The organism is Dialister micraerophilus (genome assembly GCF_947090205.1).
Classification (GTDB): domain Bacteria; phylum Bacillota; class Negativicutes; order Veillonellales; family Dialisteraceae; genus Dialister; species Dialister micraerophilus.
The window spans coordinates 57672-115342 of the sequence record NZ_CAMUNF010000001.1 but is presented as its reverse complement, the minus strand read 5'-3'; the positions used below and the strand labels follow the sequence as shown (position 1 = coordinate 115342).

56 protein-coding genes, 1 tRNA gene, 1 other RNA gene and 1 other annotated feature (2 of these 59 cut by a window edge) are annotated in these 57671 nt (G+C 32.5%); of the genes, 55 read left to right on the top strand and 3 right to left on the bottom strand.

Features of this window, described 5'->3' with window-relative positions; genetic code table 11:
- The 6 genes from dnaG to rnpB all read left to right on the top strand — a co-directional run.
- Positions 1–1120, top strand: partial view of a DNA primase gene (gene dnaG / locus P6922_RS00560; RefSeq protein WP_276873460.1) — the 3' portion only. It extends 671 nt beyond the left edge of the window; 1120 of the gene's 1791 nt are visible here — the last part of the coding sequence; its start codon lies off the left edge, out of view; the stop codon is at positions 1118–1120.
- Positions 1121–1153: 33 nt separating this feature from the next.
- Positions 1154–2278, top strand: a complete 1125-nt coding sequence (gene rpoD, locus P6922_RS00555) for an RNA polymerase sigma factor RpoD (RefSeq protein ID WP_276873459.1) — start codon at positions 1154–1156, stop codon at positions 2276–2278.
- A gap of 63 nt (positions 2279–2341) precedes the next feature.
- Positions 2342–2416: transfer RNA gene (locus P6922_RS00550), tRNA-Ile, on the top strand.
- Positions 2417–2470: 54 nt separating this feature from the next.
- Positions 2471–3154 (top strand): tRNA (adenine(22)-N(1))-methyltransferase, encoded by a 684-nt coding sequence (locus P6922_RS00545; RefSeq protein WP_276873458.1) that lies wholly within the window; start codon positions 2471–2473, stop codon positions 3152–3154.
- Complete coding sequence (locus P6922_RS00540; protein ID WP_276873457.1) at positions 3151–4176, top strand: Nif3-like dinuclear metal center hexameric protein; 1026 nt, start codon at positions 3151–3153, stop codon at positions 4174–4176. The genes P6922_RS00545 and P6922_RS00540 overlap by 4 nt, the downstream gene beginning before the upstream one ends.
- Before the next feature lie 32 nt (positions 4177–4208).
- Positions 4209–4553: RNase P RNA component class A (rnpB, locus tag P6922_RS00535), an RNA gene on the top strand.
- A gap of 367 nt (positions 4554–4920) precedes the next feature.
- Here the strand turns inward: rnpB and putP are convergent.
- Entirely contained in the window at positions 4921–6411 is a 1491-nt protein-coding gene (gene putP / locus P6922_RS00530; RefSeq protein ID WP_276873456.1) for a sodium/proline symporter PutP, read from the bottom strand.
- A 30-nt stretch (positions 6412–6441) separates the two neighbouring features.
- Positions 6442–7602, bottom strand: a complete 1161-nt coding sequence (locus tag P6922_RS00525) for a nucleotidyltransferase family protein (RefSeq protein WP_276873454.1) — start codon at positions 7600–7602, stop codon at positions 6442–6444.
- 108 nt (positions 7603–7710) lie between these two features.
- Here P6922_RS00525 and P6922_RS00520 point away from each other — a divergent pair, with 108 nt between their 5' ends.
- The 38 genes from P6922_RS00520 (at position 7711) to dapA (ending at position 46515) form a co-directional block, all read left to right on the top strand.
- Positions 7711–8283 (top strand): hypothetical protein, encoded by a 573-nt coding sequence (locus P6922_RS00520; RefSeq protein WP_276873452.1) that lies wholly within the window; start codon positions 7711–7713, stop codon positions 8281–8283.
- A gap of 17 nt (positions 8284–8300) precedes the next feature.
- Positions 8301–8570, top strand: coding sequence for a DUF4321 domain-containing protein (locus tag P6922_RS00515; protein ID WP_007554395.1), 270 nt, complete (start codon positions 8301–8303; stop codon positions 8568–8570).
- A 28-nt stretch (positions 8571–8598) separates the two neighbouring features.
- Positions 8599–9282: a RadC family protein gene (radC, locus tag P6922_RS00510; protein WP_007554316.1), complete on the top strand. Its 684-nt coding sequence runs from the start codon at positions 8599–8601 to the stop codon at positions 9280–9282.
- 118 nt (positions 9283–9400) lie between these two features.
- On the top strand, positions 9401–11503 hold the full coding sequence (uvrB, locus tag P6922_RS00505) for an excinuclease ABC subunit UvrB (protein WP_276873449.1): 2103 nt from the start codon (positions 9401–9403) through the stop codon (positions 11501–11503).
- Between the two features lie 15 nt (positions 11504–11518).
- The gene (uvrA, locus tag P6922_RS00500; RefSeq protein ID WP_276873447.1) at positions 11519–14368 is read left to right on the top strand and encodes an excinuclease ABC subunit UvrA; all 2850 of its coding nucleotides are present in this window, start codon (positions 11519–11521) and stop codon (positions 14366–14368) included.
- Positions 14361–16214: an excinuclease ABC subunit UvrC gene (gene uvrC, locus P6922_RS00495; protein ID WP_276873444.1), complete on the top strand. Its 1854-nt coding sequence runs from the start codon at positions 14361–14363 to the stop codon at positions 16212–16214. Before uvrA ends, uvrC begins: the two co-directional genes overlap by 8 nt.
- 179 nt (positions 16215–16393) lie before the next feature.
- Positions 16394–16579, top strand: coding sequence for a 50S ribosomal protein L32 (rpmF, locus tag P6922_RS00490; RefSeq protein WP_007554439.1), 186 nt, complete (start codon positions 16394–16396; stop codon positions 16577–16579).
- Between the two features lie 102 nt (positions 16580–16681).
- Positions 16682–17698, top strand: a complete 1017-nt coding sequence (locus tag P6922_RS00485; protein WP_276873443.1) for an ABC transporter substrate-binding protein — start codon at positions 16682–16684, stop codon at positions 17696–17698.
- A gap of 131 nt (positions 17699–17829) precedes the next feature.
- The gene (rpsO, locus tag P6922_RS00480) at positions 17830–18099 is read left to right on the top strand and encodes a 30S ribosomal protein S15 (RefSeq protein WP_007554389.1); all 270 of its coding nucleotides are present in this window, start codon (positions 17830–17832) and stop codon (positions 18097–18099) included.
- Positions 18100–18224: 125 nt separating this feature from the next.
- Positions 18225–18812: an XTP/dITP diphosphatase gene (locus P6922_RS00475; RefSeq protein ID WP_007555525.1), complete on the top strand. Its 588-nt coding sequence runs from the start codon at positions 18225–18227 to the stop codon at positions 18810–18812.
- Positions 18813–18899: 87 nt separating this feature from the next.
- A complete protein-coding gene (gene speD, locus P6922_RS00470; RefSeq protein ID WP_007554399.1) occupies positions 18900–19673 on the top strand; it encodes an adenosylmethionine decarboxylase in 774 nt (257 codons plus the stop codon).
- Between the two features lie 13 nt (positions 19674–19686).
- Positions 19687–20889 (top strand): NAD(P)-dependent malic enzyme, encoded by a 1203-nt coding sequence (locus P6922_RS00465; RefSeq protein WP_035062539.1) that lies wholly within the window; start codon positions 19687–19689, stop codon positions 20887–20889.
- Positions 20890–21058: 169 nt separating this feature from the next.
- Positions 21059–22531 carry a CCA tRNA nucleotidyltransferase gene (locus P6922_RS00460; RefSeq protein ID WP_276873440.1) on the top strand — a complete coding sequence of 491 codons (1473 nt, stop codon included), beginning with the start codon at positions 21059–21061 and terminating at the stop codon, positions 22529–22531.
- Positions 22518–24482, top strand: a complete 1965-nt coding sequence (locus tag P6922_RS00455; protein ID WP_276873438.1) for a penicillin-binding protein — start codon at positions 22518–22520, stop codon at positions 24480–24482. The genes P6922_RS00460 and P6922_RS00455 overlap by 14 nt, the downstream gene beginning before the upstream one ends.
- Before the next feature lie 354 nt (positions 24483–24836).
- Positions 24837–25367 carry a JAB domain-containing protein gene (locus tag P6922_RS00450; protein ID WP_276873435.1) on the top strand — a complete coding sequence of 177 codons (531 nt, stop codon included), beginning with the start codon at positions 24837–24839 and terminating at the stop codon, positions 25365–25367.
- A 340-nt stretch (positions 25368–25707) separates the two neighbouring features.
- Entirely contained in the window at positions 25708–27375 is a 1668-nt protein-coding gene (locus P6922_RS00445; protein ID WP_276873433.1) for a formate--tetrahydrofolate ligase, read from the top strand.
- 9 nt (positions 27376–27384) lie between these two features.
- Positions 27385–28236: a bifunctional 5,10-methylenetetrahydrofolate dehydrogenase/5,10-methenyltetrahydrofolate cyclohydrolase gene (locus P6922_RS00440; RefSeq protein WP_007554468.1), complete on the top strand. Its 852-nt coding sequence runs from the start codon at positions 27385–27387 to the stop codon at positions 28234–28236.
- Between the two features lie 3 nt (positions 28237–28239).
- A complete protein-coding gene (locus tag P6922_RS00435; RefSeq protein ID WP_007554353.1) occupies positions 28240–29121 on the top strand; it encodes a mechanosensitive ion channel family protein in 882 nt (293 codons plus the stop codon).
- Between the two features lie 22 nt (positions 29122–29143).
- Positions 29144–29385: a binding site (T-box leader), on the top strand.
- 56 nt (positions 29386–29441) lie between these two features.
- Positions 29442–30914, top strand: a complete 1473-nt coding sequence (locus tag P6922_RS00430) for a tryptophan transporter (RefSeq protein ID WP_276873432.1) — start codon at positions 29442–29444, stop codon at positions 30912–30914.
- Positions 30915–30917: 3 nt separating this feature from the next.
- Entirely contained in the window at positions 30918–31730 is an 813-nt protein-coding gene (locus tag P6922_RS00425; RefSeq protein ID WP_276873431.1) for an energy-coupling factor ABC transporter ATP-binding protein, read from the top strand.
- Complete coding sequence (locus P6922_RS00420; protein WP_276873428.1) at positions 31731–32414, top strand: energy-coupling factor transporter transmembrane component T family protein; 684 nt, start codon at positions 31731–31733, stop codon at positions 32412–32414.
- 58 nt (positions 32415–32472) lie between these two features.
- Entirely contained in the window at positions 32473–32967 is a 495-nt protein-coding gene (gene queF, locus P6922_RS00415) for a preQ(1) synthase (RefSeq protein WP_276873425.1), read from the top strand.
- 1030 nt (positions 32968–33997) lie between these two features.
- Positions 33998–35053 carry a M24 family metallopeptidase gene (locus tag P6922_RS00410; RefSeq protein WP_276873423.1) on the top strand — a complete coding sequence of 352 codons (1056 nt, stop codon included), beginning with the start codon at positions 33998–34000 and terminating at the stop codon, positions 35051–35053.
- 12 nt (positions 35054–35065) lie between these two features.
- On the top strand, positions 35066–35626 hold the full coding sequence (efp, locus tag P6922_RS00405) for an elongation factor P (RefSeq protein ID WP_276873421.1): 561 nt from the start codon (positions 35066–35068) through the stop codon (positions 35624–35626).
- Between the two features lie 7 nt (positions 35627–35633).
- Complete coding sequence (locus tag P6922_RS00400) at positions 35634–35981, top strand: Asp23/Gls24 family envelope stress response protein (protein ID WP_007554406.1); 348 nt, start codon at positions 35634–35636, stop codon at positions 35979–35981.
- Between the two features lie 15 nt (positions 35982–35996).
- Complete coding sequence (locus P6922_RS00395; RefSeq protein ID WP_007555506.1) at positions 35997–36338, top strand: Asp23/Gls24 family envelope stress response protein; 342 nt, start codon at positions 35997–35999, stop codon at positions 36336–36338.
- Between the two features lie 9 nt (positions 36339–36347).
- Entirely contained in the window at positions 36348–36749 is a 402-nt protein-coding gene (nusB, locus tag P6922_RS00390) for a transcription antitermination factor NusB (RefSeq protein ID WP_276873419.1), read from the top strand.
- Entirely contained in the window at positions 36742–37698 is a 957-nt protein-coding gene (locus P6922_RS00385) for a tRNA (adenosine(37)-N6)-threonylcarbamoyltransferase complex transferase subunit TsaD (protein ID WP_276873417.1), read from the top strand. The genes nusB and P6922_RS00385 overlap by 8 nt, the downstream gene beginning before the upstream one ends.
- The gene (gene xseA, locus P6922_RS00380; RefSeq protein ID WP_276873414.1) at positions 37676–38737 is read left to right on the top strand and encodes an exodeoxyribonuclease VII large subunit; all 1062 of its coding nucleotides are present in this window, start codon (positions 37676–37678) and stop codon (positions 38735–38737) included. Before P6922_RS00385 ends, xseA begins: the two co-directional genes overlap by 23 nt.
- Before the next feature lie 11 nt (positions 38738–38748).
- Positions 38749–39012, top strand: coding sequence for an exodeoxyribonuclease VII small subunit (gene xseB, locus P6922_RS00375; protein ID WP_007554409.1), 264 nt, complete (start codon positions 38749–38751; stop codon positions 39010–39012).
- A complete protein-coding gene (locus P6922_RS00370) occupies positions 38969–39823 on the top strand; it encodes a polyprenyl synthetase family protein (protein WP_276873411.1) in 855 nt (284 codons plus the stop codon). Before xseB ends, P6922_RS00370 begins: the two co-directional genes overlap by 44 nt.
- Positions 39824–39836: 13 nt before the next feature.
- Positions 39837–40673, top strand: coding sequence for a TlyA family RNA methyltransferase (locus tag P6922_RS00365; protein ID WP_276873409.1), 837 nt, complete (start codon positions 39837–39839; stop codon positions 40671–40673).
- Positions 40670–41530 (top strand): NAD(+)/NADH kinase, encoded by an 861-nt coding sequence (locus P6922_RS00360; protein WP_276873407.1) that lies wholly within the window; start codon positions 40670–40672, stop codon positions 41528–41530. Before P6922_RS00365 ends, P6922_RS00360 begins: the two co-directional genes overlap by 4 nt.
- A 106-nt stretch (positions 41531–41636) precedes the next feature.
- On the top strand, positions 41637–42092 hold the full coding sequence (gene argR / locus P6922_RS00355) for an arginine repressor (RefSeq protein ID WP_007554435.1): 456 nt from the start codon (positions 41637–41639) through the stop codon (positions 42090–42092).
- 10 nt (positions 42093–42102) lie between these two features.
- On the top strand, positions 42103–43779 hold the full coding sequence (recN, locus tag P6922_RS00350) for a DNA repair protein RecN (protein WP_276873403.1): 1677 nt from the start codon (positions 42103–42105) through the stop codon (positions 43777–43779).
- 1 nt (position 43780) lies between these two features.
- Entirely contained in the window at positions 43781–44566 is a 786-nt protein-coding gene (dapB, locus tag P6922_RS00345; protein WP_276873401.1) for a 4-hydroxy-tetrahydrodipicolinate reductase, read from the top strand.
- Between the two features lie 11 nt (positions 44567–44577).
- The gene (locus P6922_RS00340; protein WP_276873399.1) at positions 44578–45612 is read left to right on the top strand and encodes an aspartate-semialdehyde dehydrogenase; all 1035 of its coding nucleotides are present in this window, start codon (positions 44578–44580) and stop codon (positions 45610–45612) included.
- An 18-nt stretch (positions 45613–45630) separates the two neighbouring features.
- Positions 45631–46515: a 4-hydroxy-tetrahydrodipicolinate synthase gene (gene dapA / locus P6922_RS00335; protein ID WP_276873397.1), complete on the top strand. Its 885-nt coding sequence runs from the start codon at positions 45631–45633 to the stop codon at positions 46513–46515.
- A gap of 66 nt (positions 46516–46581) precedes the next feature.
- On the opposite strand, the gene fba is transcribed toward dapA, so the two are convergent.
- Positions 46582–47514, bottom strand: coding sequence for a class II fructose-1,6-bisphosphate aldolase (gene fba / locus P6922_RS00330; RefSeq protein ID WP_276873395.1), 933 nt, complete (start codon positions 47512–47514; stop codon positions 46582–46584).
- 216 nt (positions 47515–47730) lie between these two features.
- On the opposite strand from fba, the gene P6922_RS00325 reads away from it, so the two are divergent.
- From P6922_RS00325 to prfA, 11 genes are all read left to right on the top strand, one after another.
- Positions 47731–48225, top strand: coding sequence for a YajQ family cyclic di-GMP-binding protein (locus P6922_RS00325; RefSeq protein WP_007554273.1), 495 nt, complete (start codon positions 47731–47733; stop codon positions 48223–48225).
- 280 nt (positions 48226–48505) lie between these two features.
- Complete coding sequence (locus tag P6922_RS00320) at positions 48506–49543, top strand: rod shape-determining protein (RefSeq protein WP_007554335.1); 1038 nt, start codon at positions 48506–48508, stop codon at positions 49541–49543.
- A 3-nt stretch (positions 49544–49546) separates the two neighbouring features.
- Positions 49547–50455 carry a rod shape-determining protein MreC gene (mreC, locus tag P6922_RS00315; RefSeq protein WP_276873392.1) on the top strand — a complete coding sequence of 303 codons (909 nt, stop codon included), beginning with the start codon at positions 49547–49549 and terminating at the stop codon, positions 50453–50455.
- 1 nt (position 50456) lies between these two features.
- Positions 50457–50945, top strand: a complete 489-nt coding sequence (gene mreD, locus P6922_RS00310; RefSeq protein WP_276873390.1) for a rod shape-determining protein MreD — start codon at positions 50457–50459, stop codon at positions 50943–50945.
- Positions 50942–52807, top strand: coding sequence for a penicillin-binding protein 2 (gene mrdA / locus P6922_RS00305; protein WP_276873388.1), 1866 nt, complete (start codon positions 50942–50944; stop codon positions 52805–52807). Before mreD ends, mrdA begins: the two co-directional genes overlap by 4 nt.
- Positions 52808–52809: 2 nt before the next feature.
- Positions 52810–53676 (top strand): AAA family ATPase, encoded by an 867-nt coding sequence (locus P6922_RS00300; protein ID WP_276873386.1) that lies wholly within the window; start codon positions 52810–52812, stop codon positions 53674–53676.
- 3 nt (positions 53677–53679) lie between these two features.
- Positions 53680–54795 carry a rod shape-determining protein RodA gene (gene rodA / locus P6922_RS00295; RefSeq protein ID WP_007554305.1) on the top strand — a complete coding sequence of 372 codons (1116 nt, stop codon included), beginning with the start codon at positions 53680–53682 and terminating at the stop codon, positions 54793–54795.
- 28 nt (positions 54796–54823) lie between these two features.
- Positions 54824–56239 carry an Rne/Rng family ribonuclease gene (locus P6922_RS00290; protein WP_276873384.1) on the top strand — a complete coding sequence of 472 codons (1416 nt, stop codon included), beginning with the start codon at positions 54824–54826 and terminating at the stop codon, positions 56237–56239.
- A gap of 13 nt (positions 56240–56252) precedes the next feature.
- Positions 56253–56576 (top strand): thioredoxin family protein, encoded by a 324-nt coding sequence (locus P6922_RS00285; protein WP_007554275.1) that lies wholly within the window; start codon positions 56253–56255, stop codon positions 56574–56576.
- Positions 56577–56678: 102 nt separating this feature from the next.
- The gene (locus tag P6922_RS00280; RefSeq protein ID WP_035062775.1) at positions 56679–56930 is read left to right on the top strand and encodes a type B 50S ribosomal protein L31; all 252 of its coding nucleotides are present in this window, start codon (positions 56679–56681) and stop codon (positions 56928–56930) included.
- A gap of 99 nt (positions 56931–57029) precedes the next feature.
- Positions 57030–57671, top strand: the 5' portion of a protein-coding gene (gene prfA / locus P6922_RS00275) for a peptide chain release factor 1 (protein WP_007554333.1). 438 nt of this gene lie beyond the right edge of the window; 642 of the gene's 1080 nt are visible here — the first part of the coding sequence; its start codon is at positions 57030–57032; its stop codon lies beyond the right edge, outside the window.

Genomic DNA, 57671 nt, shown 5'->3' with positions numbered 1-57671 from the left:
CGACAGTTTACCGAAATATCTAAACTCTCCCGAGTCGGTGATATTCAATAAAAGAAGATTGCTTTTTGCTTTGTATCAAGCGTTACCGGAAATAAGAGAAAAACGTCAAGCAATTATGGTTGAAGGTTATATGGACGCTATAAGCCTTCACGCACACGGTATAACAAATGTAGTCGCATCATTGGGAACTGCATTTACAATTGAACAAGCACGTTTACTTAAAAGATATGCCGATGAATTGATATTCAATTACGATATGGATGCCGCAGGACAAAATGCAACAAAACGTGCATTGGAAATTGCCGGTAACGTAGGATTGAAACTCAGAGTAGTAAGATTGGGCGACGGAAAAGATCCGGACGAATTTATAAATGCACATGGAAGAGAAGCATACTTGGAAAGCGTTGCACAAGCACAACCTGCTACCGATTATCTTTTTTCGGCGGCATTGAAAAGATACGACAGCAATACACTTGAAGGGCAACAAAAAATTCTTGCAGATATGTTTGATGTCTTGCTTGCGAAAGGAAACTCATTTTATTTCAACTCGTTTATCGTAAAAATGGCAAGACGAATGCAAATGGATGAAGGACTTATAAGAAGTGAAGCATTGCGTTATGCAAGAAAAAAGAATTCAAACGTATTTATTTCACAGAAACAATCCGAAAAAATAAAATCTGAAGACTATGAAACAAAATACAATATGAAAAGGCAAAAATTATTGGAAGAAGGATTTTTCAGGTACTGTCTGTTTAATAATAAATTGCCGGAAGGGTGGGAACTGCTTAAAAAATACGAATTTGCAGATGATTTTCATAAAGAATTGTTCCGAATATTGGAAAAACTTAGCGAAACAAATATAACCGAAAAAGAAACGGAAAAATTACTATCGAGAGAATATGTACCACGATTGGCTGAATTGTTGATGAATTCAAACTCTGTAGGAAATTTGCCTATGGAAGAATACATAAGACCTTTGAAAAAAGTATATTTACAAAGAGAATATCGTGTCCATACGCAACGTGTTGCAGAACTTTTAGAGACAGATCCGCAAAAAGCTCGTGAAGAGCAATTGATTTGTATAAAACTGAGTGAAGAGATCCGTAACTTGAGTAAATGAAGCAACGGATGGTTTATACCAAGGAGAACCGGTATGCGTAAAAAAGAAGAATATAAAAATACAGGCAAGTTGGAAGAATGGATTGAAGAGTTAAATGGAAAATCCGATAAAGACGGAATGATATCCGGAGATATAGTAAATGATTTTGTAAATGAAAATCATATTGATATAGAAGGATTGGATTTGTTAAATGCAGCTCTTCACGAACATGGTATAGATGTCTATATGAACGTACCGGGAGATGAAGATTCAGAAGAAAATAATAAACCCTTGAAGAAAATACAGCCGAAACCTTCAAAAAGAGTATCTCAAGGAATTGACGACCCTGTAAAAATGTATCTGAAAGAAATAGGTACGGTGGACCTTCTTACAGCAGAAGAAGAAGTAACTTTGGCAAAAGCGGTGGAAAAAGGATTACTCTTAGGAGCGACCGAAGAAGAAAAAATAAATGCCGACAAAGCGAAAAAAGCACTTTCAGATGCAAATTTGAGACTTGTAGTATCAATTGCAAAAAAATACCTGGGAAGAGGACTTCAATTTTTGGATTTGATACAAGAAGGAAATTTGGGACTTTTGAAAGCCGTAGATAAATTCGATTACACAAAAGGCTATAAATTCAGTACATATGCAACATGGTGGATAAGACAATCAATCACACGTGCAATTGCGGATCAAGCGAGAACGATAAGAGTACCGGTTCACATGGTTGAAACAATAAACAAATTAAATCGAATATCACGACAACTTTTGCAAGAAAAGGGAAGAGAACCTACAGAATACGAAATAGCAAAAGCTATGGACGTAAGTGTAGGGAAAGTAAGAGAAGTAAAAAAAATAGCACAAGATCCTATTTCATTGGAAACACCGATAGGAGAAAAAGAAGACTCACATTTGGGAGATTTCATAGAAGATCAAGATGCAATAGCGCCGGACGATGCCACTGACTCGATATTGCTTAAAGAACAAATTGAAGAATTGCTTACAAATCTGACGGACAGAGAACGCCAAGTTCTTGAACTCAGATTCGGACTCAAAGACGGAAGACCGCGCACACTGGAAGAAGTAGGAAATAATTTTGACGTTACAAGAGAACGTATAAGACAAATAGAAGGTAAGGCACTTACAAAATTAAAAAAATTAGCAAAAAATCTTTTATAAAATTTGAATTTAAGTCTTGACGTTAAGTATAATTACTGTTAAAATAACATATGTTGATAAAACGGGCCTATAGCTCAGTGGTAGAGCCGACGGCTCATAACCGTCTGGTCCCAGGTTCGAACCCTGGTGGGCCCACCAGCAAATTATGAAGGTTGAGCAATATGCTCAGCCTTTTTTTATAGGAAAAAATATATGTACTTAAAACCGAGATTGCGTGCAGTAGCAAATATGATACCCGACTGTGAATGTTTTGCAGATATAGGAACGGATCATGCTTATATACCGATTGCAATGTTAAAAGAAAAAACAGCAAAAATCGCAATAGCATCCGACATAGGTATAGGACCTCTCAAACATGCACAAGAAAATATAAAAAAAGAAAATCTTGAAAATAAAATATTTACCCGTATAGGTGCAGGGCTGGCTTCTATAAAAATGAATGAAATAAACGGTGCCGTAATAGCCGGCATGGGCGGAAAAATGATTAGAAAAATACTCGAAAACGACAAAGAAAAAGCGGAAGCAACGGAATGGTTTGTGCTTCAACCGATGAAAAATGCACCTGAATTGAGAAAATGGCTTGTAAACAACGGATATATAATATGTGAAGAATCACTTGCAAAAGAAGATTGGCATATATATGAAATACTGTTTGTGAAACATGGGAAAATGAAAATTGAAGATGAATTTTATTATGAAACGGGAGTAACGGAAAACATAAAAAAACATCCGTTGTATAAAAATTTTTTAGAAAGAAAAATTTACAAAAGAAAAAGACTGTTATCAATGATAAATGAAAATACATCTGATGAAAAACAAAAGGGGAAAAGAAAAATCGCGGAAATTGAACTGAAAAGAATGGAGGAAATGCTATGAAAGCCAAAGTAAAAGACATAATAAACATAATGAATCGTTTAGCACCGAAAAAATTTGCAGAATCATGGGACAATCCCGGACTGCAAATAGGAAATCCTGACAGAGAAATCGAAACCGTGTTAACAGCATTGGATGTAACAGTGGATGTAGTAAATAAAGCTATAGAGAAAAAAGCAGGAATGATTATTACACATCATCCGCTTCTCTTTAAACCTTTAAAATGTATAGATATGACAACCGAAAAAGGGAAAATAATAGAACTTCTCATATCAAACAATATAACAGCATTTGCTGCACATACAAACTTGGACACAGCGCAAAACGGAGTAAATGATGCACTCGTAAACATTTTAAATTTAAAAAAATGCACAGGAATGGTACCCGGATATGTGCATGACATTTATAAACTTGTAATTGAAACTGAAGAAAAAAACAGAAATTCAATGCAAAAAGAATTTTCATTTGAAAAAAAATCGGAAGTTGAAAAAAACTTAAAAAATTATGTAAAATTTGAAATATGCGGAAATAAAGAGTACATTTTGAATTTAAAAGAAAAAATATCCGAAAAATATGAAAATGTAAATTTTGAATGCTACGAAATGAAATTTTCCGGGAAACAAGAAATGATGGGAAGAATAGGATATCTTGAACACGAAATGACAGGAAGAGAAGCTCTGAAATACATAAAAGAAAAATTGAAACTGCCGGTTATTAAATTTGCAGGAGATGTAAATAAAACCGTTAAATGTATAGGAGTTCTGGGAGGTTCAGGCTCGGGATTTGCAAAATACGCACAAAAAGGCGGAGCGGATTTATATTTAACCGCGGATTTGAAATATCATGACGCACAAGACATAGCAGGCAGCGGACTTCTTGTAGCGGACGGGGGGCATTTCTACACTGAAAATGTCATAGTTGAACCGCTTGCGGAAATATTGCAAAAAGAATGTAACAGGCTTAAATACGATGTAAAAATAGAAGCATACAAAGACGGAAAAGACATTTTTGGATATATTATTTGAAAATATTAAATAAGAGTGTTATACTTACGCTGCGAGCAGAAAAGATGATTGCAGGCTTTAAAGCGTGAGGAAAGTCCGAGCTCCGCAGGGCAGGATGCCGGATAACGTCCGGCGAGGGTGACCTCAGGGAAAGTGCCATAGAAAAGGAAACCGCCGTTTTACGGTAAGGGTGGAAAGGTACGGTAAGAGCGTACCGGCAACTTGAGTAATCAGTTGGCCTGGTAAACCCCATCCGGAGCAAGACCGAATAGGGAAGGGTTGAAGTTGCCCGCTGACCTTCCGGGTTGTGTCGCTCGATCTGTAGAGTAATCTGCAGACTAGATAGATAATCATCACCGTTTTACGGTACAGAACTCGGCTTATTGAATGCTCGCTTGCAAATTAACAACTGTTTTATACAGTTGTTTTTTTATTGTAATTTTTTAGTCTTTCGAGTTTTAAAATCGGTAAAATAGAAAATTATCAAATATGATTGTAGAAATAAAAGGATATACTATAAAGGATAATTTAATATTATATATTGAACATCATGCAAATATTATATTGTATTTACACGAAATTGTGGCCGAAAATAATATTTACAATTAAGTGTATATAAAAGTGGAGAAATAATAGAGGTATATTTGGGATATGTCAGTATGTATATGTTAATGAATATATTATGTTGGTAAAGCAATGAAGTTTAAGCAAAATGAAAACCGGCGTATTGGACGCCGGTAAATATTATGTATTTATGTTTTTAATTCAGTTATGATTTGAAAGTTTAACTGCTTGCTCAAAGTGTTCATAAATTTCTTTTGACGGTTCTGAATCCGCAAGACTGAATATAATAATTGCTAAGATAGATATTATGAATCCCGGAACGAGTTCATAAATTCCGAACCAATTGAATTGCTTCCAAATCAATACAGTGATTCCACCTGAAATAATTCCTGCATATGCACCCTTTAGTGTCATTCTCTTCCAATATAATGACAGTAAAATTGTAGGTCCGAAACATGCACCGAATCCTGCCCATGCATATGAAACTATGGAGAATATGTAACTGTCCGGATCAGATGCCAATATAAGTGAACATATAGATACAATTAAAACTGTAATTCTACTTACTGAAAGTAACTGTTTTTGTGATGCATTTTTATGGAAAAATGAATTGTATAAATCTTTTGAAACTGCAGATGCTGTAACAAGCAGTTGAGCAGATGCGGTACTCATTATTGCAGCCAATACAGCAGACCAAATCAGACCGGTTATAAACGGACTTGAAAGTGATTCCGCCATTATAATAAATACTCTTTCGGCGTCTGCATTTTGAAGTGCGGGATGAAGATATGCTTTACCTACCACTCCCATAGCTATTGCAAATCCCAGTGACAATACAACCCATGTCATTGCTATGTTTGTAGATTTTTTCAATTCTTTGGAGTCGCTTATTGCCATAAATCTTACAAGTATATGAGGTTGACCGAAGTATCCAAGTCCCCAACCTAATGAAGAAATAATCATTACAAGCATTGCCATTCCATCGGTAGATGAGGGGAAGAATGAAAAGAAATCTGCGCCTACATCGGATAATGCATTTAGTGTAGGTGTGGTGCCTCCTAATGAAATTGTTGCCGCAACAGGTATATAAATTACAGTGAAGAACATCATTGTACCCTGAATCATATCTGTCCAAGCCACGGCACTGAATCCACCTAAAAATGTATAAAATATAACTACAAATGCGCCGATTAAGAGTGATGTCGTATAGGGTAAACCGAATATGGTATTAAATAATTTTCCGGCTGCAACAAATCCGGATGAAGTATATATGATAAAGAACAATATTATAAAAATTGCACAAATAAGTCTTAATCCGTTTTTTGTATCACCGAATCGGTTTGATAAATAATCGGGAATTGTAAGTGAATTGTTTGCAACTTCGGTGTAATTGCGTAATCGTTTTGAAATGAATACCCAATTCAACCAAGTTCCTACAACAAGTCCTATGCCTGTCCAAAAAGCCGAAAGTCCGTTTAAATAGGCATATCCCGGAAGTCCCATCAACATCCAACCGCTCATGTCCGAGGCTTCGGCACTCATTGATGTAAGCCAGGGGCCGAGTTTTCTGTCACCTAAAATATATTGGGATAAATTTTTTTGTTTATTTGAATAATAAACACCTATAGCCATCATACAGCCTAAGTATAAGCAAAAGGCTAAAATAATTTGTAAGTTTACGGTTGTTTCCATAATGTACCTCATTACGTTGAATTCTGTTGATTATTTTATGAAAGGTGATTTAAAATAATCTTTTTTACCGGTTCTGAATTTTATATTTTTCATACAAAGAGCCTGTAAATCAGTTGCAATTAAGTCAAATTTCAGCATTGAAGATGCATATTCGTCAATTTCTTTTAATGCTGTAGGGATTCTTGTGATTACAGGAATTTTTGCTTTTTTTAGCAGATAAGTTTTATTTTTGTTTGCTGCTAAAATTCTTGCATATAAAGGCTTCGGATGAAATGAAAAAGTTGAACGACATCCTCTTTTGGTGAAGAGCAGTGAAGCACCAATTCGTTTAAGTCTTGTGTATAGATATCGCTTGTTTTTTATTTGGTCAAGCATTTCTGTATATGTTGTGTAAAGAGTGTTTTTATGCCAACGATTTTCTAATCCTTCCGTAAACAAGCATGATGTTTTCAGTTCGTCAATTGTAAATAATCTGCTTTGTAATAAACACATATCATAGTAGCGTTCGACAGATAAATAATTACCGTTTTCTATACATTGTAAAACTTCGTCCGAAATAAGTTTTTTATCGAAATTTGAAAGTGTGTTGTTACTTATTTTTTTTCTTATTTCCGTTGCAGATATAGGATTTTCAGTATTTCTTTTCACAGTAATTATTTTTAAAGGTAGCTTATGAGTATATATAGCATCTGTATAACGAAATGCCAAAATGTTATTGGGTTTGGTAAGTTCTTTTGAAAGATAGGAAGAGTGATTTTTAAATGCTTCTGTCAGTGCCGAGGCATATGATAAACCGTTTTTCAATTCATTATGAAATTTGTTTTTAAATGAATTTGTGTGGATATAAGAAACGGCATTATATATTTCCTCTTCAGATAGTGATTCGGTACCGAATGCAATCGCATCGCATCCAATGGCTGAAAGCAGTAATACTTGATTTTCAGAGAAATAATCTGCACTTTGAAGTGCGCAGAGTGCGGGAAATTCTATAACAACATCTATACCGTTTGTTATTGCCCATTTTGCTCTAGTCCACTTGTCGAAAAAAGCCGGTTCTCCTCTTTGGACGAAAGAACCGCTCATTGCAGCTATAAAACTTGCTTCAGGATATTTTTTTTTCAATGTTGAAATCATTGATTTATGACCGGCATGGAACGGATTCCATTCAGCCGGAATTCCTATATAGTTCATTAAGAACTCCTTGTTATGAAAGTATATTTATTATTTTATCATATTATTATATGTGTAAGCCATGTATGCTATAATATTTCTAACTAAATAAAGATTCGGAGTTGAATTATGAAAAAATCTAAAATTTATGTAACTTTAGTTTTGCTTGCAGTTATAGTTTTTATATCGGTTTATGGAAGTAGAAGTGCAGACGATTCTTTTGTTTTCGGGAAAAGCAGAGTGTATTGTGCCGGAAGTGTAATTACATTGAAGACTCCTTTCGAGTTGGCTGTAGACGGGAAGCAATCTGATCTGTCACAAAATAATTCCGACAGCGTTGTAGCTGCAGGCTCTGACGGAAATCTTGAAATTTTGGTTTTCGGTTATAAAGCCGATGAGAATACTTCTCCGGAAATAATTCTTAAAGAGCAATGTGAATTGCTTAAAACAAATGAAAATATATCTGATTTACATTTGAATGTAGGTAATGCGACAGTCGGAAATATTAATGCACATACAATAGATGCAACATTCAATGAAAGTTTAAAAAAGGGAAATGTAAATCTTATGGTAAAATCTTATATTTTTCAACAAAATAAAACGGTTTGGAAAGTTATTTATCAATATGAAAAAAATAACGAGGTAGGAAGTTTGTTGATGAATAAACTTGACGGGAAATTTACAAACGGATTTACATTTTAGTGTGAGAGGATTTAATTATGCGTTCAGGTAAGGGTAGAGGTATTTTTTACCTTTTATTGTTTATTCTTTTAGGTGCTCTAATAGGTGGAGTTTTAGGACAGTTGCTGTCAAATGTAACTTTTTCCGGTATAATGCCGTATTTGACGCAAACATATGAAATATTTAATTTTAATGATATATATTTGAATTTTGCGGTTTTGCAAATTCATTTCGGAGTGCGTTTCGCACCGAATATGTTAAGTATTATAGGAATATTTATTGCATGGTGGATTTATTATAAATTTTAAAAGTCGGTCTTTTATCGGAGAATGTGCTATGAAAATAAAAGATATGAGGTCTGAAGATAAACCGAGGGAACGATTTGCAATTTCTCCTAAAAATGCACGAATGGCGGATTTGATTGCAATTTTACTCAGAACCGGTAGACAGGGACGGTCGGTTTTGGAAATAGCCGAAGATGTAATTGATGAACTCGAAAGATTTACCGATGTAAGTATGTTCGATGATTTGGATTGGAGAGATCTTGTTCATATTGACGGAATAGGTAAAGATAAAGCTATTACATTGTGTGCCGCTATCGAGTTAGGAAGAAGATTATCGTCAAGGTTTTTGAAAACTGAATTGAAAAATTTCGGAAATCCGTCAAATGTGGCAAAGTATTTCATGGAAGAGTTGAGACATAAAAATCAAGAACATTTTTTAGTGTGCTATCTTAATATAAAAAATAAGTTACTTGGGTATCGTGAAATAACAAGGGGAGGTTTGCAAGAGACTGTAGTTGACATAAAGGAAGCTTTAAAGTGGGCATTGCGTTTTAAAGCTTATGCAATTATTCTTGTACATAATCATCCGTCCGGGGTTCCGGATCCTTCACGTGAGGATATACGCACTACCGAGAGATTTGTAAAAGCGGGGAAAATTTTAGATATCGTAGTTTTGGATCATATAATTATCGGTGACGGTAATTTTAAAAGTTTGGCAGAAATGGGATATGTTTAGTAAACATGCACTTTGTTCTTACAGAGTGCATGTTTGTTTTATTAAATATTGAATGTTATGAATATATTGATGTATAATGAAATAGAACTGTTGTTTTGTGTTTTTGAAAGAAGTTTTTATGAAAAAATATATAAAGAGATACTATACAGGTGAACAAAAAAAATTCAAATTGGAAGCTCCTTTCGGACCTAAGGGCGATCAACCTAAAGCTGTTGCGTCATTGGTGAAGGGGCTTAATGAAGGACATTGGGCACAAGTTTTATTGGGTGCCACAGGGACGGGTAAGACATTTTCGATGGCAAAGGTTATCGAGAGTGTGCAACGACCGACTTTGATTATTTCACCTAATAAAACTTTGGCAGCACAGACGGCAAGTGAATTTAAAGATTTTTTTCCGAATAATGCAGTTTATTATTTTGTAAGTTATTATGATTATTTCCAACCGGAATCATATATACCTCAGACTGATACATATATAGCTAAAGATTCTTCAAGAAACGAAGAAATCGACAGATTGAGGCATTCTGCGACAATGGCTCTTTTTGAGCGTAGAGATGTTATTATCGTTGCATCCGTTTCTTGTATTTACGGATTGGGAGATCCGGAAGATTACAGTACTATGGGTTTATCATTACGGCCCGGTGAAGAAATATCGAGAGATGAAATCATCGAAAAGTTGGTAAATATGCAGTATTTAAGGAACGATTTAAATTTTACAAGAGATACTTTTCGTGTAAGAGGAGATACTTTGGATGTATTTCCGGCCTCATCAAATAATACCGGTGTTCGTATAGAAATGTTCGGCGATGAAATCGATCGTCTTACCGAATTTGATATAGTAAGCGGTGAAACTGTATTCGAAAGAAATCATATAGGGATTTTTCCGGCATCGCATTATGTTACGACGTCTGATAAAATGAAGCGTGCCGTTCAAACGATAGAGGAAGAATTAGCCGAACGATTAAAAGTTTTAAGAGAGCAAGACAGATTACTTGAAGCACAGCGTTTGGAGCAACGAACGAATTATGATTTGGAAATGATGCAAGAAATAGGATATTGTTCGGGTATTGAAAATTATTCTAGACATATGTCACAAAGGAAAGCAGGCGAGCCTCCGTATTCTTTGTTGGACTATTTTCCGGATGATTTTTTGATTATGATTGATGAATCTCACGTTACCGTTCCGCAGTTACGTGCGATGTATAACGGAGACAGATCAAGAAAGACAACTTTGGTAGATTACGGTTTCAGATTACCGAGTGCTCTTGACAACAGGCCTCTGACTTTTGATGAATTCACTGAAAGAATAAATCAGGTTATATATGTATCCGCTACTCCCGGTCCTTATGAGATGGGAGTACAAACTAATTTGGCCGAGCAAATTATACGACCGACAGGACTTTTGGATCCGAGCGTTGAAGTACGTCCTATAGAGGGCCAGATTGATGATGTAATATCAGAAATTCGTAAACGTAAAGATTGTAATGAACGTGTTTTGATTACTACTTTAACTAAAAAAATGGCGGAAGATTTAACCGATTATCTTATGGATGCAGACATAAAGGTAAGATATTTACATTCAGATATTGCGACTATAGAGCGTGCTGAAATAATAAGAGATTTACGTGCAGGTGTATTTGATGTTTTGGTAGGTATAAACCTTTTAAGAGAAGGTTTGGATATGCCGGAAGTTTCACTGGTTATTATATTGGATGCGGATAAAGAAGGATTTTTAAGGTCTGAAACTTCGATGATACAGGTAATAGGTCGTGCGGCACGAAATGCGAGAGGTCATGTAATTATGTATGCCGATCGTATAACGGATTCAATGAAGTACGCGATAGAAGAAACCGAACGTAGAAGAGAAATTCAAAAGAAATATAATATTGAGCATAATATTATTCCTCATACGATACAAAAAAGAGTTAAAGATTTGATAAATCTTACAAAGCTTGAGGAAAAAAGTGTTGCGTATGAGTTGAATTCGGATAAAAGAAATTTATCCGATGAAGACTTGTTCAAACAAATGAAAAGAGTAGAAAAAGATATGAAAAAAGCTGCTGAACTTATGGAGTTTGAAGAGGCGGCTTTATGGAGAGACAAATTATCCGAACTTAAACAAGAATGGAATGAACGACATGGCGTACGTGCAGGCGATGTTATGAAAAGATATGAGAGTGTAAAAAAACGTATAAAAAGGCCTGTAAAAAAAAGGATATAAATTAAAAGGAGTGCTATGAAAAAGGGTATTGTTATACAAGGTGCAAGGCAGAATAATTTAAAAAATATAGATATTACTTTACCGCGTGATAAATTTATAGTTTTTACCGGATTATCCGGTTCGGGAAAATCATCTTTGGCTTTTGATACTATTTATGCTGAGGGTCAAAGAAAATATGTAGAATCTTTATCGGCTTATGCACGTCAATTTTTGGGACAAATGAATAAACCCGATGTTGATAAAATAGAGGGGCTTTCTCCTGCAATATCTATAGATCAGAAATCTACAAGTCATAATCCTAGATCTACTGTAGGTACTGTAACCGAAATACATGACTATCTTCGTATGTTATATGCTCATGCCGGAAGAGCTTTTTGCCCTAAATGTAATCAACCTATAAAAAAACAAACTGTAGATCAAATTGTCGATTCTTTAATTTCTTTGAAGGACAGAACGAAACTTTTGATATTGGGACCGGTAGTTGTTGCAAAAAAAGGTACTCATAAGCGTTTGTTGGATGAATTGCGTAAAGAAGGTTATGTACGTGTAAGAATTGACAAGAAAATTTATATTTTAGATGAAGATATAAATCTTGAAAAGAATAAAAAACATACAATTGAAGTTGTAGTAGATCGAATTTTGATAAAAGAAGGAATAACACAAAGACTTACCGATTCTGTAGAAACCGCATTGAAACTCGGTGACGGAATGGTAATAGCTGCTGTTATAGATGGAGAAGAATATATATATAGTGTACATTTCGCATGTCCGACTTGCGGTATTTCGCTGCCGAAGCCGGTACCCGGAATTTTTTCATTTAATAATCCCTTCGGTGCCTGTCCTGCATGCATGGGACTCGGTGCATCATTGGAAGCAGATTTCAACCGTATAATTCCTGATACAAAATTATCTTTCAGATTGGGTGCAATAAAGGCTTTTACCGTAAATAAAGAATCTTGGCTTATGCGTCAGCTTGGTGCATTTTTGAAATATTACGGTTTAACTATGGATAATTCTTTTGATGATTTTCCGGAAGAAGCAAAACAAGAATTTATGTATGGAGGAAAAGAATTATTGAAATTCAGCTATACAAATATGCGCAATGAAACAAAAACGTATGAGCGTGTTTTTGAGGGCATATTACCTATGGTTAAACGTAGATATGAAGAAGCTTTTACAGATAAAATGAAAGAAGAGTTACGATCGTATTTAAAAGAAAAAGATTGCATGGAATGTCATGGATTCAGATTGAGAAAAGAAAGTTTGGCTTTTCGTGTAGGAAATAAAAATATTTCAGAAATTTCAAATATGTCCGTAACTGAGCTTTTGAATTTTTTTAAAAACATAAAACTTACCGAAAAGGAAAAAATAATAGCAGAACAGATATTGCAAGAAATTTGCTGCAGACTTGAATTTTTAAAAAATGTAGGACTTGATTATCTTACGCTTTCAAGAAATGCGACAACTCTTTCCGGTGGAGAAGCTCAAAGAATAAGATTAGCAACACAAATCGGTTCCGGATTGGTAGGAGTTTTGTATATTTTGGATGAACCTTCAATAGGTTTGCATCAGAGAGATAATGAAAAACTTTTAAATACTCTTAAAGGTATGCGTGATTTAGGAAATACTTTAATTGTAGTTGAACATGATGAAGAAACTATACGTGAAGCCGATTGGGTTGTAGATATAGGACCGGGTGCCGGTGAACATGGAGGTTATGTAGTAGCGCAAGGAACTCCAAGAGAAGTTGAAAAAGTCGAAAAATCAATCACCGGACAATATCTTAAGGGAGAAAAATATATTCCGTTGCCGGAAAAACGCAGAAAAGGTAACGGAATGTTTATTGAAATTAAAGGTGCGAGTGAACATAATTTAAAAAATATAAATGTTAAATTTCCTTTAGGAGTTATGACTGCGGTAACCGGTGAATCCGGATCCGGTAAAAGTACATTGGTAAATGATATTTTGTTTTGCGGATTATCCAATATAAAAAACGATACAAATTATTATACCGGTAAATATAAAGAAATAATCGGATCCGAATACATAGATAAAATTATCGCAATAGATCAGCAACCTATAGGACGTACACCGCGTTCAAATCCTGCCACATATACAGGAGTGTTCAGTGACATACGTGAATTGTTCAGTCAGACTTCTGAAGCAAAAATGCGAGGATATAAACCCGGAAGATTCAGTTTTAATATAAAAGGCGGTCGTTGTGAAGCGTGTCATGGTGACGGAATTATAAAAATAGAAATGCAATTTTTATCGGATGTTTATGTACCTTGTGAAGTATGTAACGGAAATCGTTATAACAGAGAAACCCTTGAGGTACGGTATAAAGGTAAAAATATTTCAAATGTTTTGAACATGACGGTAGAAGAAGCAATAAGTTTTTTTGATAATCATCCTAAAATTTTACGAAAACTTAAAACATTGAATGAAGTAGGATTGGGATATATACATTTGGGACAACCGTCTACTACAATGTCGGGCGGAGAAGCACAACGAGTAAAATTGGCAACCGAATTGATGCGTGTTGCCACGGGAGATACGTTGTATATACTTGATGAACCTACAACAGGATTGCACAGTGAAGATATAAGAAAATTGTTGACGGTTTTGCAAAAACTTGTAGAATCCGGCAACACCGTAGTTGTAATAGAACATAATTTGGATGTGATAAAAGTCGCTGATTACATAGTAGATTTAGGTCCCGAAGGCGGAGACGGGGGAGGAGAATTAATTGCAAAAGGAACACCTGAGGAAATTTGCAAAAGTGAAATTTCATATACCGGTCAATATCTGAAAAAGGTAATTGAGAGAACAAAGAAGTTGATGAAAGGTAATGTTCATGATTGAGGTCAATGACATAGTAAAGAGTAAACTTGAAAATCTTCCTTCGTCTCCCGGTGTATATAGATGGAAAGATAAAAACGGAAAAGTAATATATGTAGGAAAAGCCGTAAATCTTAAAAACAGAGTAAAATCCTATGTAAGAAACGATAAAAATAAATCACCGAAAGTTATTTCGATGATAAAACATGCTGAAGATTTGGATATAACAATTACAAAAAATGAATTGGAAGCATTGATACTTGAGTGTAATTTAATAAAAGAATTACAACCTAAATACAATATTTCTTTACGTGATGATAAAACTTATCCATATCTGAAAGTTACTGTAAATGAAAAATGGCCGAGAATATATATAACCAGAAATATCAAAAGAACGGACGGTGCAAGGTATTTCGGTCCGTTTACGGATGTAAGTTCACTGCGAAAAACGCTGAAAATTGTAGGAAAATATTATCCGATACGAACATGCAGAAATATGAATGTAACTCGTCCATGTTTGCAATACCATATAAATCTTTGCTCTGCACCATGTTGCAATTTAGTTTCTCAAGAAAAATATAATGAATATGTAAAAAAATTATGCAATATTTTTGAAGGTAAAAGCTATGAAATTATAAAAACATTGAAAGAAAAAATGAAAGAAGCATCTGAAAATTTGCAATTTGAAAAAGCAGCAATGTATAGAGATGAAATAAATGCCGTAAAAAGCGTTCAACAACGTCAAAATATTGTTTCAAAAGAAGGAGATTTTGATGTTATAGGAATGGCAAGAACTGAAAATTATGCTGCGTTTGAGATTTTTTACATAAGATATGGCCGCATGGTCGGGAAAGAGAATTTTAATATATCCGGAACTGAAGATGAACGTGATGAAAGTATTATTGCTGCATTTTTAAAAAATTTTTACAGTTCAGATAATATAAATATTCCGAAAGAGATAATCATTTCAAAAATTCCTGAAGATTTTGAACTTATAAAAAAATGGCTTTCAGGTATAAGACATAACGATGTATCTTTAATTGTTCCGGAACGCGGATTTAAAAGAAAACTTAAAGAAATGGCCATTGTAAATGCGACAAAGTATTTATCTGATAAAAAAATACAATGGGAACATCAAAAAATGCGTGAGCAAGGAGCATTGATAAAACTCAAGGAAATATTAAAACTTCCGAAAATTCCTGAACGTATAGAATGCTTCGATATTTCACACAATCAAGGATCTGAAACTACCGGGTCAATGGTGGTTTTTGTAAACGGACGTCCGGAGAAAAAAGCATATAGAAAATTTAAATTAAAAACTACACAAGGCAAACCCGATGATTTCAAATCAATGGCAGAAGTAATGGAAAGAAGATATAACGATAAAAAAATCGGAAGAAATCCGGATTTAATAGTTCTTGACGGTGGGAAAGGTCAACTGAATGCAGCAGTTCCTTTAATAAGAAAGTCAGGTATTGAAGCAACTGTAATAGGACTTGCAAAAAGAATGGAAGAAATTTATCTGGAAAATCAAACTGAACCTATTGTTATCGACAGACATGATGAAGTGCTTCACTTATTACAATTTGTTCGTGACGAATCACATCGATTTGTTATAAATTATCATAGACAATGGATATCTAAAAGAAACAGAGAGTCAATTTTAGATCACATAGAAGGAATAGGACCGGTAAGGAGAAAAAATCTTTGGGCTGCTTTTCGTACACTTGATGACATGAAAAAAGCGAGTGTTGAAGAACTGCAGAAAGTAAAAGGTATCAACAAGAAAGTTGCTGAAAATATTTATAATTTTTTTAGAATGAAGAAAGATGAAAAACAGCAAATATTATATAATAGTAAAAAAGATTAAATTAAAAAATGAAAATGTAAAAAAATCATTTTGGAAGTATGATTTTATTTGACAAATATGCATTTTACACTTATACTAAGTAAGTTGATAATTATATTTGGTGGAAACTTGTAGACTGCACCGAGCGTGTAGTACACAGAATAAGGCTTAAGCCTAATAATGGTAAGGAGGTGCGAGATATGCCAAGTCCAAAAAGAAAGCATTCTAAATCTCGTCGTGATAAGAGACGTGCAAACTGGAAATTGACAATTCCGGGTCTTGTGGAATGCCCACAATGTCATGCGATGATTGTTCCTCACCACGTGTGCTCGGAATGCGGTTTTTATAAAGGAAAGTCCGTAATTCAGGCAAGTGCGGAAGCATAAATAAGTCTATAGGCACTCCGAAAGGAGTGCTTTTTGCTTTAAATGAAATTTCAACTTTTAAATTTTAATTCATCTGAAAATAAATTTATGAGGAGATTTTTAATGCTTAAAAATCGATATGTACATATCATGTTTGCATTTACAGTGTTATTAATTGCATTTTTCATATATAAAAACATTTCGAAAACTTATGAAGTTTCTCCTATACTGAAGAAAAATAATTATAAAATATGTATTTTAAAAAACGGAGAAACAGTTGATGAAACTATAGAAAAAGGAATTATTGAAGCATTGAATTCGAGCGGATATAAAAAAGGCAAAAATTTAACAATCGAAATTATAAAATGTAGCGGTATAAAAGAAGAACAAAAAAAGCAAGTACGTAATTTAATAAAATCAGATAAAGATTTAATAATAACAATAGGACCTGAAATGACTGAAGCAATAACAACGCAAACAGATAAAGTTCCTGTTGTTGCAGTAGGTGTTTCTGATATATATGTAAAAAAACATGCTCAAAACAAGTATAATTTAACAGGTGTTTTAAAAAACGATTTGATATTACAAGAGTTAAATACGATAAATAGAATAGTTCCTATAAAAAATATCGGTATTGTATACAATACGAATAATCAAAATTCAATAAATCGTTTAAAATATATGAAAGAAGTATTGAATAAACAATTTAATATAAATATTTTAGACATTGAATTTATCAACATGAATAATTTTATTGAAAAAATAGGAAAAATTAAAGATAAAACAGATGCAATATATATTCCTGAAAATGAAATATACTATTCGTATTTTGATAAAATAATAAAAAAATTAAATGATGAAAAAATACCGGTTATTTCAGACGGTGCAGTAATGGTTGAAAAGGGTGCATTACTTTCTGTAACTGTAGAAAATTACAGGATGGGATTTGATGGAGGTCTTTTAGTTGCAAAGCTGTTGGATGGAAATATAATTCCATGTGAATTATCTTTTAAGAATGAAACGGATCCCGATATATTTATAAATATGGCAGAGGCGAAAAAACTTAAACTGAAGATACCTTCTGATATTTGGCAAAAAGCACGTAAAATGTATTTATATGAAGGACAGAGTGCAAATTGAATTTCAATTAGTTAAAACTGTTGAAAAATAAGTGCTTGATGTGTATAATAAGTTAAGTGTGAACTGTATCTGGGTTTATCGACTCTCCGACGATTACGCGGATATAGCAATTTATTTTTTAGGAGGAAATTATGATTACAACTGAACAGAAGAAAGAAATTATTGCCAAGTATGCGGTGCATGAAGGAGATACAGGATCTGCAGAAGTACAGATTGCTATTTTATCCGAAAGAATAAGACAGTTAACTGAACATTTGAAGTTGCATAAAAAAGATCATCATTCACGCCGCGGATTGCTCAAGATGGTAGGTAAACGCAGAAACATGCTCGAATACTTACGTCGCAGCAATTTGGAACGTTACAGAGCTTTGGGTGAAAAACTCGGATTAAGAGTAAAATAATTAAAGAACCGGTCAAGTTGGCCGGTTTTTTGCATATATTTTAAAGTTGAAGTTTAATATCAATATACAAAAGTTTTGATGGAATTTGTTGTATAATACAAAAAAGAATCTTGAGGAGGAGCAAGATGAAAATAGTTTTGGCAACAAAAAATAAAGGTAAAATAAAAGAATTTAAAAAGGTTTTTTCGGAATTGGGATGGGAAGCAGTAGCAATTTCAGATATTGCATATGTTAAAGAGCCTGAAGAAACAGGGAAAACTTTTGAAGAAAATGCTATAAATAAAGCAAAATATTATTCGAAAGCTGTTTCAATGCCGGTACTTGCCGATGATTCCGGAATTATAGCTGATGTATTGAAAGACAGACCGGGCATTTATTCTGCAAGATATGCAGGTGTTCATGGTGATGATAAAGCCAATAACAGTAAATTGGTAGATAAATTAAGACTTTATAAAGAAAATGAACGTTCCGGATATTACATGTGTGTTATAGCATTGGTATGGCCAAACGGAAAAGTTATTACGGCACAAGGAAAATGTGAAGGTATAATTCGTGATTTTGAAGAAGGAGAAAACGGATTCGGTTATGACCCGTTATTTTATTTACCTGAAAAAAAGTGTACTATGGCACAATTGACACTTGAAGAGAAAAATAAAATAAGCCATAGAGGTAAAGCTATTAAAAATTTAATCGAGAAACTTAAAAAACTATAAAAGTGTACATTTTTAAAGGAATAAGTTTATGCTATAATAGTTGTGTCGGTTTTTAAAGATATATTACATGGAGATGTTGGTAAACTAATGAAAAAGAAGAAATTGAAACTTTTGGGATTTAATAACCTGACAAAAACATTAAGTTTTAATATGTACGATATTTGTTATGCACGTACAGAAGAGGAAAGAGCGAATTATATTGCTTATATTGATGCGGAATATAGTGCTGAAAGGTTGACGCAAATACTTAAAACCGTTTCAGATATTATAGGAGCAAGTATTTTAAATATAGCGCAGCAAGATTACGATCCTCAAGGTGCAAGCGTTACAATGTTGATTGCGGAAGAACCCGTAAAAAATGAAAAACAAGATGTTGTAATGCATCTTGATAAAAGTCATATAACCGTGCACACTTATCCGGAAATGCATCCGCAAGATGGGATTTGCACATTTCGTGCAGATATAGACGTATCTACTTGCGGTAAAATTTCACCGTTGAAAGCATTGAATTTTTTATTGAAATCATTTGAAGCGGATATAGTAAATGCAGATTATCGTGTAAGAGGGTTTACAAGAGATGTAAACGGAAAGAAGATTTTTATAGATCACAGTATTAATTCTATACAAAACTATATGGACGTAGAATTAAGAAATAAATACAATATGATAGATGTAAATGTTTATCAAGATAATATATTTCATACCAAAATGTTACTTAAGAGTTTTGATTTGGAAAATTATCTTTTCGACTTAAAAGTACAGGATTTAAATCAAAAGGAAATAAAGAAAATACGTAGACTTTTAAAACAAGAAATGTATGAAATATTTAATGGAAGAAATCTTCCTGCAGTTAAAGATTAAAAAGGAGAGTATTATGGATTTAAAAGAAGAAGCAATGAAGTTCAGAAAAGAAAATCATCAAATTATATCTACGTCATTGACTACCGATGTAAAAGATCGTCATGATCTTGCAATAGTATATACACCGGGTGTAGCTGCTCCATGTCTTGCAATTAAAGAAGATGAGGATAAATCTTTGGAACTTACTTGGAGAGGTAACGCAGTCGCAGTAATTTCAGACGGAACTCGAGTTTTAGGATTGGGAGATATAGGTGCTGCAGCTGCAATACCGGTTATGGAAGGTAAAAGTGCATTATATAAACGTTTCGGTAATATAGATGCTATTCCGATCGTGATTGATACAAAAGATAAAGATGAATTTATTCATACGGTCCAATTACTTGAAAAATCATTTGCAGGAATTAATTTGGAAGATATATCTTCACCGAAATGTTATGACATAGAAGATGAATTGAAAGAAACAATGAATATTCCGATTTTCCATGATGATCAACATGGAACTGCAATTGCGGCATTGGCAGCTGTTCTCGGTGCATTGAGATTAGCAAATAAAAAAATTGAAGATGTAAAGGTAGTTATGAACGGTGCAGGTGCAGCAGGTACAGCAATTGCAAAGTTGCTGCTCGGTGCAGGTGTAAAAAATGAAAATATGATTGTTTTGAACAGTAAAGGTATTTTGTACGATAACGGCAAACTTGACAGAGTACAAACCGAACTTGCAAATCGTGTAAATCCGCATAAGAATAAAGGGACTTTAAAGGATGCCGTTTGCGGTGCGGATGTATTGCTCGGATGTTCGGCGCCCGGAGTATTTACTGAAGAAATAGTGCAAAGCATGAATGAAAAGAACATAGTATTTGCTATGGCAAATCCGAATCCGGAAATGATGGAAGAAGATGCAAAAAAAGCCGGAGTGTTTATTTTCGGAACAGGAAGAAGCGACATGCATAATCAGGTAAATAACTCATCGGTATTCCCCGGACTGTTTAGAGGAGCTTTAGATGTTCGTGCAAAAAAAATAAATGAAGAAATGAAGTTGGCAGCTGCATATGCATTGGCTAATTTAATGGGTGACAGCGAACTGACAAGAGATAATGTAGTAGTAGATGTATTTGATAAGCGTGTTCCATATGCAGTAGCAAAGGCAGTAGCAAAAGCAGCTATAAAAACAGGAGTTGCAAGAGTTGATCAATTACCTGAAAAGTATCAGGACTGATATGAATTGTATTGACAAAATATAAATATTTTACAAACCGACGTATTGATATAAATAATACGTCGGTTTTAGTTTAATCTGATATTTTTCAAACAATATTGAATTGTGAATGAATATTGTTTAAAATTATATAGATATACAAATTAAAAATGATTGATATAGAGATAAAATGAATATCACAAATAAAAACATATACAACTTGAATTTAAAAGAAAAGTATGATTCAAACGCGGTATTTTTACTTGAAATAATTGAAAAAAGCGGATATGAAGCGTATTTTGTCGGAGGTTGCGTAAGAGATTTATTATTAAATAAAAAACCTTCAGATTGGGATATTACAACATCTGCAATGCCTGACAAAATTGCTGAAATATTACATAATTTCAATGTAAAAACTTTTGATAACGCCGGAATGAAATATGGTACTGTTTCTGCAATTATAAACGAAAAAATATATGAAATAACTACGTTTAGGCGAGATATATATGGACAAAACAGTCATTTACCGGACAAAGTTCTTTTTACTGAAAATTTAAAAGAAGATTTATCAAGACGAGATTTCACAATTAATGCTATGGCATCAGATCGTAACGGTAATATATATGATTATTTCGGTGGACAGTCTGACTTACAAAGGAAAATATTGAAAACTGTAGGAGATTCCGAAAAAAGTTTTTGTGAAGATGCGTTGAGATTGTTTCGTGCATGCAGATTTTTAGGGCAATTAAATTTTGAACCTGATAATGATTTAATAAGTGCAATGCCATATGCTTTTTATAGAGTTTCAGGATTATCTTTAGAAAGAGTTAAAAGAGAAATCAACAAACTTTTACTTACCGACTATGCAAGTAAAGGTTTTGATTTGATGGTAAGAACAAAATTAAATGAAACACGATGCAGTGTTAAAGAAAATGGAAAATCAAAAGAAATAGACATACTTCCTGAATTATCTCACTTGGTTGATTTGCCTCAAATGAAAGAATTTCATCGTTTTGATGCGTGGAAACATTCATTGGTGGCATTGGATTCATCTAAACCGCTACTTATAAATAGGTGGGCCGCTTTTTTACATGATATTGGTAAAGGTATGCCCGGAATTCGTGCAGTGGACGGAAATAAGATTACTGATTACAATCATGATGTAAAGGGATCTGAAATGGTGGAAGCTTTATTCACCAGATGGAAAATGGCAGATTTTTTTATAAAAAGAATTTCATGGTTGGTAAGGAATCATATGAAATTTCATTTTTTTGCAAATAATTCGAATGCAAATAGGATAAGATGGGTAAGAAGATTAGCTAAGTCGGGACAATTTGAAAATCAAAAAGATTTAAATGAAGCTTTTTTACAACTTCTCGATGTTTGCAAAGCGGATATTATAGGTTGTGGAAAAAATATAAAAAATACTGAAGGTCATGTACTGTTTTATAATGAAATAAAAAATATTATTTTTAAAATTCCGGTTTCAAAAAAAGAGTTGAAAATAAATAAAGATATAATAAAAGCATTAGAACCATTTGTAGGAGAAGGTATTAAAAATTTATTTGAACGTGTGCAAAACGGTACTTTAAATAATAGTAATCTTGCATTGTATAAAGCTGCTTTAAGATATAGGAGGCGACAGAGAAATGAAAATACGTAATCCGAGAAATATAATGAGACAAAGAAGTCGTTCTATATCTTTAGTTTTGGTTGGAATAGGCTGTCTATTGGGATTAAGATTGTTGTGGGTTCAGGGAATACAAGGTGCAAAATTTGCGGAAATGGCAATAAACCAAACGGAAGGTATACAAACATTGTATTCGCCAAGAGGCACTATTTATGATAGAAACGGTAAACAGTTGGCATTTTCCGTAATGGTTAAATCATTGTACGCGGATCCGGGAATGATAAATGTATCTGCGGAGGATGCCGCAAAAGAGTTGGCTCCTATTTTAAATATAAAGGAAGATGTTTTAAAAAAAGACTTATCCGGTAAAACTCGTTTTGTTTGGCTAAAACGTATTATGGATCCTCAAGATTCCGATAAAGTAGAAGCTTTGATAAAAGAAAAAAAATGGAAAGGATTTGCTTTTGTAAATGAAAGTAAGAGATATTATCCCAACGGAGTTCTTTTATCAAACGTACTTGGATTTGTGGGTGTGGATGATAAGGGTTTAGATGGTCTTGAGATGTCATTAGACTCTTTAATAAGAGGAGATATAAATAAGCAAATTCTTTTGACAGATGCAAGAGGAAATCCGATATTGGATTCGTCGATGGCACCTTATAAAGCGAAAGAAGAAAAGTCAGTTTATCTTACAATAGATCAAAATATTCAATTTTATGCTGAAAGAGCTTTAGATAGGGCTATGTCTACAACTAAAGCCGACGGTGGAATAATTATAGTAATGGATCCGAAAACAGGTGAGATTTTAGCTTTAGGAAATCGTCCTACATATAATGCAAATGAATTTTCAAAAGCTACGGAAGCTCAATTTAAAAACAAAGCGGTTGTAGATATTTATGAACCGGGTTCTACATTTAAGTCCATTGTTGCATCTGCAGCACTTGATGCAGGTACATACAGCGCAGATACTGTATGGCACGATCCGGGTGCAATTTGGGCTTCAGGACATGCTATAAAAAATTGGAATGAAGAATCTTATGGGGATGTAAAATTGGTAGATATACTCAAATTTTCGCTTAATACAGGATTTGCACACATAGGATTACTTACCGGTGGAGATATTTTGACTGATTATGCAAAAAAATTCGGGTTTGGAAAACCTACAGGAATTGAACTTCCCGGAGAAGGTTCAGGAATTTTGTTCGATCCTAAAGAAATGAGACCTTTGGATGTTGCAACAATGGCAATAGGTCAAAGTATAGCGGTTACACCTTTGCAAATGGTTCAAGCTTATAGCGCTATAGCAAATGGCGGTAAAATGGTAAAACCTCATTTGATTTCATCTATAAAAAATCCTGACGGAAGTGATTACAGTAAAACAAATACTGAAATTGTCGGTCAACCTATCAGTAAAAATGTAGCCGATCAAGTAAAAGATATGATGGAAAAAGAAGTTTCCGAAGGTGGAGGAATAAATGCAGAAATTCCAGGATACCATATGTGCGGAAAAACAGGAACCGCACAAAAGTTGGATACTGTAAACGGGGGATATCTCGGTAATGAACACATTGCTTCATTTTGCGGCTTCGGTCCAACTGAAGATCCACGAGCTATTTGTCTTATAGTACTTGATAATCCGAAAGGAAGTTATTATGGGAGCTTGGTAGCGGCTCCTGTATTTAAAGAGGTAATGGGACAGATTATGAGATATTTCGGAATACAAAGTACGGATGAAATTAATAAGCAAAATAAAGCTACTATTGAGCATAACGATTTAAAACTTCCCAAACTTCCATCGGATAATGAAACGGATATCGTATTGCCTGATTTTACAGGTTTTTCAATTCGTGATGTAGGAGAATGGTTGGAAAATGCGGATTTGAGATTTAAACCGGAAGGTACAGGATTTGCAATTTCGCAATCACCGGGTATAGGTGCAACTGTAAAAAGAGGAAGTGATGTCAGAGTTGTTTTCTCTGAATGATATAAAACGATTTTTTGCCATATGTAAGGGAAATCAATTAAATAGAATATTAATTATTTTAAGCAACCATTATGATGGTTGCTTTTTTCTTTATGAAATAAGGTAATTAACATTATTTGCAATTGTAATATTTTAAATTTTTTTATTCCGAATATTCGATAAATTTTATATTATTGTCGTTTATAATAAAAACATTTGAATATCAAAAAAGAATTTAGCAAAAGAATCTATTATATACATCTAAAATTTAAGTATAGATGTATATAAAATTAGAAATGCTTATAAAAATAATAAAATTGCATTGAAAGCTGCTTGTAAGTTAAAATTAAAATAAAACAAAAGGAGAATTATAAATTGAAAACACTAACCAAGTATCAAGTATATTTAAAAAAAGAAGAAAACTACAATATACCGGATAAACCGTTAAACCAACCGCAGCAAGTAGTAGACCTTATGGAAGACATATTCAATCTATCACAAGCAACACAAGAAATATCTGTAATGATAGCTGTAGATTGTCACATGAAACCTATTGGGGTATTTGAATTATCACGTGGCACACTCAATCAGGGAATCATGCATGCAAGAGACATTTTTCAAAGAGCAATAATGGTAAATGCTTATGCAATTTTCTTAGCACATAATCATCCAAGCGGAGATAGCACACCAAGCGACATGGATGATATTCTGTACCTACAACTTAAAGAAGATGGAATAAGGATGGGTATACCTATTAAAGATAGTTATGTAATAGTGGATAGAAATAATTACACAAGCATACCCGAACACATGGAAGAAGAAAGAAAGAGGGAAATGAAAGAAAAAGGAATAAAAGAAAAACCGATAATAAAAAGAGTAGATGAAAACGGAATCACGTGGATTTAAACAAAATAATTTAACATCTCAAAAGGACGTATCAGGCAAGTGAAAAGGTACGTCCTTTTTAATTTGTATATGAAGAAAATAAAAAACGATCGCATACAAAACGATATGAATAGAAACGGTATTATGTGAATTAAAAATAAATAAAACGTGATATGTTAAATAAAAATATGTATTTTTTGATAACCATCTCTTACAGGTTACCTGTAAAACAGTATATACATCATTTGTTCGGTATTTTTTTATAAAACTCAAAATATTATAAAGTGAATTTAATTAAATATACTGAAAATATATGTTAAAATACTTATATCTATAAAAATATAAATCTAAGGAGAATTTTATGTTGAGTGATATTGAAATTGCAAGGAAAGCAAAGATTAAACCTATTGAAGAAATTGCTGAAACGTTGGGAATTTCAAATGAGTTTATAGAGCGGTACGGTAAATATAAAGCAAAAATTTCTTTAAAGTTTATAAACAAAATTAAAAACCGTAAAAACGGTAAGTTGATACTTGTAACGGCAATGTCACCGACCAAAGCCGGAGAAGGTAAAACAACAACAACTATAGGATTAGGACAGGCTTTGGTTAGTTTAGGGAAAAAAGCTCTGATTTGTATAAGAGAGCCTTCTATGGGACCTTGTATGGGTATAAAAGGGGGAGCAGCAGGCGGCGGATATTCTCAAGTAATTCCTATGGAAGATATAAATTTACATTTTACGGGTGACATACATGCAATTACGGCAGCACATAATCTTTTGGCTGCAATGGTAGATAATCATATTCATCAAGGTAATGAATTGGACATAAATCCGGAAAAAATTGTATGGAAGAGAGTTATGGATATGAATGACCGAGCTCTTAGAAATATCACCGTAGGATTAGGCGGCAAGAAAAACGGTATACCTCATGCGTCAGGCTTCGATATAACGGTCGCTTCCGAATTAATGGCTATACTTTGTTTGGCTGAAGATATAAATGACATGAAAGAACGTTTTTCTAAAGTTATTGTTGCCTATACGACTAAAAATAAACCTGTTACGGCAGGTGATTTGCATGCTCAAGGTGCAATGGCTGCGATAATGAAAGATGCTTTAAAACCTAATTTGGTACAAACATTGGAACATGTACCGACTTTTGTTCATGGAGGGCCTTTTGCAAATATTGCACATGGATGCAGTTCATTGATTGCAACAAAAACTGCATTGAATTTATCCGATTATGTCATCACCGAAGCAGGATTCGGTGCAGATTTAGGTGCAGAAAAATTTTTCGATATAAAGTGCAGACTGGGGAATATTATTCCAAATGCGGTTGTGGTTGTAGCGACTATACGAGCATTAAAAATGCATGGAGGTAAATCTGTAAATGAATTAAATGATTCGGATGTCGGTGCATTAAAAACAGGTCTTTCAAATCTCTTTAAACATATAAATAACCTTAAATTATATAAAGTTCCTTTAGTTGTAGCTTTAAATCTGTTCCCATCGGATACCGAAGAAGAAATTGAATTTGTTAAAAATGCTTGTAATTCATTAAATATACCGATAGAAATATCTACCGTATTTTCAGATGGCGGCAGAGGGGGAATTTCATTAGCGAAAAAAGTCTTGGAATTGACCGAGAAGAAATCTGATTTTGAGTTTCTTTATGATGAAAATTTAAACATAAAAGAAAAAATAAAAATTATTTCAAATAAAATTTACGGAGCAAAAGATGTCGAGTATAGCGATGAAGCACTCGATTCATTGGAATTGATAGAAAAAATGGGACTTGACAAATTGCCGGTTTGTATAGCCAAAACACCGGTATCATTCTCAGACGATCCGAAGAAATTAGGAGCCCCTGAAGGATTCAATATACATGTAAGAAATGTAAGTATATCCGCGGGTGCAGGCTTTATTGTTGTTTTAACCGGAAATGTGATGACAATGCCCGGACTTCCTTCAAAACCTGCTGCAGAAAATATTGATGTAGATGAAGACGGTAATATCTCAGGTTTATTTTAAGAGGTAAATATGATACTTGACGGTAAAAAAGTTGCAAACGAATTGAAAGAAAATTTATTCAAACGTATAGATGCATTGAAAAAAAATAAAATATTTCCTTGTTTATCAATTGTTTTAGTAGGAAATAATCCGGCTTCGCAAATGTATTCTTCATTTTTAAGTAAAACAGTAAAAAAATATGATTTAGATGTAAGAGTACATGAATATAGTGAAAATATTTTAGAAAATGAACTTGTTTTAGAAATAAAAAAACTTAATGAAGATGAAAATGTAGACGGGATTTTAATTATGATGCCGCTGCCTAAGCACATTTCTGAAGAGAAAATTATTGATACTATATTACCTGAAAAAGATATTGACGGACTTACAACGGTAAATATAGGAAGTATAGTTAAAAATAAAGATTGTTTGTGTCCATGTACACCGAAAGCTGTAATGACAATATTGGAGTCATATAAAGTTGACATAGAAGGTAAAGATGTGGTTGTTTTAGGTAGAAGTGCAGTAGTAGGTAAAACATTGGCGTTAATGCTTTTAAATAAAAATGCCACAGTTACCGTTTGTCATTCAAAAACAAGAAATTTAAAAGATAAGACGTTAAATGCGGATATTTTAATTTCTGCAATAGGAAAGCCGCATTACGTAAAAGAAGATATGGTAAAAAAAGATGCGATTGTAATTGATGTTGGAATAAATAAGTTGAATGGGAAAACTGTAGGAGATGTAGACTACGAAAAAGTAGAAAAAACAGCAAGAGCAATAACACCTGTACCCGGTGGCGTAGGTTCGGTGACTACAACAGTGGTGGTCGATACTCTTGTAAGTGTAGTTGAGAAGAAGTTTTTACATAAGAAGGGTTAAAATATGCCTGAGAATAATGTAGTGCAGAAAGTTGTAACTGAGCGTGTAGGTTGGACAGAAAATTTGCTCATTTCAGTAAAAAAATGGGCATTAATAAACGGTATTAATATAATTTTAGCCGTTATAGTTTTTTTAATTGGATTTTTTATTTGTATACAGATACGTAAATTTGCATTAAAAATATTTAAGAAAAGTACTATAGAACCTTCAGCAATAAATTTTTTGACTGAAATTATTTATTTTTTGGCAATTATAGTAGTTGCAATGATTTCGCTTAGCGTAGCAGGCGTCTCCACTACATCTCTCGCAGCCGTTTTAGGGGGACTCGGTATCGGTGTAGGTATGGGTCTTAAAGATAATATCGGTAATGTTGCATCGGGTGTTTTTATTTTAATATTCAAACCTTTTCAAGTAGGTGATTATATATCAGTGTCCGGATATGAGGGAAATGTCAGAAACATAAGAGTTATGTATACGCAAATAGAAACAACAGCAAGACAAATGATAATTATCCCTAATTTACAAATAAATAACAGTATAATCAAAAACTATTCATTTTTCGATACGAGAAATATTGAGTTTAATTTTGATGTAGGATATGATACTAATCTTGTAAAGTGTATTGAGTTGTTAAGAAAAACTTTTCAAAAAGATAAATTTGTTGTAGATAAAAAAATTGTCGAAGTGTATGTAAAAGGGCTTGCTGAATACGGTGTAAGAATTTATGTAAGGGTCAGAGTTGACAGAAAAGCTTATTTTGAAGCTCAAAGTGAATTATATATAAATGCATTGGAAGCTTTAGATAAGGCCGGAATAGAACTTCCTTTTCCTAAACTTGAAATTTATCAAAAAAATAATGAAAATGTTGACAACAAAAAAGCTTGATGCTATAATTCAAGTTAATTAAATACTACCTGTGATCAGGGAGAGTAGTGAATGAATTAATCAATAAAGAGAGTCGGCGCCGGTGAGAATACGACATGATGTTCATGCATGAATGGGCCTGTGAGGTGCAGTCCGAATCGTTAAGAGTAGGCACTGACGGAACTTCAACCGATATAATGAAGCTCGCATCGCAAAATGCCGTGCGTTGAGGTGGGCTTAGTCCAATTAGGGTGGTACCGCGGAATTTATCCTTTCGTCCCTTGCAAATGTGCAAGGCACGAAAGGTTTTTTTATGCGAATTTTGAATAGGAGGGATTTATATGAATATCACCAAAGAGAATTTACCGATTTTTATAAAAGCAAGAGGAGGTAAGTATCGTTGGTTGACAGTATCGACGTTGTTACTTGCTATAGGGACGATACTTCACTTAGTGTCACCGTCAATAGCGGGGATTACGCCGGGCTGGATGATTGCAACGTATGTAGCTGCAATTTTATTATTGAAGCCTTCTTATAGAAAATGTGCAGGAATTTGCTTGGTAGCGGCATTATTGGAAGTATTTACAAGTAAGTCTGCATTTCCTTATGGAGATTTTCCGGCTGAACTTGCAGGCGGATATGTTGCAGCATTTATAGTTCATGTATTACCTGAACTTAAAATAAAGAAATTTGATTTGAAACCGGCATTGGCAGGATTTTTTGCAACAGTAGTTAGTGGAGGTGTCTTTGTATCGATTTTAGTTTCAGTTATGGGAATTCCGATAAATGTATTATTGTATGCGATGCTTCCGATGGTAGTTTCAGTAGGTATTGCCAATGCAATTATTACTCCATTTATATATATACCTGCAAAAAATTTCTTTGATATGAGAATTTCCAAATCATCAAAAGAAATTGTTGAGAAAAATCATGAGGGACTTGTTTTTAAACAGAGTAATGAAGGAATTATAAGTTTGGAACATACATATTATTCATATCTTTCCGATGAACATTACGCGATAAAAGATATAAATCTTTCAATACAAAAAGGTGAATTTATAGTAATTACAGGTGAAAGCGGATCGGGTAAAAGTACATTACTTATGACAATGATAGGTGCAGCTCCAAATTATTTCGGAGGTACTTTAAAAGGAATGTGCTTTACTCTTGGAAAAGCGATTACTCAGTCAAGTGTATCCGAACTTTCTGAAAATATAGGTGTAATATTGGAAGATTATCAGTCGCAATTCGTGACAATGACAGTAGAAGAAGAAATGGCATTTACTCTTGAAAACAGAGGATATGATTATGAAGAAATTAGAAACAGAATAAAAGAAACATTGAAAGAAGTCGGACTTTCAGGAATGGAAAAATCCGCTGTAAATACACTTTCCGGCGGACAGAAACAAAGATTGATATTGGCTACCGTACTTGTTACAAATCCGGAAGTACTTATTATGGATTCTCCGGCATCTGCAATGGATCCTGAAGGTGTAAGTGCATTTTATGAAATGGTAGGAAGACTTAACCGTACAAGAAATATTACAGTGATAATAGCCGAACATGATTTGTCATCGGTTATGCCTTATGCATCAAGATTTGTATTGATGGAAAAAGGTGAAATTGCAAAAGACGGAACTCCAAAAGAAGTTATAGAGTATATGTATAATAACGGTATATATGAAGAAGCCATTCCACCGCTGAGCTTGGTTCAATTGGAATTGGAGCAAAAAGGATTCAATATAAATAAACCTTTTACAAAAATAGAAAATGCGGTGCTCTGTGTAAATGAGTTGGCGGGTGAAAGGAGATAAAATATGTTGGAAATGTCAAAAATATTTTTTAGATATAATAAAAAATCACCTATGATACTCAAAGGAATAAATATTTCCTTTAAAGAAGGCGAATTTGTTTGCATAGTAGGAAGAAACGGAAGTGGAAAAACCACTATAACAAGACTTTTAACCGGATTGGAAATGCCGGTTGAAGGTAAAATAATTCATGATGATGAAGATATAACTAAAATGAAAGCATCCGGAAGAAGCAGTTTTATAGGATATGTATTTCAGCAACCGGACAGACAAATGTTTATGCCTACAGTTGAAGAAGAAGTAGCTTTCGGTCCGATTCAAAAAGGTATAAAAGGACAAAAGTTGAAAGAAATAGTTGAAGAAGCCTTAGAAATTTGCAAAATAAGTGATTTAAGAAACAAATATCCTCGAACTTTGAATCGTGGAAATCAGCAAAGGGTAGCTATAGCATCTGCATTGGCGATGAAAACAAAGTATATTATATTGGATGAACCTACAAGCGGTCAGGATAATGCAGAGAAATTGCGTTTGGTAAAATTGATGAAAGATTTGGTAAGCAAAGGAATAGGTGTAATACTTGTAACGCATGATATGGATATAGTGGCGCAATATAGTGATCGTGTAATTGCTATTTCAAATAATAAAATTGCATTTGATGGAAACCCTGATGAACTTTTCAGCGGGAAGTATCATTTAAAAGAGTTGAAATTGGCATATCCTGATTCAGTATTACTTGGAAGAGAACTGAAAGGACAACCATATTGCAAAAATATGAATGTTTTTATGAAAGAGTTTGAACGAGTAAAAGGGGTAATATAAATGAGACATTTTGTTCCTTTAACTAAAATAATATTGACGCTGATAGTTGCGGTACTTGCAATATTTTTAAAAACACCGCACGCACTATTGACACTTTGCGGAGTTGAGTTATTAATTTTATTGGTATCAAATGAGTTATTTTCAAATATAAAAAGTATTTTCATGCTTTGTTTGTTTGCTGCATTTTTAGGTATTGTAGAAATACTTGGAGGAGGAACAAACGCTCAGGGATTGGAAGCTGCAATACGTATGATGGCAATGACTTTGATATTCATATACCTTTTAACAACAGTACGCCTTCAAGATCTTACAGCTACAATGGTATCTCAACTTAAAATTCCGACAGAATACGCATTTATGTTTACTGCAGGGCTTAGATTTATTCCTGACTTTTTGGAAGAAAATACTGCAGTAACTGAAGCTCAAGCTTGCAGAGGACTTGCTATAGAAGGCAATATATTCAAAAGATTGAAGAGATATATGTCTGTAGTAAAACCGCTTGTTTTGAGAGCGTTGGACAAGAGTGAAACAATGGCATTGGCACTGGAATTAAGAAGTTTCGGTACAACTAAAAAAGTAAAAGCCACACATGTATCGCTCAAGAAAAAAGATTGTATATTTTTGTTTATAATTATGCTTGTAACCGGTGGAGTTGTTTATGGACAGTGTTTATTGACAATTTAATTCATAATTTTTAAAATGATTATGAATTGAAATAAACATAATTATTTTAGGAGGATAAATGGATAATAGAAAAACTAAAATTGAAGACTTATCACATTTGGGAAATAAGAATACAAAATATGTATTTGAAACAACACCGGAAGTTTTGGAAGCGGTACCGAATTCTCATGAAGATAGAGATTATTTTGTTAAATTCAATTGTCCGGAATTTACAAGTCTTTGTCCGAAAACAGGTCAACCTGATTTTGCTACAATCTATATTTCATATGTGCCGGATAAATTTATAGTAGAAAGTAAATCATTGAAACTTTATCTTTTCAGTTATCGAAATCATGGAGCTTTTCACGAAGATTGCGTAAACATGATAATGGAAGATTTTATAAAACTTTTGAAACCAAGATATATTGAAGTATGGGGAAAATTTTTACCACGCGGTGGATTATCCATAGATCCGTATTGTAATTATGGCAAAAAAGGTACAAAGTGGGAAAGTGTAGCGGAAAACAGATTGATTAATCATGACATGTATCCTGAAATTGTAAATAATAGATAAAAAATCGATTGTATGGCAATACATACAATCGATTTTCAGTTATAACATATGATTCATGGATAGGTTTTCTGTTTTATTGTTATAGATAATTAGAGAAAAGAATTTATAAATTTTTAAACATAGGAAAAATTATAAAGAAATAATGGGGCAAATATAAAGTAAAAGACTCGTATTCTTGATTGTATTTGTGTATATGTAATTGTGATGGTTTAAGTTTTAGATTTTCGTAGCAATAATTGTAGGAATGTTTTATTTGAATTTTAAATATTGCAAACTGACAAAGTCAAAAGATGTTATTTAAAAAAAACGGATATAAGTAATTCTATGTAGTTGAATGTATTGTTCATCAGAATTTTATATTTAATTAGGTGTAGATGTTGAAGAGACTATAAGAGAAGGATTTGAAGTGATAAAAGTTTTGTATACCGTTGAATGATAAAAAGCGAAATATAATAAACATGAAATATGCTGAGAACATAATCGGGAACGGATTATACTATATATAGAAGTAAAAATGAAACCTTAAAATCACAAGTGGAGTATATAAAAATTGATACATTTGTGTAATACATAAAACATAAAATAAAGGATAGCTTATAAATGACAAAAAAGAACTTATTAACGAAAGTAGATTAATACGAAACAAATATCTGAAAGAATACAAACAGAAAATACAATCAGAAAATAAAATTAGAGAAGCTAGAAAAATATATATGTCAAGTTTAGACTTTATTATTATCCTTATTGCTTCTGGGAAATAATAAAAGAATAATTTATATATAAAAAGTGAAGCACTTAATTTTAAATTGCTGAAGTATTTGAAAATTATAAAATTGACTTAAACATGTAAATATCGTAATATTGAAATGTAAAAATTGGCAGAAAAAGCTTATTTTATAAGCGTAATATTTATAATCGGTCCATCGTGAGGATATTATAATTTTATAAAAATCAGCGTTTATCAGATGAGCAAAAGTTATGTAAATGGCTTACTGTTGGATTTAAAAGTAATGGAAAAGCGGTAATTTTTATGTTGAAATCAGAAAAGATAAAAGATTTTTTAAATGATAATAATGTTGATGCCATATTTATTCAAAAAGATGAAAATTGTAGATATTTGAGTGAATTTACCGGCTCAGACAGTTATCTTTTTTTAACAAAAGAAAATAAATATTTGATAACAGATAGTCGTTATACCGAACAAGCTGAAGCGGAAACAACAAATTTTGAAATTATTAACCATAAAGGACAAATCGGTAAAGTTATTGCAAATATTGTAAAATCCGAGCATATAAGTAAAATCGGTGTTGAGCGTAATTTTACTTATCGTTTTTATATGATGTTTAAAGAATTGATGGGAAATGTAATTTTCAGTTTTTGTTCTCCGGAGGTATTGAGAATTATTAAAACCGAAGAGGAAATTGCATGTGTGCGTGAAGCTTGCAGGATTTCCGATGTCGGTTTTGAAAAAACAATTCCATTTATAAAAGCCGGAAAAACTGAAGCACAATTAAGATCTATATTGGAATGTGCAATGTTGGAAGAAGGTTCGGAAGGAAAATCTTTTGACACTATAGTTGCATCAGGGATAAGATCTGCTATGCCACATGGAATTGCAACTGAAAAAGTTATTAATGAAGGTGAAATTATTACATTTGATTTCGGAGCTATTTATAAGGGTTATCATTCGGATATAACACGTACCGTTGCAATAGGAAATGTTCCGGAAAAATTGAAAAAGATATATAACATTATTTTTAATTGTGTTGAACAAGTAGAAAATATATTGAAACCGGGATTAAAAGCATCTTATGTAGATGAAATTGCGCGTGAAATTTTAAGAAAAGAAGGTATGGAAGAATATTTTACACATGCACTCGGTCACGGTGTAGGCTTAGAGGTACATGAGCCTCCCGTATTATCTCCAAGAGATTCTTCGGTATTACAAAAAAATACGGTTGTTACCGTTGAGCCGGGAATATATATATCAGGTTTGGGTGGAGTCAGAATAGAAGACACTACCGTATTAACTGAAGATGGAATATCTGTTTTAACAAAATATTCTAAAAAATTTTTGACATTGTAACAGGAGGATATGATGATTTCCAGTAATGATTTTCGTAATGGTGTAACTATTGAAATTGATGGTATGGTATGGCAAGTTGTAGAATTTCAACATGTGAAACCGGGAAAGGGTTCGGCATTTGTTCGTACAAAATTGAAAAATTTGAAAACAGGTTCTGTTGTTGAACGTACATTTAATGCAGGTGAAAAAATGCCTTCTGCACAAGTAGACAGAAAGCCGATGCAGTACTTATATGCAGCAGACGGTTCATATTATTTTATGGATATTGAAACGTACGATCAAATGATGCTTACAGATGAACAATTAGGTGATGCACTTAACTATATAAAAGAAGAAATGAAAATTACAGTTCTTTTGTTTAACGGAGAAGTTATCGGCGTTGAACTTCCGAATTCAGTAGAATTGAAAGTTGTAGAAACTGAACCCGGAATTAGGGGAGATACTGCAACAGGCGCAGTTAAAAATGCAAAAATGGAAACTGGTGTTAATGTAAAGGTACCTCTCTTTATCAATGAAGGCGAATTATTACGTATTGACACAAGAACTGGAACATACATTGAACGTGTAAAGTGAGAAAATAATGGAGTTTGTCGAATTTAAAAATAAACTCGGTTCAATTCGGATTTCTGATGAACTTATTGCCGATATTGCTCGCGATGTTGCCTTATCAACAGATGGAGTAAATAAAATGGACAGTTCTTTTGTTCATAGAATTCCTTCCGTAATAAATTTTGAAGATGCTGACGGTGTACGTGTATCTATTAGAAATAATGAAGTTGTAATAGGCTTATATATTTCTGTCAAACATGGAAAACGTATTCCCGAAGTTGCATTGCATTTGCAAGAATCAGTTAAAGAACAAATTTTAAAAATTACAGGTATTTCTGTAGAAGCTGTTCATGTAAACGTCGAAGATATTATTTTTTAGCCGATAAAAGTGAAAATGGATAATGATAAGATTTTAAAAGAAAGTAATATTGAAGAAATTTATAGCAAATTAGAAAAAGAAATATTAACAATTCCGGGAGTAGTGGAATTTACCGGAGGAGGATTTCAAAATATAGTTCAAGAAATCTCCAAAGTTATCGGTAAAAGAATGTGTAAAGGTATATTGATTAACTACAAAAAGGGATTTATAGATGTTAATATTTCAATATCGATAAAATCGGGATTTATGATTTTGGAATTGGGAAATGAAATTCAAAGAAAAGTTAAAGAAATTTTGAATGGATATACCGATAATATTGAGAACATAAATGTAACGATTACAGAAATTATCAAATAGGTGAAATATATGAAACGCAGATATTCCAGAGAATATGCATTAGAAGTACTATATGCTAATGAATTAAATCCTCAGACGGAAAAAATTAATTCTGAAATTTATAAAAAATTATCGAACTCAGGTAAGCAATTTGCTGAAAATTTAATAAATTCTGTTAGAGAAAATAATGAAGAAATTGATTTATTGATAAAAAAACATATAAAAAAATGGTCAATTAATCAGTTGAATGTAGTAGATAAAAATATATTGAGGATTGCTATAGCTGAAATGCTTTTTTTGAAAGATGAAAAGCAAGAAAAAAATGTGATTTTTAACGAAGCAATTGAAATAGCTAAAATATATGGCGGAAAAAATTCTTTTAAGTTTATAAATGGTATTTTAGAATCGGTATCAGGTGATATAAATGGCTAAATTTTTAGGTATAGATACCAGTTGTTATACAACGTCTGCAGCAATATATGATGGTGAAACCGGAAAGGTTTATGAAAAACGTAAAATTCTTTCTGTAAAACCGGGGAAACGCGGATTATCTCAATCAGAGATGGTATATCAACATGTACGTAATATTCCTGAAATTTTTAAAAATTTAAACACTTATATAAATGACATAAAAGGAATAGGTGTTTCAGCATTTCCCAGGAGGCGGGCAGATTCATTTATGCCTGCCTTTTTAGTAGGAAAAGGTTGTGCAAATGTTTTAGGAAGTACATTACACGTTCCTGTTTATGAATTCAGTCATCAGGAAAATCATACTATGGCTGCAATTTGTGATTTTCCGAATCTTTGGGGTAAAAAGCTTTATGTTATGCATTTATCCGGGGGAACAAACGATGTTGTTCGTGTGGATTGGGAAGATAATCAAATGATAATTTCTGATGTAATGCATTCATTGGATATTACTGCCGGACAGTATATAGATCGTATAGGTGTTGCATTGGGGTTGCAATTTCCTTGTGGTAAAGAACTTGAACTTTTAGCAGCTAAAGGAGAACATTTATATAATCCTCCTATTGCCGATGTAAAAAATGCGTTTAGTTTTGCGGGACCTGAAACGCAAGTACAAAAAGATATTCTTTCAAAAAAATTTACTAAAGAAAATATTGCACAAGGAGTATTAAAAACAATAGCAGATGCATTGATAAAAGGATTGACAAGAGCAAATCTTGACAAAGAAAGAGGTTTTATTGCCATAGGCGGTGTTATGGCGAATATATATCTAAGAGAACGTTTGATGAAATTTGCTGAAAAATATGGAATTTCAATGTATTTTGCGCAAAGTAAATATAGTACCGATAATTCAACGGGAAATGCTTTCGGGGCATATATGAGGTATAAAAGTGAAAGTTTATACTGTAAATGAGTGCTCGGAAATAATTTCAGAGTCTATAAAGAAAAATTATCTTAATAAAAATATCAATGTAGAAGGAACTGTAAGTTCTTTGCGTGAGCATTTTTCAGGAAACTGTTATTTTTCATTGATAGATGAGTCATATAAAATATCATGCAAAATAAATCATATGCATTTAAGTTTTGTAAAGAGAAAACTTAAATCCGGAGAAAAAGTAATAATTTCAGGGAACATATTATATGATAAATATTTCGGTAAACCTTTGCTTTTGGCTGAAAGAGTAATTGTTTCAGGGAAAAGTCAAATTCAAATTGAAAAAGAAAAACTTTTTAAAGAACTTGAAGAAAAAGGTTATTTTTCTGTTTATTCAAAAAAAGCTTTGCCGGAATATGTTTTTATTGTAGGAATTATAACTTCTAAATCCGGAGCGGTTGTTCATGATATTATAAAGACCGGACGTTTAAGAAATAAAAATGTTTCTTACTACATATATAACTCTGCCGTGCAAGGAGAAAAAGCCGCATTAGGAATGTCAAAAATGATTAAATTGGCGAATAAAAGTGATGTAAAACCCGATGTACTGATTATTGCAAGAGGTGGAGGCGCAGAAGAAGATTTTAGGCCTTTTAATGAGCGGATACTTTTAGATGCAGTTTATAATTCTGAAATACCTGTTGTTTCTGCGATAGGTCATGAAGTAGATGATGTATTATTGGATATGGTTGCGGACTATAGAGCATCTACACCTACGCAAGCTGCTGAACTTGTTGTTGAAGAAGAAAAAGTTTTGTACAGTAAAATTGAATTTCAATTAAATTGTTTGAAACAGGTATTTAAGTTTAAAATGGAAAATAAAAAATCCGATTTTATAATAAATCTGTATAAACTTAGAAAATCAATTAATAAAACAGTGCTTTTTGATAAAATGAATGAAATTATAATATTTTGCAGAAATTTGAAACAAGGATATATAAAAAATATTATAGCAATGCAAAAAAAGTGTATTGAAAATTTAATTAAATTGCAAGAATCATATATAAATAAGTTTTAAGGCGGTATTCGATGTCACAAAAATCCAATTCTTTTGAAAATGAAATAAAAAAGCTGGAAAATTCAGTTAATAATATAGAAAACAAAAATTTATCAATAGAAGAAATGTTGGTGGAGTTTAAATCCGGAACAATTGCAGCTAAAAAATGCTTGGAAATATTAAATGATGCTGAAAGTCAGATAAAACTTATATCTGAAGAAATTGATAATATTTTGGAAGAAAGTGTAAACGATGATAGAAAACATTTTGAAAGAAAAAAGGAATCTGATCAATAAACATTTGGCAGGTTTGTTAAAAATACAGAGACCTGAGCATAAAATATTATTTGATTCCATGAATTACAGTTTATTATCTAATGGTAAACGTATACGCGGATGTTTATTTTTGTTTATTTTAGAAATGTTTAAGGTTGATTATTTACAATATTTGGATATAGCTGCATCTGTTGAATGTGTGCATACATATTCTCTGATTCATGATGACTTGCCTTGCATGGATAATGATGATTATCGTAGAGGAATTCTTACAAATCATAAAAAATACGGTGAAGGAGTAGCTTTACAAGCAGGAGATGCATTATTGACATTTGCATTTCAATTAATTTCACAAGCAAAATTTTCTGCAAAAGACAGATGCAAATTAATTGAAATTCTTTCTATAGCTGCAGGTGCGGAAGGTATGGTAGCCGGACAAGTACATGATATACAAATTGAAAATAGATCAATAGAATTGGATGAATTGAAATTATTGGATAAATTTAAAACCGGACGTATGATAAAAGCACCCGTAGATATGGCTATTCAGTTAACACATATGTCTATATCCGATGCCGAGCAATTAAGAAAATTTGCAAAACATTTGGGACTTTTATTTCAAATTACCGATGATATACTTGATTATAAAGAAGATAACAATGAAATAAAAAACACTCATAAAAACACATATGTAAGTTTATTAGGACTTGAAAAAGCAAAATTGGCTGCAGAAGAAACGGCATATAAAGCAATTGAAGCATTGGAACTTATGCAAGTAGACAGCTATATATTGACGGAATTGGTGTTATATATACTTAACAGAAGAACATAGAAAGAGGAAAATTTTGTCTGAAAAAAAAGTAAAAAATAAAGTAAAAAAAGAAAGACTTGATGTTCTTTTAGTAGAACGGGGATTTTTTAACAGCAGAGAAAATGCAAAAAGACACATTATGGCGGGTATAATATTAGTTGACAATATGCCTGTGGATAAACCCGGAACAAAAGTATATATAGACTCCGAGCTTCGTATAAAAGGGAAAATCATGCCTTATGTAGGTCGAGGTGGATATAAACTTGAAAAAGCATTGGAATCATTTAATATAGATTTAAATAATTCAGTAATGATGGATATAGGTGCGTCTACGGGAGGATTTACGGATTGTGCACTTCAAAAAGGAGCAAAAAAAGTTTTTGCTGTAGATGTAGGAACAAATCAATTAGATTGGAAATTACGCAGTGATTGTCGTGTAGTAAATATGGAAAAGACAAATATAAAAGAAGTTACACTTGAGCGTATAGGTGAGAAAGTAGATTTTATTTCTACAGATATATCATTTATTTCAGTATTGAAGATTATACCGGCTGTAAATTTAATATTAAAAGATGACGGAAATCTTGTTATTTTAATAAAGCCTCAATTTGAAGCGGGAAAAGAGAAAGTTCAAAAAGGTGGAATTGTTAAAGATTCACAAGTTCATCGTGATGTTATATTGAAAGTATTGGAAAAATTTGAAGAATCCGGTTTATATACATGGGGATTGACATATTCGCCTATTAAAGGTGGAAGTGGAAATATTGAATTTTTAGCTTGGTTGCGAAAAAATCAGTGTAGCGATATCAATAATAAATCTATTGAAAATGTAGTACTTTCAGCGCATAAAGAATTGGGAGTGAACATATGAATGTAGGAATTTTTCCTAACATGAGTAAATCAAATTTATATAAATTTTGGAATGAATTTATTGAATATTTGAAGTTGAAAAACATTCAATATTATATTCCGAAAAGTTATTTTGAAGAATTCAAAAAAAATAATATTGAAATTGATGAAAATCATTTCAAGTCCATAGAATGGATAGGAAAAAATTCAAGGTATATATTTTCAATAGGTGGAGACGGTTCTTTTTTGAATGCCTCAAAAAAAATGGCGGATTATTCCGTTTCAATTGCCGGTATACATTTAGGTGATTTGGGATTTCTTAATTCTATAGCTGTAAATGACTTTAAAAACAGAATCAACCAATTAATAGATGGTGATTATATAGAAGAGAAGCGTGCATTTTTAGAAGCGAAAATAATTTATTCCAACGGTAATTTAAAAATACTTCATCCTGCACTTAACGATGTAGTGATAGGTAGGGGAAGAATCGGAACAATGGTAAGAATGAATTTGTTTGTAAATCAAATTTTTGCAAAACAATATCCTGCAGACGGAATGGTTTTTTCAACTGCAACCGGTTCTACCGGATATTCATTATCTTGTGGAGGACCTATATTGTTTCCTTGTTCGGAACAGTTTTTGGTAGTACCGGTTTGTGCGCATATATCTAAAAAATTTCCTATAGTTTTGAATCCTAGTGATATAGTGACAATAACAATACCGGAAAGGCAAAAATCAATAGAAGTATCTATTGACGGAGAAATGTCCGAATCGTTATCATATGGAGACAGATTGGAAATATCTATTATTAAGAAGAATATCAATTTTATACGATTTAAAAATCAAAATTTTTTAGAAATGCTTAATGAAAAATTATAATGAAATTCATTCAATTATATTGAATATTTTTCCATTTTTATATATATTTAGTTATAGTTATGTAATATGATACAGTAGTGTGTGCGATATGGAAGGAGTAAATCATATGAAGCGATACAGAAGTATGAAAATTAAAGAAATAATACAATCTCAAGTAATTGAAACACAGGAAGAACTCGCAGAAGCTTTACAAAAAGAGGGTATCGCTGTAACACAAGCAACGGTATCCAGAGATATTAAAGATTTGATGCTCGTTAAAATTCCTTATAAAGATGGAAAATATCGTTATGCATTATCTACAGATAATCAGCCGGTTATGTCGAAAACACATAAATCTATTTTGTTTCAAGAAGCAATTACTAAAATTGACAGTACGATGAATTTTGTTGTAATTCATACATTACCTGGTTCTGCAAATTCTGTCGCATATATAATTGATCAAGGACACGAAAAAGAAGTATTGGGAACTATAGCAGGTGACGATACAATTTTAGTTATTTTGAGAAGTCCTGAAGATATTGAAGTTTTTATGAAGAGAATTCAACAATTATTGGAAAGTTAAGAGGTAAAAAATGCTTCGAAGTCTTCATATTTCAAATTTTGCAATTATTAAAGATATTGAAATGGAACTTGGTGATGGTGTTACTGTATTTACAGGTGAAACTGGTTCAGGAAAATCTATTTTGGTAGATGCACTTTCACTTTTAGCGGGTAAGCGTGGCAGCACGGATTTAATTCGGAGTGGAGAAGATTTTTTTTGTGTTGAAGGAATTTTTTCAATAAATAAGTCAATTGTTTCCCTTCTTTCGGAATTTGAAGTGAATGATGACAATGAAGACATTATTATATCAAGAAAAATGAACAAATCCGGTAAAAGTACTTGTACTGTTAATGGATTTTTTTGTTCGGTAAAAAAACTTGAAGAAATAGGTAAAAAACTTTTTCGATTTCATGAGCAATATGATAATACCGATTTATTGAATTCTGATTTTTGTAAAAGAATTATAGATAATTTCAGTGTAGAGATAAAATCTGCATGGAATGAATATAGCAAAATTTATTCTGATTGGAAAACCACAAAAAGTAAAATTGAAAAACTTAATAAAGAAGAACAGGAATATCAGCGTAAGCTGGATGTTTTATTGTGGGAAACGCAACAAATAGAAGATGCTAGAATTTGTTTGGAAGAAGATAGTAAAATTGCACAAAAATTATCTGTTTTGCAAAATTATGAACGTATACAAGACGGTTTGCAAACAGTATCCAATATCCTTTCTGAAGAAAACGGCATACAAGATAAACTGTCAGTTGCTGAAAAGGAAATATCTCGTATAAGTAAGTATGATAAAGATTTAGATTCAACAGCGTCAGAGTTGGAATCAATAAAATTTTCGATTGAAGAAATTATAAATAATATAGGAAATCATTTAAGCTTGCTTGATTTTTCCGAAAATGAATTGGATGAATTAAATCAAAGAGATGAAGTACTTAAAAATCTTATGCGTAAATTCGGACCTTCACTGGAAGATGTACTTAATTATTATGAAAAAGCACTTAAAGAAATAGATGAAATTCAAAAAATGTTTTTTGATAAAGAAAGTTTGTTGGAATTATTAAAAAAACAGAATGATGTTTTATCTGAAAAGTCAAAAATTTTATATAAATTAAGAGAAAAAGAAGGAAAGAAATTTTGCGATTTATTGGTAAATTCTCTTAAAGATATGTCAATTAAAGCTGCTTCTATGGAACTTAGAATGATTCCATCTCAAGAACCTACAGCTATCGGAGTAGATTCTATGGAATTTTATTTTTCAGCAAATGAAGGTGAGCCGTTGAAGCCGATGAAGGATATTGCATCCGGAGGAGAATTATCAAGAATTTCGCTTGCAATTGAAATAATTACATCAAACTTATGGGGTAAAAATACTATGATTTTTGATGAAATTGATACAGGAATAAGCGGGAAAGTTGCTGTTGAAGTTGCAAGTAAATTGAAAATGTTATCTAAAAACACTCAAGTTTTATGCATCACACACTTACCGCAAACTGCAAGTATAGCAGATGCACATTACAGAATTGAAAAATTTGTAGAGAATGGACGAACATTAAGTGTTTTGAAAAAATTGAGTCATGAAGAGCATTTACAAGACATAGCTTTTATGATTTCCGGCAGTGATTCAAGTAAAAGTGCATTGGATTCTGCTAAAGAAATTGAGAAAGTAATAAAGAACAGTGAAAGAAGGGTTTAGTATGATTCGAATTTTAGTTAACGGTGCAAGTGGGCGCATGGGAAGTGAAGTAGTGCGTGCATTGGTAAATGAAAAAGATTTATCATTAGTTGCTGCTGTTGATCCCAAGCAAGCAGGAAAAGATGCCGGTGAAGTTGCAGGTATAGCTGCAAACGGTATTAAAATAGTTGCCACTTTGGAAGAAGGATTTTTGTCAAAACCTGACGTAGTAGTGGATTTTACAACACCGAAAGTAATATTTGAAAATGCAAAAAAAGTATTAAATGCAAAAATTCATATAGTTATAGGTACTACAGGATTAACTGAAGAGCAGCGGAAAGCGTTATCGGAAATTTCAGAAAAAACAGGAGCTAATGCACTTATTGCTCCGAATTTTTCATTGGGTGCGGTACTTTTAATGAAAGCATCGGCTGAAATTTCAAAATATTTACCAAATGCTGAAATTATTGAATTACATCACAATAACAAATTGGATGCGCCATCAGGTACAGCAAAATTGACAGCTGAAAAAATGGCACAAGCAAGAACTTTGGATATGCTTGAAGATAAAACATCTGAAAGTTTGGAAGGAGCTCGCGGAGGAAAATATAAAGGAATTCATATTCATAGCGTAAGACTTCCGGGATTTGTAGCACATCAAGAAGTAATTTTCGGTGGATTTGGAGAAGTATTAACGATAAGACATGATTCTATGAATCGAACATCATTTATGCCGGGAGTTATGATTGCTTGCAGGAAAGTGGCTTCAGTTCATGGAGTTACATATGGCTTGGAAAAATATTTATGAAGAGGTAAATTATGGATAAAAAACCGAATATTGCTGTTTTAGGTGCAAGTGGAGCAGTTGGGAAAGAGTTCATTAAGTTGATAAAAGACAGAAATTTTCCATTTAATAAAATAAAATTATTGGCTTCGGAAAAATCTGCCGGAACAAAAATGCTTGTTTGTGGAAAAGTTCTTACTGTAGAAGAAGCTAAACCGGAATCGTTTGATAATATAGATATTGCTTTTTTTGCAGGTGGATCTATAAGTAAAATATTGGCACCTGAAGCGGTAAAACGTGGTGCAATTGTTATTGATAATTCCAGTGCATTTCGTATGGAATCTGATGTTCCGTTAGTTATTCCGGAAATAAATGCAGATGACATTAAAATGCATAAGGGAATTATTGCAAATCCGAATTGCTCTACGATTATTATGTTGGTGGCTTTAAATCCTATTCATAAATTATCACCTATAAAACGAATAATAGTGAGTACATATCAAGCTGTGTCTGGTGCAGGTAAAGATGCAGTTGAAGAATTGATATTGGAAACAAAAGAATATTTTAAAGGCGAAGAATATCAAGCTAAAATTTTACCATATGCATCTGCTGAAAAGCATTATACGATTGCATTCAATCTGATTCCGCACATTGATAAATTTATGGACAATGCGTATACAAAAGAAGAAATGAAAATGGTTAATGAAACTCATAAAATTCTTCATGACGATTCGATTGCTATTACGGCGACAACAGTTAGAGTACCTGTATTTAGAAGTCATTCAGAATCAATATATATTGAAACTCAAGATATAGTAGATATAGAAAAAATAAAAGAAATGATGGATGACTCTCCAGGTGTTGAATTGAGAGATGATATATCGGAAATGATTTATCCGATGCCGATTGAAGCAACAAATTTCTACGATGTATCTGTAGGAAGAATACGTAAAGATTTATATAATGAAAGAGGAATAAATCTTTGGATTTCAGGAGATCAATTGTTGAAAGGTGCAGCATTGAATGCATTGCAAATAGCAGAATATATAATTGAAAACAATTTAATTTAAAACGGGGAGTGTGAAAATATGAATAATTTCGGACGTGTAATAACGGCTATGATAACACCTTTTGATCAAGAAGGAAATGTAAATTATGGAGGAGTGTCAGAGTTATCCAAATACTTGGTTGATCACGGTTCGGAAGGTATTTTAGCAGGTGGAACAACAGGTGAAGGTGCTACGCTTTCTGAAGAAGAAAAGATTAAATTATATAAAACTGTAATTGAATCTGTGGGAGATAAAGCATATGTAATAGGTAATGCAGGCGGTATTGATACTGAAAGCATAATAAGATTTATAAAAAAAATAGAAAATATAGGACTTGATGCATTGCTTGTTATTGTTCCTTTTTATGTAAAACCTACTCAAGAAGGTATGTACAGACATTTTAAAAAGATTGCAGATTCAACAAAACTTCCTATAATTTTATATAATGTTCCAGGAAGAACAGGTGCGAATATATTACCTGAAACTGTAAAGAGACTTACGGATGTATGTGAAAATATAGTAGGAATAAAAGATGCTGTAGGTAATTGGGAACAAACAACCAAAGAGAGAATTCTTTTACCGGAGAATTTTTTGATTTACAGCGGAGATGATTCGTTCACATTACCTCTTATTTCAATTGGCGGTGCAGGAGTTATAAGCGTAGCAAGTCATATAATCGGAGATGAAATGCTTGAACTTGTGAAAGCTGCTGAGTCAGGTAACTTAAAAGAAGCTGCAAAAATACATTTAAAATATTACAGAATGATGAAAGAACTTTTCTTTATAACAAATCCTATTCCTGTGAAAACCGCAATAAATTTGATGGGACTTCCGGGAGGAACGTTTAGACTTCCTATGGTAGAGGCATCTGAAAAGGAAGAAAATTTCGTAAAAGATTTGTTGAAATTTTATGGTAAGATATAGTGTTTTAAAATAAAAAAGTATCAGTTTATAACTGATACTTTTTTTATTAGTTTAAGAGGTAAAAATTTATATAGAATTTGAAGAACCGACAACTTTTTCGATTTTATGCATAACCATTTCTTTTACTGCATTTCTTCCTTCTTTTAAATATTTACGCGGGTCAAAATTTTCTGGATGTTCAATAAGTGCTTGGCGAACTGCTGCAGTCATGGCTAAACGTATATCGGTGTCGATATTTATTTTACAAACTGCCATTGTAGCAGCTTTTCTTAGCATTTCTTCAGGAACACCTTTTGCACCGTTTACTTTTCCGCCATATTCATTACACTTCTTTACATAATGTTGAATGACTGTAGAAGCACCATGAAGCACAATCGGATAATCCGGCAACAACTTACCTATTTTTTCAAGTCTTTCATAATCAAGATAAGGTTCCCCACTGTATTTATATGCACCGTGGCTTGTTCCTATAGCTATTGCAAGTGAATCACATCCGGTTTTTTCTACGAATTCAACTGCTTGGTCAGGATCTGTAAAAATGGCATCTTTCGCGTCTACACTTACCAAATCTTCGACACCTGCAAGTCTTCCTAATTCAGCTTCAACAACAACACCATGAGCGTGTGCGTATTCTACAACCTGCTTTGTAATTTCTATATTTTTTTCAAAATCATGTCTTGAACCGTCATACATTACAGAAGTAAATCCTCCATCAATGCATTCTTTACAAACTTCAAAGCAAGAACCATGATCCAAATGAATTGCAACCGGTATTTCAGGATATTGAGCGGAAGCTGTTTTTATAAGACTTACAATGTAATTTTGTCCGGCATATTGTCTAGCACCTTCAGATGCTTGTAAAATTACTGCAGATTTCTTCTCATGTGCAGCTTCCATTATTCCTTGTACAATTTCCATATTATTTACGTTAAATGCTCCTATAGCATACTTTCCAATATATGCTTTTTTGAGCATTTCTTTTGTTCCTACTATTGGCATTATAAACATCCTTTCGTTGTTCACAATTAAAATATAACGTGAATGATAGAAATAATATTAATCACTTTCATTATACTCGAGTAATATTTCTTTTTCCATAATTTAAAGTATATAAATAAAATTTGTATAATTTGCATATTAAGCAAAATTAAATTATATGTGGTAAAATTTAATTTAAGAAATGCGATTTAATTAATTTAATTAAGGAGATTTTATATGGCTAAGGATTATTCATTTGATGTTGTTTGCAGAACTGATTTACAAGAAGTTAATAATGCTGTTAATCAGGCTTCAAAAGAAATTGCAACAAGATATGATTTTAAAGGAAGTAAAAGTAAAATAAGTTTAACCGAAGAAAATGAGATTGTTTTAATCGGGGATGATGATTTTAAATTGAAGTTGGTCCGTGAAATTTTAAACGGTAAATTGGTAAAACGTGGAATATCTTTAAAAAATATTATAGAGCATAAAAAAGAAGCAGCTGCAGGTGGAACCGTAAGGCAAGTTTTGGAACTTAAAAATGGAATTTCCTCTGAAACAGCAAAAAAAATAGTGAAACTTGTAAAGAGTTCAAAAATAAAAGTTCAAGCTAAAATAAATTCCGATGAAGTAAGAATAAGCGGAAGAGATAAAGATAATTTGCAAGAATGTATTTCATTTTTGAAGGAGCAAGATCTTGATATTGATTTACAGTTTGTAAATTATAGATAATAAATATAATTTAAGTCGACTACTGAAAAATAAATTTAGCAGTCGACTTTTTTAATGCAATTTATTATGATGTTTATCAATAAGTAAGTTATAATAAAATTGTTTGTGATTTAAAAATTTGTAAGATATTAATTATTTTTGAAATTGTAAATTTAGCGATTATAAAATTTATTATATAAAGGTTTATTAATGCCATTTTAAGCCTGTTTTACGTCTATTGTTTTACAAGTTTATGAATATATATGATACAATATTGTTGTATGTCAGGAAGGATATTTAAATGAAATCTTTTTATGGAACAACAAAAAAATTAGGAATTGATATGGGTTCATCTCAAATACGTATATTTTCAGAAAACAAACTTATTTTATCTGAATCTTCTGCGGTAGCAATTGATTATATTGATAAGTCTGTTGTAGCTTTCGGAATTAATGCGATTGTAAGATATAACCAGGAGCCGGAAAAAATACAATTGATTTGGCCTATAAAATGTGGCGTTATGACTGATTATAATTTAGTAAAGTCAATGATGAATTATTTCATATCAAAGGCATTGAAAAAGTCTGCAAGTAAACCTATAGTCATGCTTTCTATTCCTTGTGATATGAGTGCTGTGGTAAGACATGCTCTTGTAGACGCTACTATTCATGCAGGTGTTCAAAAAGTATTTTTAATTTCATCTTCTGCGGCTGCAGCTATAGGTTCCGGTTCTATTTTGTATCTTCCGGAAACTATATGTTCTGTGGTTATTGGAAGTGAAGTTACCGAATGCGGAATTTTTGCAAGCGGTGGTTTGTTGCAATCGAATAATATAGAGTTCGGCGGGAAATTAATTGATAAAGGTTTACGTTCTTTTTTAAGAGAAGAGTATAATATTCATATAAGCTTAAATCAAGCGGAAATTTTAAAAAAGAATATTGGAGAATCTATTGCTGAAACAGGAGTTAAAAATTCACTTACTGTAAGAGGCAGACGTGTAAAAGACGGAGTAGAGGTTATTTGTGAGTTGAATTACAATGAAATTTACGGTCTTATGCATCATTTATTTGAGCCTGCAGTAAATTTAGTAAAAAAAATGTTTTATGAGATAACACCTGAAATGGCAGAAGATTTGATGATAAATGGAATACTGTTATCAGGGGGTACCGCATTGTTTCCGGATATAGCAGATTTTTTTGCTTCTGAATTGGGAGTTCCGGTATATGTTTCAGAAAATCCGGATATTTCAGTAGTTAAAGGTTGTTATTTGGCATTAACTGAGTTTAGTAAAAAATTATTGATAATTGAAAACGGCGAAAAATATTATGGAGGAGCATAAAAATTGTTCTTTTTTGATAAACGTAAAATAGTTTCTGTGATTGTCGTTTTATTGGTTTTAGGCTTTTGCGGATGGGGATGGCGACATCGTGAATCGGTGCCGTTTATTTCTAAATCTTTAGCATTTACGACAGCTCCGTTTGAGCATGGTATAAGTAGAGTTTCTTTTCTTGGTAAGACAGGAATTTCAATATTGGATCAAATAATAGACAATTGGAATGAACTTGAAGAGTTGAAACGTGAAAATGGAAGTCTAAAGGCTGAACAATCCGTTTATAAAGAAATTTTGGCTGAAAATATGCGTTATAAAACTCTCTTGGGATTTAAAGAACGCAGTAAAGAATATAAATTAATGGGTGCTACGACAATTATGAGAGATTATGGTGTATGGTCAAATACATTGGTAATCGATCATGGAGAAGATGCAGGTCTGAAAAAATATATGCCTGTAATTGTACCGGAAGGTATTGTAGGTTATATTACGGAAGTATATCCTACATCTGCAAGAGTCAAACTTTTGATTGATCCGGGATGTAAAATCGGTGTCTTGGTTCAAAGGCTTGATTCGCGAGTTGAGGCAATAGCTTCAGGTAACAGTACTAATCCCGGTAATTTGATTATTTCAGGCTTGGCGCGTGAGGCGGATATTGTAAAGGGAGACCAAATTATAGCTTCCGGATATGGCGGTGTATATCCTAAAGGTGCGTTGGTAGGTGTTGTTGAAAATGTAATTGTAGATGAGGCCGGTTCAACACAATCTATAGAAATTAAACCTGCAGTAAATTTTGGACGTTTGGAAGAAGTGTTCGTTATTATGAATCCTATCGCAAGAACTGTATTACAAAAAGAAAATTCAGAAGAATTATTAAAAGAACCGCCTATGGATCCCAATATGAATAGAGTTGGAGAATAATATGAATTATTGGAAACTTTTCAGTATTTCTGTAGTTTTGTTTTTTTTGCAAGGTTCTTTTTTACCGTTACTTTTATTCGGTAAATGGCAGCCGGATATATTTCTGACGGTATTGATTATCTTTTCTTTAATTTTTGAGAAGAAAGAAATTTTTGCTTTTGCTGTTGTATTTGGATTAATTCAAGATTTGATAATAGGTAATTTTTTTGGACTACATATATTTCCATATGTAATTATTTCATGGTTTATAGTGCAATTTATAAAAGAAAAATATAATAAACATTGGTATGTTTCTTTTATTTCAGTTTTGATAGGAAGTTTTGTTTATTTTCTTATGTCAAGTTTTATTGTTTGGCAAAGCGGATATAATTATTTAACTTATTATTATTTAGTATTGGGTGTGCCGTTTGTTTTATGTAATGGATTGATTGCTCTTTTTTTACATAAATTGTTATGGAAATTTAAACAAGAGAAGGAGATTCGTTGGTGAATCGTAAACATGTACCTTTAATTTTGGAAAGTCTTTTAAAAAAAAGAGAAGAATCACGTTATTCCAATTTAATTTATACTGCAGTGATTTTAATTTGCATATTGGGATTGCGTTTATTTTTTATGCAAGTTATTGATGCATCTTATTACAAGAGTGAAGCGGATGGAAACAGAATAAGACATTTACCGGTTCAGGCGGCAAGAGGCGTTATTTATGATAGAAACGGTATAGTTTTGGCAGGTTCCAAATCGTCTTACAGTATAACCATACCCGTAGATAGACAAGGTATTCAAATAAAAGATGAAGAATTGAAAAAAATATCTGACTTAGTACATGTTTCAGTCGATGATTTAAAGAAAAGAATTGAAGATTATAAGTCCAATTTCGGTGCAATCTATCTTGTAAATAATGTAGGTGTAGATGTTGCCACACAAATTGAAGAAAGAAAAGATGAATTTCCAGGAATAGAAATTGAAATTGCACCTATAAGAATATATCCTTTTAAGTCTGCCGGTGCTCAAATATTAGGTTATGTCGGTGAGGCCGGTAATGAAGATCGTGATAAGAACGGTAATCCGTATAAATCTTCAGCTATTATAGGAAGAGCAGGTTTGGAACAAAAATATAATCAATATTTGGAGGGCAAAAACGGAGTAAAAAAAGTAGAAGTAGATGCAGCCGGACATCCTGTTCGTTACATAACAGGTGAAGAGGTTGTTTCCGGACAAAATATAAGATTGACTATAGACGCAAAACTCCAAAAAGCTGCCGAAGATGCAGTTGAAGCACAAGTTGAAGAATTGAACGGAATGGGCGTTTCCCCTACAGGTGCATCAGTTATAGCGGTAGATCCTAATACAGGTGCAGTATTGGCTATGGTAAGTTGGCCTACGTATGATCCCAATATGTTCAGTAGAGGTATTAAGTCATCTGAATGGAATTACATTATTAATAATAAAAATCATCCTCTTCAAGATAGAGCTGTTTCATCAATGTATGCTCCTGGTTCTATTTTTAAAGTAATTACTGCTGCAACTGCATTGGAATCTAAGGTTATGACGCCGGATGAAAAAATTTATGATAACGGTAAACATTGGATTATAGATAAAAGAAATGCCGAGGGGGAAGCTTTCGGATGGATTGATTTTTATGATGCTATGGCTAAATCGGATAATGTATATTTTTATGAAATGGGAAGAAGAACCGGTATTGATAGGTTATCTAAAATGGCAGGAGAGTTCGGTCTCGGTAAAAAAACAGGTATTGATTTGGATGGAGAATCGGAAGGCAATGTTGCAAGTGAGGAATATAAACTTAAAGTTTTTCATCAAGATTGGTATTTGGGGGAAACTTTTGATGCATCTATAGGACAAAGTTACACATTGACAACTCCTATTCAAATGGCAATGGTTTATTCTGCCATTGCCAACGGTGGAGTAAGATATAAACCGTATGTTGTAAGTAGAATTGATAATCTTGATGGAACACCGATGAAAATTTTTGCACCGGTAAGTTTAGGCTCAATTCCGGTATCAAAAACAAATTTAGGTTATATAAGTGAAGCTTTACGAAAAGTTATGACTAAAGAAGGTACAGGGGAATTTATTTTTAATAATTATCCGATACCTATTGCCGGGAAATCCGGTACTGCAGAAACTAACGTTGTTGACAACGGATGGTTTATAGCTTATGCACCTTTTGATAAACCTGAAATTGTTGTTGTTGCATTTTTTGAGCATAGCGGATTTGGATCGCAATCTGCCGCTCCAGTTGTAAAAAAGATGATGGATGCATATTTTCATATTGGTGATTATGCAAAGAATAAGAAAAAAGATTACAAAATTGATACCGGAGGGAATTAATAATGGCAGAAGTTATATCAGTTGTATCCGGTAAAGGTGGAGTAGGAAAAACTTTATTGGCTGCTTCATTAGGTATAAGTTTTGCAAAAAAAGGTAAAAAAACATTACTTATAGACGGAGATATGGGGCTTAGAAGTTTGGATATTGTGTTGGGTTTGGAGAGTGAATCTTTATATCATTTTTGGGATTTGGCACAAGGTAAGTGTTTTGCACAAGAAGCCATACTTAAAGTAAATGAAAATTTAGATTTTTTACCGGGTACGGTAAAAGAGGGATGGAATGAGCTTTTTTCAGGTTCTGTAGATGCTGTAATTGAAGATGTTTCTGCATTATATGACGTTGTAATATTAGATTGTCCTGCGGGAATAGGATTTGAATTAAAAGAAGCAGAAAAATATTCTCATAAAATTTTTGTTGTAATGGCACCCTTGTGGACAAGTAAGCGTTCGGCAGAACGGTTATTACTTGAATTGAAATCCTCTTCATCTGTATTTTTTATATTAAATAGGATGAAAAATATTGATAAAATAGGCATATCGTTTAAAGAATTATATAATTCTATAAATCAAGATTTGTTTTTAGCTGCAATACCATATTCGATTAAAGCTGAAAAGTCTTATCAAAGTGGAAATTTATCGGAATTTGTTGATTTGGGTGCTTTTTCAAATTCTATAAATAAAATCACGGATTATCTTGTTTATGGGAAAACTACAGATTTTGATATATGGGAAAAAATTTTGAATGATGCTGAAAAAGATAATATAAATTATTTAAAAAAAGAAATATTTTTAAAAAGTGAACCTAAAATCTATAATAAATCTAAAATTTATGCAGGAACAAACTATAAATGGCGAAGACGGAGGTGGTAATTAATGTATTTAATACGGTATCTACGTAGAGTTGACAGTACATTGATTTTTACCGTACTTGGACTTGTATTTATAAGCTTACTGATAATAGGAAGTGCAACTCATGCCAATATCGCGGATAAGCCCGGGCAATTTGATTTTGTCATTAAGCAAGGTGTATTTTTGATTGTAGGAATAATATTTTCTATTTTTACTTTGCGTTTTGATTATAAAATTCTTTATAAATGGTCAAATTGGCTATATGTTATAAATTTAATTTTTTTACTGATAGTTAAATTTGCCGGAACAAGTGCATTAGGTGCACAGCGTTGGATTCAAATAGGTCCGATTACTTTGCAGCCGTCAGAATTTGCTAAGTTTTTTATGATAATATCTTTGGCAAAATTATTATCAAAACATCCTGAAGGATTTAAGACGTGGAAAAGCTTGATACCTGTAGTTGCACTTATGTTTGCACCTACTTTATTAATTTTTATTCAACCCGATTTAGGTACAAGTTTAGTTTTTGCCGCTATAACCATGGGAATGCTTTTTATATGCGGTCTTGAAATGAAACTTGTTAAAAGAGCACTTTTAGGATTAATGTTGGTTATGCCGTTTATATGGTTTTTTGTGTTACATTCTTATCAAAAAATGCGTATTATGGTACTTTTTAATCCTAATGTAGATCCTTTCGGATCAGGGTACCATGTAATTCAATCAAAAATATCTATAGGAAGCGGAGGATTTATAGGACAAGGATTATTTGCAGGAACACAAAGTCAATTAAATTTTTTACCTGAAAATCATACGGATTTTATATTTTCAGTAATAGGAGAAGAATTAGGATTTATCGGAGCAATACTTATATTGTTTTTATATTTTGTTTTGCTATATAGAGCGATTTCTATATCTAAAGCATCCGGTGACTCATTTGGAAGTTTAATTGCGTGTGGAATATTTTCTATGTGGTTGTTTCAAGTTTTCATAAATGTAGGAATGACACTCGGAATTATGCCGGTTACAGGAATTCCTCTTCCTTTTATGAGTTATGGAGGAAGCGCATTGGTAATGAATTTACTTTGTGTGGGACTTTTGATGAATATATATTTACGGCGTAAAAAGTTGATGTTTGATTGATTTTATTTAGAAATGAAAGCGATTGTATATGAATAAATATTTATTACTAAGTGTAAGTTCGGAAGAATCTATGCTTGCCGTAGTAGAAGATGAAATTTTAAATGATTTGATTATTGAAGATAATTCATCAGAAGAAGTTGCCGGAGAAATATACGTAGGTATAGTAAAAAATGTAGTAAATTCAATAAACGGAGTGTTTTTGGATATCGGTGGCGGTAAAAATGCTTATTTGCGCTATGATGATATTATAAATCGTGATACATTACCCACCGAGGGGGAGACTCTTTTAGTTCAAATAAAAAAAGAAAGTACTTATACAAAAGGTCCTCTTGTAACTGAAAAAATTTCTTTCAAAGGGAAATATGCAGTTCTTATAAAAGGAACAAATTATATCGGAGTATCAAAAAAAATTCATGATGAAGATTTAAGAGAGAAATTCAGAAATATTACAAAAACAATACTTCCTGAAGGATATGGTGCGATTATTCGAACTGAATCAATTGAAACAAGTGTAGAATCTTTTCTGAAAGAGCTAAAAAAACTTATTTATGAATCTGATGTTGTGCAAAAAAGATTTAAAAGAGAAAAAAATCCTGGACTTCTATACAGGAATAGTGATTTATCAATGCGATGTATTAGAGATTATTTAGATAAAGATATAAAAAAACTTCTTATTGATGATAAATCTACATACAATCGTATGAATAAGTTAATATCAGAATATTTTCCCGAATATTCAAAAACTATAACTTTTTATAATGAGAAAAAACCTTTATTTGAAGTATTTAATATTGAAGATGAAATTCAAAAGTTATACAAAAGGAAAATTGAGCTGAAGTCGGGAGGAAGTATTATTTTTGATTATGCTGAGGCTCTTACTGTAATTGATGTAAATTCAGGCTCATTTAATAAAAATATGTCACATGAAGATGTAGCATTTTTTGTAAATAAAGAAGCTGCTTGTGAAATAGCAAGACAACTTCGACTTCGTGGAATCGGCGGAATCATTATGATAGATTTCATAGATATGAAAGATTTAAAGCGAAGAGAGCAGTTGATAGGATATTTAAAAAAAGAATTAAAAAAAGATTTTGTAAAAACGGTTATTTGCGGAATGACATCGTTAGGACTTGTAGAAATGACCAGAGAACGAACAGTACATAGTTTATTATATAAATATTATGATGATTGTTCTGTTTGTGGCGGAGTAGGTAAAGTTTTCACTTTAAAGCGAATTTCAAACAAAATTCATAAAGATTTGGAATTTATGAGAAAAACAGGAAATTCGTCATTTGATTTAACTATTGAGTGTCAGGTTGAAGTTGTAAATTATTTGAGAAAGTACATAGATTTGTGGGAAAAAGAATTCGGTAAAAAAATTTTTATAAAAGAAAATAAAAGTTTACATAGAGATGTTTATAGCATTTTACTTAATAAAGATTAAGAGGGGAGAAGCTATGATAGACATTCATTCAAAAGAAGCTTTGGAGGCATATGTATTTTCAGAAAAAGGATTGACAGTATTGGACATTTGGGCAGCATGGTGTCGTCCTTGCCAAGTTATGGAACCGACATTAAAGAAACTTGAAGAGATGTATAGCGGAAGAATGAAATTTTTTAAATTAAATAGTGAAGAACTTCCAGAATTGGCACAATCGTTTAAAGTACAAGGATTTCCTACATTTGTTATTTATAGAAACGGTAAAGAGTTGGGAAGAATAATCGGTTATCATGCAAAAGACAGTTTTATAAAAGAAATAGAAAATTTTATGAAAAAATAGAATTTTGATTTGTAAATAATATATATGTAGTGTCTTGCAATGAATTATTTATTTTGTTATAATCAGTAAGAATTATCTATGTTAAGAAGTGAGGTGCAAGAAGTGAAAAAAGGAATTCATCCGGATTATCATCCAGTCGTTTTCCGCGACACCGGTGCTGATTATTCATTTTTGACTCGTTCTACAGCTACGTCTGCACAGACAGTGAAATGGGAAGATGGTAATGAATACCCTCTGATTAATATTGATATCAGTAGTAAATCTCATCCGTTCTACACAGGACAGCAACGTTTCGGTAAAGCTCGTGGACGTATTGAAAAGTTCAATAAACGTTATGGAAAAACAGCAGAATAAGAAGCAGGGTAAGAGCCCTGTTTTTTATTTTGTTGTTTTTTGTATATTTAGCAGTTTTTTTGGTATACTAAAAAAGAATTATATTGTATGGGGGAAAGTATGAATACAGAGAAATTACAAGGAATTGAAAATAGATATTTAACACTGGAAGATAAATTGAGTGATCCGTCTGTAATAGAAAATCAAGAAAAATGGAGAAAATTTTCAAAAGAACATGCAGAATTGGGTGAAATTGTAACTTTATACAGACAATATAAAAAAGTATTTGAAACCAAAAATGCCGCACTTGAAATTTTAAATGATAAAAATCAAGAAGAACTTTTTGAATTGGCAAAAGAAGATTTAAAAGAGGCGGAAAAAGAGATAGAAAAATTAGAACATCAACTTCACTTACTTTTAATTCCTAAAGACCCGAATGATAGCAGAAATGTAATTTTGGAAATTCGTGCTGGAACAGGTGGAGATGAAGCTGCACTATTTGTAGCAGATCTTTTAAAAATGTATTTAAAATTTGCAGAACATCGAAAATGGAGATGTTCTATTGTAGACATGAATGAAACGGATCTTGGCGGATATCGTGAAGTTATATGTACTATAGACGGTCATAATGCATATTCTATTTTGAAGTTTGAAAGCGGAGTACATAGAGTGCAGCGTATTCCTGAAACGGAAAGTTCAGGCAGAGTACATACTTCAGCAGTAACAGTTGCTGTACTTCCGGAAGCTGAAGATGTAGATATA

Excerpts from the sequence above, each read along its gene's own strand:
- rpoD (WP_276873459.1), top strand. The coding sequence starts at position 1,154 with ATGCGTAAAAAAGAAGAATATAAAAATACAGGCAAGTTGGAAGAATGG.
- P6922_RS00545 (WP_276873458.1), top strand. The coding sequence starts at position 2,471 with ATGTACTTAAAACCGAGATTGCGTGCAGTAGCAAATATGATACCCGAC.
- P6922_RS00540 (WP_276873457.1), top strand. The coding sequence starts at position 3,151 with ATGAAAGCCAAAGTAAAAGACATAATAAACATAATGAATCGTTTAGCA.
- putP (WP_276873456.1), bottom strand. The coding sequence starts at position 6,411 with ATGGAAACAACCGTAAACTTACAAATTATTTTAGCCTTTTGCTTATAC.
- P6922_RS00525 (WP_276873454.1), bottom strand. The coding sequence starts at position 7,602 with ATGAACTATATAGGAATTCCGGCTGAATGGAATCCGTTCCATGCCGGT.
- P6922_RS00520 (WP_276873452.1), top strand. The coding sequence starts at position 7,711 with ATGAAAAAATCTAAAATTTATGTAACTTTAGTTTTGCTTGCAGTTATA.
- P6922_RS00515 (WP_007554395.1), top strand. The coding sequence starts at position 8,301 with ATGCGTTCAGGTAAGGGTAGAGGTATTTTTTACCTTTTATTGTTTATT.
- radC (WP_007554316.1), top strand. The coding sequence starts at position 8,599 with ATGAAAATAAAAGATATGAGGTCTGAAGATAAACCGAGGGAACGATTT.
- uvrB (WP_276873449.1), top strand. The coding sequence starts at position 9,401 with ATGAAAAAATATATAAAGAGATACTATACAGGTGAACAAAAAAAATTC.
- uvrA (WP_276873447.1), top strand. The coding sequence starts at position 11,519 with ATGAAAAAGGGTATTGTTATACAAGGTGCAAGGCAGAATAATTTAAAA.
- uvrC (WP_276873444.1), top strand. The coding sequence starts at position 14,361 with ATGATTGAGGTCAATGACATAGTAAAGAGTAAACTTGAAAATCTTCCT.
- rpmF (WP_007554439.1), top strand. The coding sequence starts at position 16,394 with ATGCCAAGTCCAAAAAGAAAGCATTCTAAATCTCGTCGTGATAAGAGA.
- P6922_RS00485 (WP_276873443.1), top strand. The coding sequence starts at position 16,682 with ATGCTTAAAAATCGATATGTACATATCATGTTTGCATTTACAGTGTTA.
- rpsO (WP_007554389.1), top strand. The coding sequence starts at position 17,830 with ATGATTACAACTGAACAGAAGAAAGAAATTATTGCCAAGTATGCGGTG.
- P6922_RS00475 (WP_007555525.1), top strand. The coding sequence starts at position 18,225 with ATGAAAATAGTTTTGGCAACAAAAAATAAAGGTAAAATAAAAGAATTT.
- speD (WP_007554399.1), top strand. The coding sequence starts at position 18,900 with ATGAAAAAGAAGAAATTGAAACTTTTGGGATTTAATAACCTGACAAAA.
- P6922_RS00465 (WP_035062539.1), top strand. The coding sequence starts at position 19,687 with ATGGATTTAAAAGAAGAAGCAATGAAGTTCAGAAAAGAAAATCATCAA.
- P6922_RS00460 (WP_276873440.1), top strand. The coding sequence starts at position 21,059 with ATGAATATCACAAATAAAAACATATACAACTTGAATTTAAAAGAAAAG.
- P6922_RS00455 (WP_276873438.1), top strand. The coding sequence starts at position 22,518 with ATGAAAATACGTAATCCGAGAAATATAATGAGACAAAGAAGTCGTTCT.
- P6922_RS00445 (WP_276873433.1), top strand. The coding sequence starts at position 25,708 with ATGTTGAGTGATATTGAAATTGCAAGGAAAGCAAAGATTAAACCTATT.
- P6922_RS00440 (WP_007554468.1), top strand. The coding sequence starts at position 27,385 with ATGATACTTGACGGTAAAAAAGTTGCAAACGAATTGAAAGAAAATTTA.
- P6922_RS00435 (WP_007554353.1), top strand. The coding sequence starts at position 28,240 with ATGCCTGAGAATAATGTAGTGCAGAAAGTTGTAACTGAGCGTGTAGGT.
- P6922_RS00430 (WP_276873432.1), top strand. The coding sequence starts at position 29,442 with ATGAATATCACCAAAGAGAATTTACCGATTTTTATAAAAGCAAGAGGA.
- P6922_RS00425 (WP_276873431.1), top strand. The coding sequence starts at position 30,918 with ATGTTGGAAATGTCAAAAATATTTTTTAGATATAATAAAAAATCACCT.
- P6922_RS00420 (WP_276873428.1), top strand. The coding sequence starts at position 31,731 with ATGAGACATTTTGTTCCTTTAACTAAAATAATATTGACGCTGATAGTT.
- queF (WP_276873425.1), top strand. The coding sequence starts at position 32,473 with ATGGATAATAGAAAAACTAAAATTGAAGACTTATCACATTTGGGAAAT.
- P6922_RS00410 (WP_276873423.1), top strand. The coding sequence starts at position 33,998 with ATGTTGAAATCAGAAAAGATAAAAGATTTTTTAAATGATAATAATGTT.
- efp (WP_276873421.1), top strand. The coding sequence starts at position 35,066 with ATGATTTCCAGTAATGATTTTCGTAATGGTGTAACTATTGAAATTGAT.
- P6922_RS00400 (WP_007554406.1), top strand. The coding sequence starts at position 35,634 with ATGGAGTTTGTCGAATTTAAAAATAAACTCGGTTCAATTCGGATTTCT.
- P6922_RS00395 (WP_007555506.1), top strand. The coding sequence starts at position 35,997 with ATGGATAATGATAAGATTTTAAAAGAAAGTAATATTGAAGAAATTTAT.
- nusB (WP_276873419.1), top strand. The coding sequence starts at position 36,348 with ATGAAACGCAGATATTCCAGAGAATATGCATTAGAAGTACTATATGCT.
- P6922_RS00385 (WP_276873417.1), top strand. The coding sequence starts at position 36,742 with ATGGCTAAATTTTTAGGTATAGATACCAGTTGTTATACAACGTCTGCA.
- xseB (WP_007554409.1), top strand. The coding sequence starts at position 38,749 with ATGTCACAAAAATCCAATTCTTTTGAAAATGAAATAAAAAAGCTGGAA.
- P6922_RS00370 (WP_276873411.1), top strand. The coding sequence starts at position 38,969 with ATGATAGAAAACATTTTGAAAGAAAAAAGGAATCTGATCAATAAACAT.
- P6922_RS00360 (WP_276873407.1), top strand. The coding sequence starts at position 40,670 with ATGAATGTAGGAATTTTTCCTAACATGAGTAAATCAAATTTATATAAA.
- argR (WP_007554435.1), top strand. The coding sequence starts at position 41,637 with ATGAAGCGATACAGAAGTATGAAAATTAAAGAAATAATACAATCTCAA.
- recN (WP_276873403.1), top strand. The coding sequence starts at position 42,103 with ATGCTTCGAAGTCTTCATATTTCAAATTTTGCAATTATTAAAGATATT.
- dapB (WP_276873401.1), top strand. The coding sequence starts at position 43,781 with ATGATTCGAATTTTAGTTAACGGTGCAAGTGGGCGCATGGGAAGTGAA.
- P6922_RS00340 (WP_276873399.1), top strand. The coding sequence starts at position 44,578 with ATGGATAAAAAACCGAATATTGCTGTTTTAGGTGCAAGTGGAGCAGTT.
- dapA (WP_276873397.1), top strand. The coding sequence starts at position 45,631 with ATGAATAATTTCGGACGTGTAATAACGGCTATGATAACACCTTTTGAT.
- fba (WP_276873395.1), bottom strand. The coding sequence starts at position 47,514 with ATGCCAATAGTAGGAACAAAAGAAATGCTCAAAAAAGCATATATTGGA.
- P6922_RS00325 (WP_007554273.1), top strand. The coding sequence starts at position 47,731 with ATGGCTAAGGATTATTCATTTGATGTTGTTTGCAGAACTGATTTACAA.
- P6922_RS00320 (WP_007554335.1), top strand. The coding sequence starts at position 48,506 with ATGAAATCTTTTTATGGAACAACAAAAAAATTAGGAATTGATATGGGT.
- mreD (WP_276873390.1), top strand. The coding sequence starts at position 50,457 with ATGAATTATTGGAAACTTTTCAGTATTTCTGTAGTTTTGTTTTTTTTG.
- P6922_RS00300 (WP_276873386.1), top strand. The coding sequence starts at position 52,810 with ATGGCAGAAGTTATATCAGTTGTATCCGGTAAAGGTGGAGTAGGAAAA.
- rodA (WP_007554305.1), top strand. The coding sequence starts at position 53,680 with ATGTATTTAATACGGTATCTACGTAGAGTTGACAGTACATTGATTTTT.
- P6922_RS00290 (WP_276873384.1), top strand. The coding sequence starts at position 54,824 with ATGAATAAATATTTATTACTAAGTGTAAGTTCGGAAGAATCTATGCTT.
- P6922_RS00285 (WP_007554275.1), top strand. The coding sequence starts at position 56,253 with ATGATAGACATTCATTCAAAAGAAGCTTTGGAGGCATATGTATTTTCA.